Raw genomic sequence first — 57,671 nt, 5'->3', positions numbered from 1 at the left:
TGAGGCAGACCGGTGATCCTGGTCGTTGGTTTGGGAAATCCGGGGTCCGCCTATGCCCTGACACGGCATAACCTGGGCGCTGTCGTACTGGAGGGACTGGCGGAATCACTGTCATTACCCCTTTCGCGGCGAGGGCATGAGGCCCGGTACGCCTCGGGGTACGTGGCCACACGGCCGGTCATGCTTGCCCGCCCCGATACCTACATGAATCTCAGCGGGCGCGCCGTGGAGAAGCTGGTTCGTTATTTCAAGATTGACACGCCGGATATCATCGTCATTCACGATGATCTGGATCTTCCTTTCGGAGACATCAGGATCAAGGAGGGAGGAGGTGACGGAGGGCACAAGGGACTGATATCCATAATCGATTATCTCGGCAGTTCCGGATTTGTCCGGGTTCGATGCGGTATCGGCAGGCCGGTCATGAAAGAGATGACCGAATCCTATGTGCTCGGAAAACTGAATGACGAAGAGATGAAAGAACTGCCGCGCATAAAGGATAGGGGTTCCCAGGCGGTACAGGCTGTCATCGGTTCAGGAACACAGAGGGCAATGAACGAGTTCAATGTGAGAGGTCAAAAAACTTCAGATCAGGGGATATGATCGAGGATTATGGAATTTTTAGATCGAAGCAGAAACCCCCGCCCTATGGGTGGGGTAAGAGGGATCGGCTAAGCCGGTCCCGTATGGGTATGGTCTCTAAGGTCGCCCACTGCTATCCTCATGCCGAGTTGTTACCGCAACATCTTGGCGATGAGGAGGAAGCAGTGAGCGGATTTCACAAGGTATCACATACGATATGTCATTGTCAGTATCATATTGTTTGAGTTCCGAAGTACCGTTTTCGGATTTTGACTGGATAGTTCTACTCCCTGCCACTCCCCAGATCAATGACGTACTCATCGGGTCTCATACTTATCCTGGAGAGTATTACTTTTTTGGGGAGCACGATAATCTTGGGGGATTTATCGAGCCCGGCTCTGCTTTTAATGACGATTCGTTCATAAGAAAAGAGCCCTGGCATGCCTGCCGACCGATTATGCGAAGGTCCCTCCATACGGCATCACTCCTTGATCCGGCCTACTCGAACAATATCGACTGCACAATAAAGCAAAAGGCTTTTATCTGCCCTCGTATAGGGGAATATTCAACATATGGTTTCCCTGTTATTCACGATGATCCTGGCCTGCCTTTTGATTCCATCAGGATGAAGGCGGGCGGGGGAACTGCCGGTCATAAAGGGCCGGCATCTATCGAGTCTAACTTGGGAACTTCCGGTTTTATGCAGGTGAGACCGGGTATTGGCAAACCAGTTGACAAATCCCGAATAGAGGGTTATGTGTTGGAGCCTTCCGAAAGTCATTGAGCGGGCGGCCGATGCGAGCGCTGAAATCGTTTTGAACGGTCTGCAGAAAGCCACAGGCAAGTACCAGACAAAAAATATCAATCTTCGAAAAGAGGAGGACTAGTTTAATGTTTGAAAGCAAGAAAAGCGTTTGGACATTTTTACTGAGCGGTTTAATCGTGCTGCTGTCTGCCGGCGCCGCTTGGGCTGCTGAAGTCAATATCCAGTTGCCTAATCTTGCCGAGGTTTCCTTCATGGGCGGCGCTCTCGGAGGGATGACGATTCTGAACGTCGGCATCATCATTTCTCTGATCGGTATGGGCTTCGGTGTCCTGCAGTATGCTCAGACCAAGAACCTGCCGGCGCACAATGCGATGCTCGACGTTTCCCAGACGATTTGGGAAACCTGCAAGACCTATCTTTTCCAGCAAGGCAAGTTCCTTACTGCTTTGTGGGTTCTCATCGCGATCTGCATGATTTATTACTTCGGCTGGCTGGCCGATCAGTCCATGGGTCGGGTCCTCATCATCCTGCTCGCTTCGGTTGTCGGTATTCTCGGTTCCTACGGCGTGGCCTGGTTTGGAATCCGGATCAACACGGTGGCCAATTCCCGCGCCGCTTTTTCGTCTCTGTCCGGCAATCCCCTCAGCATCGTCAACATCTGTCTGCGTTCCGGTATGAGCGTCGGCCTTCTTCTGGTCAGCGTTGAGCTTTTCGTGATGCTCCTTATCCTGGCATATATTCCGCCGGATCTCGCCGGAGCCTGTTTCATCGGTTTCGCGATCGGTGAATCACTGGGCGCTTCCGTGCTCCGTATCTGCGGCGGTATCTTTACGAAAATTGCCGACATTGGTTCCGACCTGATGAAAATCGTTTTCCATCTTCCGGAAGACGATCCCAAAAACCCCGGTGTTATCGCTGACTGTGTGGGTGACAACGCGGGTGACAGCGTCGGCCCCTCGGCGGACGGTTTTGAAACTTACGGAGTAACCGGCGTTGCCTTGATCGTTTTTCTCTCGTTGGCGTTAGCCTCCACGCCTGAAATGGGCGGAAAACTGATCATCTGGATTTTTGCCATGAGAATATTGATGATCCTCACATCCCTGGCCTCCTACTTCATCAACCACGGCATCAGTTCGGCCGCATTCGGCGACAAGAAAGAATTCGACTTCGAGCAGCCGTTGACCAATCTGGTCTGGATCACCTCGATCGTTTCCATCACGGTTACCTTTATCGCCAGCTATTGCCTGCTGGGCGACCTGCCTGTTGAGTACAGCGGGCTGTGGTGGGCGCTGGCTATCATCATCAGCTGCGGCACCATTGCAGGCGCGCTGATTCCTGAATTCACCAAAATCTTCACCAGCACTTCGTCGCGTCACTGCGAGGAAACAGTCAACGCCTCCCGTCAGGGTGGTCCTTCGCTCAACATCCTGTCGGGTCTGGTTGCCGGTAACTTCTCGGCTTTCTGGATCGGAATGGTGATCATGTCCCTGATGTTCATCTCTTACATGGTGTCCCAGCATGCAGCCATTCTGGCTATTATGCCTGAAATCTTTAAATTCGCCGCGCCGATCTTCGCCTTCGGTCTGGTGGCTTTCGGTTTCCTGGGCATGGGGCCTGTGACTATCGCAGTGGACAGCTTTGGTCCGGTGTCCGACAACGCACAGTCCATTTATGAATTGTCGCTGATCGAAAGCCGTCCGGACGTAAGAGATGTCGTCAAAAAAGAATACGGGATTGCGCCTGATTTTGAAACTGCGAAGCACTTCCTCGAGTCCGCCGACGGTGCGGGCAATACCTTCAAGGCGACAGCCAAACCGGTGCTCATCGGCACGGCGGTTGTCGGAGCCACCACGATGGTATTCGGCATCATCATTTTGCTCGAGAATCTGTTCGGTAACATTGTTGCAAGCCTGTCGCTGGTGCAGCCCGAGATCATTCTGGGCCTGATCACCGGTGGTGCGGTCATTTACTGGTTCACCGGTGCGTCCATTCAGGCGGTGACCACCGGCGCCTATCAGGCCGTCGTGTTCATTAAAAAGAATATCAACCTCGATAAAGAGGAAGCCTCCATTGAGGATTCCAAGAAAGTTGTTCAGATCTGCACGCAGTATGCGCAGAAGGGGATGATCAACATCTTCATCGTGATCTTTTTCATGACACTGGCCCTGTCGTTCTTCAACCCCTACTACTTTATCGGTTATCTGATCGGCATCGCCTTCTTCGGTCTGTTCCAGGCGATCTTCATGGCCAATGCCGGCGGTTGCTGGGACAACGCCAAGAAGATTGTTGAAGTCGATCTGAAGATGAAAAACACCCCGCTGCATGAAGCAGCCGTTGTGGGCGACACCGTCGGCGATCCCTACAAGGACACCTCGTCGGTTTCTCTGAACCCGATCATCAAGTTCGCGACGCTGTTTGGCCTTCTGGCCGTGGAAATTGCGGTCACCATGCCCAACGCCAACGTGAGAGTCGGCCTGGCAGTCTGCTTCTTTGTGGTTGCTCTGGTCTTCATCTACCGTTCTTTCTACAGCATGAGGATCGCCAGTGATAAACTGGGAGAATAATTTCACATAACCTTTTTAAACAAAAAGGGCGTTCCCCCAAAAGGAGCGCCCTTTTTTATGCTTCCCGTGCCGGGGAAAAGATGCAACTATTTTTAATGTGCATTCCGTTTTATCCGGAGGTCCGATCTTCCCGGCAAGCCGTCCCGGGGCTTCGCTCGCCGGTCGCTTCGCCTGCCGGCCGATCGTGTTGTGGAGCTCCGGTCCATCGACAGTGTTTCACACGAGACGATCCGACGTGTTTTAAAAAAACGAGATCAATCCCTGGAAGAAAGTCTGCCGGGTAATTCCGCCGGAGGGAAACGGCACTTTTGTCACGGCGATGGAGCGGGTTCTCGACGTCCTTACAACGCCGTTTTTCCTGTGGTATGCATGGACGAGACGCCGCGCCGGTTGATTCGGGAAACGTGCGCCGCTTCCGGCAGGACCACAGGAACCGGAGCGGTTCGACTACGGGGGGTGAAACACAAAAGAAAGAAGGAAGGTTTCGACGCCATGATGAAACCTTCCTTCCGTTATATGAGCTGCGGGCGTTCTGCCTTGCCGTCCGCCCGTCAGGTTCAGGGGGTGCCGGTGGGGGGAAAGGAGGGAACCGAAAACCGCCCACCGGCAGGTGTAAGTATCTGTTGGTAGTAATGCTGCTGTTGTAAGAGAACACCCCTATAACTTATGGTGGAATACTAACGGTACGGGCAGGATGAAACAATGGGAGTGTTTCTGATTTTGCGGGGGCTAAAATCCTTACATGGCATAAGGGATTGGAGCGGTTCTTCGACCTCCTGTGAGATCGTCATTGTTTGTCGTACCGGGAAAAGTGCGTTGAAAACACGGCCCGTCCCTGGGTCAGAGAGCGCAGGTCTGTGGAATAGCCGAACAGGTGCTTAAGGGGAACTTTCGCGCGAATTTCACTGACGGGAATTTTTTGCGTTATACTCACCACTTCACCGTTTCTCGAATTAATGTTTCCTATGATCTCACCCATGAACTCGGCGGGGCTCAGGATGTCGACGATCATGATCGGTTCCAGGAGTACGGGGTTCGCCCGGGCAAGACCGTTCCGAAAGGCCGTGGAGGTTGCTACCTGGTACCCCAGTTCCGAGGATTCTCCCTCGCGATAGCCGATACGCTGTATCCTGACGATAACATCGACAACGGGATAGCCGGCTATGGGACCGCTCAGGGAAGTGTCACGGATACTCTGCTCGATGATAGGGTGAAACGCTGAGGTGACGGCGGTCATCTCGGTTTCATCAATAATGGCAATGCCCGCGCCTCGGGTATTGGGTTCCAGCTTCAGGGTCACATGACCATAGTGTTTCTTTTCGCCCAGTTTCTTGTCGAACACTTCTTCCGATTCGACCTCGGTTTCTATGGTTTCACGGTAGACTACGCGAGGTTTCCCGACATTGACGCTGGTATTGAATTCTCTCACCAGACGGTCGATAATGATTTCCAGATGCAGTTCCCCCATACCGGATATAACGGTCTGGGCAGTTTCTTCATCAAACTTGACCGTAAGTGTCGGGTCTTCCGTGGTCAGCTTTTCCAGGGCCAGAGACAGGCGGGACTGGTCGTCGGGAGTTTTCGCCTCGATGGCCTGGGAAATAACGGGTTCATAAAACTCCATGCTTTCAAGGAGAACAGGGCTGGATTCATCGCAGAGCGTGTCCCCTGTGACCGTGTCTTTCAGGCCGATGGCAACAACAATATCCCCCGCCACGGCATGGTCCACCCGTTCACGCTTGTTCGCGTGCATCTTGATCAGCCTGGCGACCCGCTCCCTTTTCTGCCGGTTCGCGTTGTATACTTCGGAGCCGGATGTGATACGCCCCGAGTAAATGCGCAGATAGGTAATCTTTCTTCCTTCGTCGGTCATCACCTTGAAGGCAAGCGCCGTGAGCGGGGCCTTTATTTTGATGTCCCGCACTTCCCGTTCGCCCGTGTGGGGGTTGATGCCCGACACGGGGCGAACCTCTTCAGGCGACGGCAGATAATCAACGATTCCGTCAAGTAAGGGTTGGATTCCCTTGTTGCGAAGGGCGGATCCACAGAAAACGGGGACCGTTTTCAGGGCGAGGGTGGTCCGCCTCAGAGCGCTCAGAATATCCTTTTCCCCTATGTCCTCTCCTTCAATATATTTTTCGGCCATCTCATCGTCCGATTCAGCAAGGGCCTCGATCATTGTTTCCCGGTATGTTTCAGCCGCTTCTCTGTGTCGCCGTGGAATATCCGAAACGTCACAGGTGACGCCCATGGATTCATCATTCCAGGTCAGGTATCGCCGTCCGATGAGGTCGATGATGCCCTGAAAGGTTCCTTCGTCAAAGCAGGGGATCTGGACGGGTATGGCCGTCGACGCGAATCGATCGTTCATGGTATTGATGGTCTGAAAATAATCGGCTCCCGGCCGGTCAAGCTTGTTGATGAAGGCGATTTTCGGAACGCCGTACTTGTCGGCCTGGTGCCATACGGTTTCCGACTGGGATTCCACGCCGCCGACGGCGCAAAACACTACCACGGCGCCGTCGAGAACCCGCAGGGAGCGTTCCACCTCTATGGTAAAATCCACGTGTCCCGGCGTATCGATGAGATGAATTTCATGGTTCCGCCAGGGGCAGGCGGTCACCGTCGAGGTTATGGTGATGCCCCGTTCCTGTTCCTGGGGCATCCAGTCCATGACGGCCTCACCGTCATGGACTTCGCCCAATTTATGGGTTTTGCCCGTATAAAACAGAATTCTCTCCGTGACGGTTGTTTTGCCCGCGTCGATATGGGCCACAATGCCGATATTGCGTATTTTCGAGAGTTTCAGCGAACTCACCGCGATAATCCTTTCGCGTTCCGGATGTCCGGCGACAGGAGGGCCGCCGCAGCTCCTCCCGTCAGCTTCGTTCTTGAATGATCAGTTCGTCGTTCATTCCTAAGGGAGATGAAATATCCATGTGACCTTTCAGGGTTTCCCGGGTCGCTCCCTCAACCTGGATCATTACCCCGGTCAGGGAAGGGATATTCTTGACGATGGTGTTGCTTATGGAATAGATGGTCATCATCTCGCTGGCGCTGCCTCCAGGGTGGTGGTCAACAAGGGTTTTCCTGAAATTAACGACGGCGAGGTCACGTTCCCCTATGGTTACGTTGATCAGTTCCGCCTCCGTCGGGATGGTCCTCATGCCGCCCTGACGGGACCCTTCGATGAGTGCCGTTACAAGGAGGGCCGCCCGCTCTTCGCGCGAGTCCGATTTTGTCATATACCGGACTTCGGGTACGAGAAACCGTTCATTGGCATCGGCAAAGAACAGAGTCACCTGCTCTTTTTCCTGCCGTGCCGTGACGGTTCCCGTACGTGTAGCCGTACCTGTAGTGGGTGGGTACAGAGAATCAAAGAGAGTCACGAAGAAAAAAATGAGAAAACCTGCCAATACGGCCACGATGATGCCGAGCATTCCCATTCTTCGTTTCTGTCTGCTCTTTTTTGCCCGAAGCTGTTTCGCTTTTTTCTCTTTCTTGTTTGCCATTGCCGGTTCGGCTCCATGCTGTAATGATCACCGTCTGTTCAGTGTGAATGCCTGCCTTGTTCCCGAGCGGCGTCGGGGGGCGGCAGAATGGCAAGGATTGTCCGTGCTTTTGTCGCCGCCTCCGACTCGGGAGCCAGGTCGATTGCCCGGCGTAATTCCCTGACGGCATCGCCTGTCATACCCTTTGCCAGGAATGCTTCTCCCAGAGCGTACCGGAAATCAGCCACGTAAGGTGCCATTCTGACGGATTCCCGAAGATGCTTCAGGGCTTCATCGGGCCGGTCCATGGTCAGGAGCAGGGTTCCCATGTTCATGAGTACCAGGGGAAGAATCCTGTTGGGCCGGACCCTCGCCGCTTCTTCGAAGAATGACAGCGCCCGGTCGTCGGCTCTCTGCTCACGCCAGGCCCTGCCCATATTGAAAAGCGAAAATTCAGGCGTGTCATAGAGAATATTTTCCAGGGCTTTCTGAAAGTAGCTGATCGCTCCGGAGTAGTCTTTTTCTTCAAATCGAATAAGGCCGAGGTAGTTGAGCGCCTCCGAGTAGTCAGGTCTGAGTTCCACGGCACGGATGAAGGCCGACAGGGCGTCCCCTCTCATTCCCCGGGCGTAATACGAAACTCCCAGGTGATAATATACGCGGGGGTCGTCGGGATTCAGCCGCCGCGCTTCGAAAAGTTCCCGAAGAGCCTCGGTGAACTGACCCGATTCAATGCTCGCGATGCCCGTCCGCAGGTGCATCTCGGCCATTTCCCTGTTGCGATAGTCCGTCGCGCAGGCCGACGCCATGACGAGCGGCACCACCAGCACGGCCACGAGGCCGCAGTGCCGGAAGAGCTGAGCGGCACGGGTCATCGTGGCCTAGTCCTTTCCATTGATCCACCAGTCGCTCTTTTCCCCGAACCACCATTCAGAGGAGTCTGTTTCCATGATGGCTGTCGCCAATGCCTTTGCCCTGTCCGTCTGCAGCCGCCTGAAGGCGTAGGAGATCCATTCAGCGCTGTACTTGTTTCCGAGGTCACCGTATTCCTTGAGTTGAAGAATAAGGGCGAGCTGGTCCGCGTCACGGGCCATGATCGCCTCCCGCGTCTCCCCCTCCCTGAATTCCGCAAGAACTTCCTTCACCTCGGCACCGAAAGGGAGCGTGCCGGCGAGATCATTGACCGCCTTTTCTTCGTCCACGGTGACATACTTTTTGTTGACGTAATTCATGTCTCCCGTTCGCGCCTCGGGCAGGTCGTGCATGAGGCAGATGCGGAGAACCTTCAGCTCATCCACGCCCGGTTCCAGTTTCGAGAGCGCGTAACCGATGTACAGTGTCCTCAGGATGTGCTCGGACACGGACTCCCGCCCCGACCCAAAAAACTGGAATCCCGATCGGGGCGTCTTCTGCAACATGCCGACTTCGAACAAAAAATTGACGATATTCTTCATGATTTATCTTTTTTGAGAATCCCTATCCTCGCATCCATCATGGAAGAGATTTTCTTTATTTCCAGCTGGAGCGATGCGATGCCCTCCGGTTTCATGGCCGCCACCCGATCGATCCGTTCCTTCCAGTACTGAAGAACGGCGATTTCATTCTCGCGCATCTTCTTTTCCACTCGTGCCTGGATTTCCTTGACCAGGCCCGGACCGGGACGAGAGTCTTTCACGGCTGCATCCTTTCATGGGGGACAGGTTCATTCCTGTCACAGGGTACGCGCGGCACGCATGGAGGGGAATGTATATCAGTTGTTCCGTCTTTGCAACTCAAGAATAGGAGCGCCCTTCCCGTTTGACTTTGCCCGGTCGCTGGGCTAGCATACGCAAAAGCGGGGAATCAACCTATCTTTTTCTTCACCGGGGCAGGCCGTTCCGGTAACGGGAATTGCTGGTGGCTCCATGATACAGGGTCGTCTTCTTCCGGCGTTGCTGATCGCCCTTTTTCTTGCGGGGAGTATCGTTCCTTCATCATCCTTTTATTCCGAGGAGACGGTGACACTGTCCTTTTCCCGGCCTTCTCACCATCCCCGGAAGACCGGGGTCTATGAAGTCCAGAAGGGGGATTGGCTTGTTAAAATCGTCATGAAAGAGCTGTCTCTGTCATTGACGGAGTCAATGAAGCTGCTCGGTGAAATACAGGCGTTGAATCCCGGCATCGACAACCCGGACGTTCTATCTGTCGGCCAGCTCCTGGTGCTTCCCGTTCGTGACGGGGCTGATGCCTCCGGAAGCTCCGCCGGACACGAGCCGGATAGGCTATCGATACCGGGGAACGAACAGAAACGGGGGGCCGGCGAGTATATCGTCAAGTCCGGAGACACGATTTCGTCCATACTGAAAAGACAGCTGGGCATTTCCTTCGGTGACGCCATGAACTACCGTGCCGTTCTCGCGGCCGCCAACCCGCACATAAAGGACCTGAACAGGATTTACCCCGGTCAGACGGTAATCCTTCCCATGGCACGGCAGAGGGTTCCGACGGGAAAACTCGCTTCATTCACCCTGTCGAAGGAAGGGCTCTACGCCTTTTTGAGAGACCTTCTTGCCGTGTTCGGAGGCGAGGGTATCGATGACGGCCACTACTACATTCCCCTGCGACCGGGGTATATGACAGTGGATTGCTCCGTTGTCCCCGTGGTTGAATTTTCCGACGGGACGAGGATCATGCTGGACCGTGACGGCAGGATTCCCCCCGCAGTCGCTGAGACACTGGAGGCTCGGTGGAATACCTTCCACATCCTCTCGGGAATGGGTGGAGATATGCTCCAGGTCGCGCTTGACGAGGTGGTTCGGACCAGGGGCGCGGAAGACGGGTATGAGACACGAGGCCGTTTGGTGCGCATCGGTACGGGTTCCTCCGAGGCAACGGTTTTTTTCGATGTCCTGATTCCTGTCGGCCGGGTCGGTCTTCCGGCGCCAATCAACACCCTGGGCATCAGGCTTCTTCGTGACGACGGTGAATCACTTCCACCCCCTTTGAAGAGCTTTATCGCCAGGCAGGGCATAGAAGTCATCGAACTGCTCGAAGGTGAAGGCCCTCTGGCGGCTACGGTCTGCGGCGGGTCGTCGCCGCCGGCGCGCCTGGCCGGGGACGCGGTAGCGGCGGCGGAAGATTTCATCGGGATGCTGGGCTATGCCCCTCGGCGGGATGTTCCGGTCAGTGTCTACAGTGTGGATCGGGACGGCTTCAATCTCACCGTGGAGGCCGAACTGCTGCTGGAGGCGTCCGGCAGGCGGATTGTCGTCACGGCGCGGGAGACCCTTCTCCAATTTCAGGATATCCTTGAACAACAGGGCATCTCGATCGTAAGTCTTTCGGATGCAGCGGGAAAACAGGCCATGATCAGGTCGATCGCGTCCCTGCTGGATCTGCCCCTCAGGGAGGACAGGCCGGTCTTCCACCTGTCCGGAGAAGGGGAGGCGAGAGGAGAGCGGGTACAATGTCGAGCTCTGCGCCTTGGGGGTGGCGAAGGCTCCATTCTGTTCGTCGAAGATGATTTCGATGTCGATCTGTACCGTTTGCTGAAAGAGCGGTGGAACGTAGAGGTGGTTGTCTATTGAGCGTGAAGGCGATCGGTCTGTTTTCGGGAGGCCTGGACAGCGTACTTGCCGTGAAAGTCCTGCAAGACCAGGATATCGAGATCATCGGCATTGCCTTTGAAACTCCTTTTTTCGGTGCCAAAAAAGCTCGGAATGCGGCGGAAGCGATCAATCTTCCTCTTAAAGTCATCGATTGTACGGAAAAACATCTGGCGATGCTCAAGGCGCCCCGCTATGGCTATGGCAAAAACATGAACCCCTGCATTGACTGTCATGCCCTGATGCTTGAAATGGCCGGCGGGCTTATGGCGGGAGAGGAAGCGGACTTTCTGTTTACAGGGGAGGTCCTGGGGCAGCGTTCCAAGTCGCAGACCGGCCAATCGCTCAGGCTTGTTGCAAAATTGTCGGGGCTCGAAGGGTACATACTGCGGCCCCTGAGCGCGTTGCTTTTGCCTGAAACCATTCCTGAAATCAAGGGGAAAGTGGACCGGAAGCGCCTGCTCGATATCCGGGGCAGGGGCCGGAAACGCCAGATAGCCCTGGCGAAACACTATGACCTGTCATCCTATTCAAACCCGGCAGGCGGATGTCTCCTCACGGACCCCGTCTTTTCCCACAGGCTGAGAGATCTTTTCGACAGGGAAGAACACCCGTCCATCAGGAACATCGAACTTCTCAAGGTTGGGAGACACCTGAGAATCGGCGACGACGTGAAGATTGTCGTTGGGAGAAACAAGTCTGAAAACGAGATGATAGAACGGCTTGCCGAACCGGGCGACAGCATCGTGAATATCCCCGGTGTTCCTGGGCCCCTGGTAATCATTCCCGGTGGCGGCGACGGGAAGACCACCCGAGCGGCCGCCGCGATCTGTGCCTTCTACAGTGACGCGCCCGATGATATCCCTGTTGAGGCGGTGGTGAGCCGCCGGGGGATGACGCGAAGCATTATGACGCGGGCGGCACGGCGGGAACAGGTACGTTCCCTGATGATAGAACGGCCCGTTCCGGTAAGGTGAAGGGGCAGACCGTGGCGGTGGACTATCACCCGGTACCGACGGGCCGATGAGGCCTGGTTCACCCCTCAGGCACGATGTTCGGGCCTGAGAAGATCCTCGACGGTCTTGACGGGGGCGAAAGTGGACAGGGGAACCTCCACGAACACCGTGTTCCAGCAGGCCATGGCTCCGTTCCAGAGGCCGGGATGCTCACAGGCCTTCAAGGAACGTCCCTGGTGGGATTTCTCCGAAACCATGAAAGATTCGCCATCGCTGAAGCCGTACAGATCGAAGGGATTTCCCCGGTAATCCCTGAGACCGCAGACAAGATCGACGGGATTGAAGTGCGTCGCGGCATTCCAGATGGATACCTGCTCTTCGGAGCCGGTGTCGATCTGGTTTTTCTCCACCACCTGGAGAGACTGAGAGCCGTCGTTTCCGTTAACCCAGAAGGGTCCTCCACCGGGTTCCCCTTCATTTTTCACCATGCCGCAGATCCGGAAGGGACGGTCCAGTTTGCAGAACAAGTAGTCCGCTTTTTCTTCCGCGGTGAATCCGTCAAAGGCGGCCGGGGGTCTGAGGGACAGCTCGAGCCGGCAAAAATCCTCCATGCGTGCAAGGTCCGAAGGGCTCCACTCCCCACCATCGAGCATGTCCAGGTATGAAGCGGCCTGTTTCTGGAGGACAAGCAGATACCCGCCCAGGAGTTTCTTCCAGATCACCGTTTCGGTTTTGATGCGGTCGGGTGTTATGTTGTCGATGTTCTTGATGTATACGATATCACCGTCAAGTTCGTTCAGGTTTTTAAGCAGTGCCCCGTGTCCCCCGGGACGGAAGATCAGGGAACCCGAATCGTCCCTGAAAAGTTCGTTATCCATGGTCAGGGCGATGGTGTCCGTGGAGGGATGCTGAACGGAGAGGTCAACCTGGAAAGACAGCTGTAATCGCCTCTGAAGCCGGGCGAGTATCCGGTCCAGATGGTCCCCGACGGTCCGGAGGTGTTCCGGTGACAGGGTCAGGTGAAGTCGGCACAGGCCGTGATCGTCGGCCGTGTGAAGGGCCGCCTCCACCATCTGTTCCTCCAGGGCCGTGCGGAACTCATCACCGTAATCATGAAAAATGATGAGTGCTTTGGGCAACTCGCCGTAGGAGAGCCCCCGGCGGGTGAGGATGAAATCGAGTGCCCGGCTGCACCCGTCGCCGCCGGAGGGTTCCTCCCGGAGAGACTCTTTCATGGCCGCCTCGAGAGCCCTGTAAAAGGGGTACCGTGGAAGCTCTTCCATGAATCGTCGTTTCTCTTCCCCATCGTCGCCGGAGAGCAGGCGGAACCAGTTCTCGAACATCCTGCTGGCCGCTCCCGAGGCGGGAATAAACTTCATGACCCGTCCCCGTGAGCAGGCCTCGTTGTATGCGTCTGTCAGGGCCTTGAAAGAGGAGTCTCCGATCGTCAGTATTCCGTCCCCCGGAGAACAGGGTCTGTTAAGCGAAAGGGGCCGGGGCCCCCGTTTCAGACGTTTAATCTGCCGCAGTACCTCTTCTTCGGTCATGCCCTGGTTTTTGATGACTTCCCTGTCAGTGCCGCTGAAGAGGATGCCTTCCATGAGCGATCAGAACCTCCCCGTTTCGTCGCTTTAATTCCCGTCACGGCCTGCCGGCTTCGAAAAATGTGAGATTCATGGCGGCTTCGCAACGCCGCAGCCGGTTCTTTTTACGAAGCCGTCATGTCTTGGTTCTTGACAAATTCACTGCCGATTTTCTATAGTCAAGGCACATTCACCGCCACCCGCGTTTCCTCCGGCGGACGCAGTATAATGAATTAGGGGAAACAAGTCAAACCACCGTTTTTCCACAGTAATCAAGAGACAGGAGACCCACCATGGCACAGATTGACGCTTTTTTCAAGCTCATGAATGAACAGGGAGCTTCCGACCTTCATCTGGTATCGGGGCAGCAGCCGGTGATACGCATTCGAGGAGAGATGGAGCGCATCAAGTACAATGTGCTTGAAAACGATTCCCTGAAGGCACTGCTCTACGAAATCACGCCGGAACACAAGATAAAACAGTTCGAGGAAACGGGAGATATCGATTTTGCCTATGAAATACCGGAGCTTGCCCGTTACCGGGCCAACTTTTTTCAACAGAAATACGGCATCGGCGCCGTCTTTCGGGAAATTCCCAGCACAATCATGACCGCCGATCAACTGGGCCTTCCCCCGGTCATCAAGAAGCTCGCCTCCCTGCCCCGGGGGCTGGTTCTGGTAACGGGACCCACGGGCAGTGGAAAATCCACGACCCTGGCGGCCATTATAGATGAGGTGAACAGGACGAGGAAGGATCACATCATCACCATTGAGGATCCTATAGAATTCGTTCACCAGAGCAAGAACTGCATTGTGAATCATCGGGAAGTGGGCGTTCACACCAAGTCCTTCTCCGCTGCCCTCAGAGGCGCTCTTCGCGAGGATCCCGACATCATCCTGGTCGGTGAAATGAGAGACCTGGAGACTATCTCGCTGGCCGTTGAAGCTGCTTCCACAGGGCACCTGGTTTTCGGTACCCTGCACACGACGAGTGCCGCCAAAACTCTGGACCGTGTTATCGAAGTGTTCCCGGCGAATCAGCAGGCCCAGATACGGTCCACCCTGGCCGACGGCATACGGGCCGTCATCGCCCAGGTGCTTTTCAGACGCATCGACAAGAAAGGCCGGGTCGCCGCTATGGAAATTCTCATCGCCACTCCGGCAGTCCGAAACCTCATACGGGAGTCGAAGACCTTCCAGATTCCCTCCATGATTCAGACGGGCCGGAAATACGGTATGCTGATGCTGGACGACGCCATCTTCGAGCTTCTTCAAAAGGGCTGGATCAGCGCCGATGAAGCCTACACCAAGTCCAACGACAAGGCCAGGTTCAGGCCTTTTCTGAAAACGCCGCCCACTGACTTTACGGAGGTTTGAGCGTCACACGGCACGAGATGCCCACGGACCAGCGATGAGAGGTGCAGGTCATGAAAAAACAGGAAATAGACTACATACTCAACAAGATGCTTGATTCCCGGAAAAGCGTGTCCGACCTGAACATTACCGTGGGGAAACCTTTCCAGGTGGAAAGTCACGGTGAACTTATCGCCGTGGACATGGACCCCGAATTCAGGAAGCTCACTCCTTTTCAGACGGAAATCATGGCCCTCAACCTGATCAACCAGGATCGGCGGCTCACGGAGTTCCTGATCAAACAGGGTTCATGCGATTCCTCCTACGGACTACCGGGAAAGGCCCGGTTCAGGGTCAATATTTTTTCTCAGAGGGGTAACTACTCGATTGTATTGCGGAAACTTGAAACCCAAATTCCCACGCGTCAACAGTTGAACCTTCCCGATGCCTTTGAAAAGATGTCACAGGAAAGGAACGGTTTTATTCTGGTGACGGGGGCCACGGGAAGCGGAAAGTCGACATCGCTGGCGGCGCTTCTCAACGATTTCAACGAGGAGAAGTCCATACACATCATTACACTCGAGGATCCCGTGGAATTCCAGCATGAAAGCAAGCAAGCCACATTCAACCAGCGGGAGTTGGGCACCGATTTCGACAGTTTTGCCAACGGCCTGAGGGCGGCTCTCCGGCAGGCGCCCAAGGTTATCCTGGTGGGTGAAATGCGCGACCGGGAAACCGTTGAAATCGGTCTCGGCGCGGCGGAGACGGGGCACCTGGTTCTCAGCACCCTCCACACGGTTGACGCGGGACAGACCATTAACAGGATTCTGGGTATGTTTTCCACGGAAGAAGAGAACCAGATCCGCATCAGGCTTGCCGACACAGTGCGCTGGATCGTATGCCAGCGACTGCTTCCCAGGAAAGGCGGAGGTCGGGTCGCGGCCTTCGAAATCATGGGATCCAATCTCCGGGTGAAGGACACCATACTGCACGGGGAATCGGAAGGAAAGACCTTCCGCGAGATTATCGAGGCCGGCAGGGCCTTTGGAATGATTACCTTCGACGACTACATCATTCGCCTTTTCGAGGAGGACAACATCACAGAAGAAACAGCCCTGGCGTACGCCACGACAAGAGGCGTCGTCAGCAGGGGAATCGACGCGATCAAGGCGAAACGGGGCGAGGCGACAACGGGTATAGAAGGCCTGACAGTCGACAGGGATTACGGACGGGGCAACAGAAAGTGGTAAGATCCACGGGAGAAGGAGAAGGCCATGAGCGACCAGCAGACCCTACTTGATGAACTGACATCCCAGGACTATGACGCCGCCGACAAGCCCTTCGATTTTATCGAAGAGGGGCAACAGACGGCGTTGCTCTGTGAGCCCGACGAGCCCCTGAAATCAAAGGCTCAGGCGCAATTACAGGAATCGGGCTACCTCGTTCGGGCGGCCGCCACGGCACAGGAAGCGCTTAAACAGATGCGCTACCACACCTTTAATGTTGTCATTATCAACGAAACCTTTGACAGCCCGGATCCGGACGCGAACGCGGTGCTTGCCTACCTGGCGGAGCTCAACATGCAGGTGAGAAGAAAAATATTCGTTGCCCTGGTCGGTACCCGTTTTCGAACCCTCGATGACATGACCGCTTTTAACCGGAGCGTCAACATCACCATCAACAGCGAGAACATGGGAGATATCGGTACCATCATAAAGCGGGGCGTTGCCGACAACAGGGCTTTCTACCACGTTTTCAGAGAGACCATGGCCCAGATCGCGGGGCGTTCCTGAGGGTCCTCCGGCAATGATCCGGGCGGCTCGACCGGTAGTACGGATCCCTGAATCATGTCATTTCGAGGCGCCTTCAAGGAGCCCTCATTCCGGGGGGCACCACAAGCCTCGTCATTTCGAGGAGCGAAGCGACGAGAAAACTTTCCCTGCTATCGTCATCGTGAAAGATTTCTCCTCTTTACATATTCCCGGGCAAGCTCCGTGTTCACATGAATCACGCCCGGGTTCAGATTTTTCAAGGGATAGTCATCCGTGATGACCGGCAGGGCATCGGCCTCCTTCTGGTCCCGGAGGACCATCCCGGCGGGAACATAGCGGCCATCGGGAACGCTGACTCCCATGATGATGGCGCCGGGCTCGATCACGCAGCCTCTGCCGACACGGGCCCTGAAAACAAGGCTTTTCATCCCTATGAAACTGTTGTCTCCCACGGCGGCAGGCCCGTGAATCTGGACCTGGTGGGCCAACGATACTGAACGACCGACGTGGACGGCATAGTGTCTGCCCTCGATCTCGATGAGGTTCGCTTCGATGGGACGTTCATCCATTTCCGTTTCCAGGGCATGAATAACCACACCATCCTGGATGTTCGAGTCATCGCCCACGTAGAGCGGTTGACCCTCATCCCCCCGGACCGCAGCCCCGGGGGCCACCATGATGTTCTTGCCCAGTTCCACGTTTCCGATAACAGCCGCCAGGGGGTGTACATAGCTGGAAGGATCGATGCGGGGGCTGGAAACAGTTGAGCTGAAGCTTGTTTTTACATTGGATTCAATCATTGCGGGCCTCCTTCAGTGATACGATGACATTCCAGACACGTTCAAATTCTCGTTGTGTTCTGTCGAAATCCCCGTCATTGTCGATGACATGATCAACGAGGGGAATTTTGTCGTTGATGTTCATCTGGGCCGCCAGGCGGTCTTCCGCCTCCTTCCGGGTCAGAGCGTTTCGAGCCATGACCCGTTCGATCTGCCGCTCCGGCGAAGCCCACACAAGAACCGTTACATCGAAAAGGCTGTGCCACCCGCCCTCGATCAGAAGGGGTATTTCCGACACTACGATGGCATCGGGCTCCTCGTTTTCTATTGTCCGAAGCAGGTTGAGCCATTCATCGAACAGGACGGGGTGGATAATGCTGTTCAGACGCTCGAGCCGCGACGTGTCGGCAAAGACGACGGCACCCAGTTTCCTGCGGTCTATTCGGCCGCCTTCATCGAGAATCTCCGTGCCGAAGTGGGCAACGATGTCATGCCATACCGGTGTGCCCGACTCCTGGACCCGGTGCGCGAGCAGGTCGAAATCAATCATGCGGGCGCCGTATTTCTCGAACAACAGGGCTACCGTCGATTTTCCCGTCCCGATGCCGCCTGTGAGCCCTACATTAAACATGATGAACTCGTAAAAAGTGGAAAAACGTCTGATAGAGGACGGCTTTGTACAAAGCTCCTTGAGGCACGGCGTGCTCATCCCGAGGAATGAGGCGTGTTGTGAGGTACGCCGCAGTGACGAAGGCCGGAGCGCAATCAAGCATCCGGTTATTTACAACGCCGGAGGCATGCCTCCGGTACCATTGTACGAAGTCGTCAAACATGGATCGTCTCTACCACAACGGACCCGATCCATCAATTGGAAAACGTGCCGGGTTCCCGTCGCGGCGGACCAATAGTGCACTTTTTGTTTGACAGGCCTTTGCGACCCGTGGATGATGTAATGCCATACGCCGAAGAGCTGATCCCTCACGGCGGGGGAAGGACATGTTTTTTAAAAAATCCTCACGGGCAGCCTTCCGGAAGCTCCGCCGGGGTCTCGGAAGCGTGAAACGGCGGCGATCGAGGCGCCGCCAGGTGAGAGACGACAGCTGAAAGACGCGTGACGGTATGACGCAACAATTCACGACGCACGAAAAACTGGTTCAGCGCTATTCACAACCGGTCGATCCCGTTCCGACACCGCTCGAGCCGAAAGGTTCACCGAAGTTTCCGGTCAGGGCGCTGCTGTTTGATGTCTATGGAACACTCTTCGTCAGCAGGGCCGGCGATATAGGAGGCGCGCGGGAGGAGGCCGAGGCACGGACCGGCGAGCTTGACGGCCTTCGCCGGCGTCACGGCCTGTCACTGCCGGTTCGGGTCATGGTGAACCGGTTTTTTGATCACATCGAGCAGGAAAAAGATCGCCAGGTCCGTCAGGGGATCGAGGCGCCCGAGGTGGTCATAGAAGACATATGGGGGGATGTCCTGGAAACGGACGATTGCAACGTGATTCGACGGTTCGCCCTTGAGTTTGAACTCATCGTCAATCCCGTCTTCCCCATGCCCGGCCTGGCTGATCTTCTTTCCTTCCTGAAGAAGCGGGGACTGACCATGGGGATCATATCAAACGCGCAATTCTACACACCCATCCTTTTTTCGTCGTACCTGGGAGCCGGTCCCGAAGAACTCGGGTTCAGAAAGGACCTGATATTTTTCTCCTACGAGATGGGCTACGGGAAACCCTCTCCGAAGGCGTTCAGGGCCGCCGCCGGAATCCTGAAGGGCGAGGGAATTGTGCCCCGGGAGGTGCTGTTTATAGGCAATGACATGCTCAAAGACATCCTTCCCGCCGGCGAGGCGGGCTTTCAGACGGTACTCTTTGCAGGCGATGCCCGTTCACTGAACCTCAGGGAACATGAAGACCTGTGTCGAGGCGCCCGTCCCGACATGATAATCACGACGCTCATGCAACTGGCGGACGACAACTGGTACCGGGACGGTCGGCAGGGGAGTGAGGAACAATGAAGAAAAAGACAGCTATCGTGGTTCTGATCGTTGCTGCCGGTATTCTTGTGGCGGCAGGCCTGTTTTTCTACCTTGAGGAAGACAAAACTATCCCCGCGGGAGTTCAGACCCGCCAAGAGGAGCCCCTTGTCCGCGGAGAGTTACGAAAGGATCGGGATCAGGACCAGGCGATCCCTCAAGAAACGCCTGCCGTCCATGACGACGGTGAATCCGCCCGGAGCGAGTATCTCCATTACTCGAACCAGCTCAAGAGCTTCTGCGAGTACCTCGACGAACAGGACTATGTCGGAAAATACGCCGTCACCGAGGGCACCCGTGCCCGGTTCCTGTCGGCCATCGGCAGACTCTCGGAGGCGCCGCCTCTCGTTATGGGCGAGACACAGGACATGACCCGCCTCGCGGCGAACCTGTATCATTTCTTCCGGGTTCTTGGGAAAAACGATACCCTGCTGGCGGCGGAAATTCTTGCGCGGGAACGGGACAAAACGGAAGTTCTTGCCGCCCTTGTGTACCGGTGGCTGATCCTCGACATGGAACAGCCGGAGCCGGAGGCGAAGACGTCACTCGAGGCCCTGTACCACTATGGAGGGTTTTTCCTTGCCACTCTTGGCGGGCGGTCATACCTGGCGCGGCGGGATTCAAAAACGGCCTTCCTTGTCCGCTGCTATTCACTGTTCATGGTCGATCTCGCGGACCGGAAGATGAAAAATTCTCTGGGAATCGACATCGCGGTGCATCTGAAGGCGATTTCACGGGACATGGCTTTTACGGGGGACCTCGAACGCCTGGCGATCTACGAGGCGGACCTGAAGGAAATCGAGGACCGGCTGGTCACAAGATGATCCTGGAGAGGAATCCGCTTTCTCTCCGGTACCACAGGTTCGGGATGACGCGGTACAGTGCCCGGGAAAAGGGACCTATGTATTCCCTGGTACGGCGGTCGAACTGGCACGCCTCGATGATCTGTTCCCTGATGGCTTCCTTACTGTCCCCTTCGTTGAATATCGCGTAGGCAGAGCGGAAAATCGGGCTGTACATATTCTTTTTTTCCAGGTAGCGGTGAACGTTCCGGATGGTGTTGGGACCTTCGGGGGTGCCGTCGATTTTCTTGAGAGCGGCGAGACTCGTTTCGATAGGATTCCCCGTGTAGAATTCATAGAAATACTTCCCGTAGCGATAATTTTTGCTGGCAAGGGAAGAAACCGTTATGTACAGGTCTCCCACGCCTGCCTGGCTGTGGAAAGCCTGAAAACTTCCCCCCAGAAGCTTTGTCAACGACCTGATCTCAACTCCTGCCCGGGCGAAAATCGTTCCGCCGATGGAGCGTCCCATATCGAGTTGATCCGTGGCGCCCTTGAGATTGGCCACCACGTTTTTCAGCGCGCCGCATGCCTCGATGCCCACGGAGTCATAGTTGTAATAGGCGTTCAGTTCGCGCCGGTTCACCTTAAGTAGTCGCATGACGGTGATGGCCGCGTGTTTCCCGCCGGCCACCGACAGGCAGGTGGGGTTTCCGAGAGCGATATCCACATCGAAGAAAGGGCCGCCGACGGAGACCAGCACATATTTTTGTTTCAGATCGGCCAGACGGCTGTGGATAAGTTGTGAGGGTGTAATGAGTTCCCTCGTCTTTTCGTCCGAAGCCAGTCCCTTGATGGGCGATATGAGGCAGGTCCCGCCTTCTTTCCGGGCTATGAGGGGACGCAGGTAATTCATCAACTCCGGAAGGCGGTTCATCGTGACGGACAGGAGAATGTAGTCGTTGGTCTGCACGAACTCCTCAAGATCATTCGTGGCCGTCACGTCATCCGAGAGACGGGGAACGGCATCCAGTCCGCCCAGTATGTCGGCAAGACTTTCAGTGAAATGCCTCGGGTTGAGGTGGTCCCTGTTGATGGCGCGGCAGAGTTCTATGTCGTGATGGTATATCTGGATTTTTTTGCCGTCGCGACCGAACTTGTAGGCGAAGGCGGTGCCGAGCCTGCCCGGGCCGATGATTCCGATCCGTGAGGGGTCAAGATCTTTCATTGAATCCTTCTGCAGCTTTGTTCATGGATGGCCGCGATTCCTGCCGGACCGATAGCGATAACCGTGAATACTATCGGATATTCTCCCGCCGGTCAAGCCACCAGAAAAAACTCCGCAGGGTATAAACCGCCTCCTGAATGTTGGGGAACACGGGGAATCCCGCCTCTCGCAGGGTTGAGTAGGTCGATATCCGGATCCGCTCGATGTCGAGATTGTCGTCGGTAAAACGCATCAGTATGGGAATAACGGGCTTTTTTATATCCCCGGCCATTTCAAGGATCGTCTTTTCGCTGTTGGTGACATTGAGGATGGCTTCGGCTTGGGCGATGTAATCAACTGAAAAATAAGGGATGATAATATCGATTTCCTCATCGTCGTCGAGGGCTTTCATGGTATGGGACATGATGGCCAGGTCAAAACCGAAGGCGCCCAGATCGACAGGGTTCGTGGTGGACGTGTTGACGTCCCGAATTCTTTCGAGGATCCGCTCCTGTGTTTTTGCCTGCAATTCGGGCATGAGCAGGCCGGCGTTAATCGCCATGTCGGCAAAAAGTACCGCGACCCCACCACCGGCCCCCAGAAACCCGACCCGATTGCCCGCTGGGACCCGGTCCGTCGTTCCCAGCATGACCAGGCTCATCATGCGTTCGAGATTGTCTACCAGTATGGCGCCGTGCTGACGGGCAGCCGCGGCCCAGATAGTGTTATTGGAGGCCATGGCGCCCGTGTGGCTGGCAGCGGCCTTCGATCCATGATCGGTCGTTCCGCCCTTGAGAATAATGACCGGCTTTGTGGCCGTTGTCCGGCGAAGAACGGACAGGAACCGCGAGTGGTTTTTTATATCCTCGATATAGCAGGCGATAAGCTTGATGCCGGGGTCCTGGGCGAAGTATTCGATGTAATCCTCCACGGTCAGGTCGGCTTGGTTTCCGTAGGACACCACTTTGTTAATCCAGGTTTTTCTTGCCAGGGCCATGCTCATGAAGCTGGATGTTATCCCTCCCGATTGCGCCAGGAATGCAACCGATCCAGGAGAAGTTTCCTGGGGCATGTGGCCGAATGAAAGCCGTGATTCCGTGCAGTGGACTCCGATACAATTGGGGCCGATAATGCGGACGCCCCCACGCCGGGCTTCGGCAACCAACTCATCCTCGAGCTTCCGGTTTCCCGTCTCTCCGAAGCCGGATGTAAAGAAGTGAATGAACTTGAACTTTTTGCGGACCGCGGACCGCAGGATGTCAAGGGATTGGTGAATCGGCGTGGCGACGATAGTCAGATCGACACCGTCGGGAAGTTCGTCGATGGATGAATAGACGGGCAGGCAGCTTATCTCCTTGTACTTGGGATTGACGGGGTACAGGGATCCCTGGTATCCCGTGAGCTGAAGAACTTGAAGGTAGGGTATTCTGCCGCCGCCGGAACCAGCCGACGCTCCTATGACGGCCACGCTTCGGGGGTAAAAAAGTCTGTCCAGGTTCATTGCGCCTATTCTCGTACTGTTCTGTCGAAGGAGGTGCGCGGGGGTCGAAGCCCCCTGCGACGAGCTCCCACTTGTATCAGAAAGACGTCGTTAGTCAACAAAAAAGCTCGTCGGGGCTTTTCCCCCCGGTCGGGAGGTACTTCTGCGGCGAGGGATACAATTGTTTTGACTTGACGGAGCAAATGCACTACAAGGAGTCCTGCTCTTGGTACCGTGCAACAAGAGAATCCCCGGGGGCATGACCCGGGATCCTTGAAAGACTGTCCGGTGCGTCATTTCGACCGCTCCTTGCCGTCATTCCGACCGAAGGGAGAAATCTTCCGCAGGGACGTCGGAAAAGAAAGATTTCTCGTCGCTTCGCTCCTCGAAATGACGGAATATAAACGCTCCTCGGAATGAAGGGATATAAGCGTTCCTCGAAATGACGGGGTTTTGAACGTTCCTCGAAATGACGGCGCCCGGAGTGCTTCTCGAGATGACACACTTCAACGGTCCCACCCCATCGCAGGGGGTGCCGAGGGTCCGTTCTGTCCGGGGAAACAGCGGAGTGTGGCACGGTGCCGTTCCCGGCCGGCATCCGCCGGCTGGAGGGGTAGTATAGACAGGGGAGAGTACAGCCTATGTACGAGGCGAGCGACCTCAGAAAGAACCTCAAAATCCAGATCGACGGCGAGCCCTATATCGTTACGGATTTTCAGTTTGTCAAACCGGGGAAGGGCCAGGCGCTGTATCGGTGCAAACTGAAAAACATGGTTACGGGTTCCCAGTTTGAACGGACCTTCCGGTCAGTGGACACCTTCGAACCCGCCCATCTGGTGGAAAAAAAGATGCAGTTCCTGTACCGTGAAGAAAACAAATACTGTTTTATGGATACGGAAAACTATGAACAGGTGTTTCTCTCTCTTGAACAGGTGGGGGACGCGGCGCAGTTCATGGTGGAAAATATCGACGCGGATGTTCTGTTCTTCGGAGAAAAACCACTGGGAATCACCCTTCCCAACTTCGTGGATCTCCTGGTGACAAAGGCGGACCCCTGGGTAAGGGGCGACACGGCGGCGGGGAATTCAAAGCCCGCGACCGTGGAGACGGGGTACCAGCTCCAGGTGCCCCCCTTTGTTGAGGAGGGCGAAAAAATCAGGATCGATACAAGAACGGGAGAATACGTCACCCGCGTCAAGGAATGACCTGCCCGATGGATGAACGATGGCGCCTGGCGAAGAAGGAGCGGGCACTGCGAATCCGGGCCGCCATGATCCAGACCATCCGCCTCTTTTTTGTCACCAGTGAATTCCTGGAAGTTGAAACTCCCCTGCGCGTTCCCGAATTGGCCCCCGAATCCCACATCGACGCCGTTCGCTCGGGTAAGTACTTCCTTCAGACATCACCGGAACTCTGCATGAAGCGGCTTCTGGCGGCCGGTTATTCACGCCTGTTTCAGATATCGAAATGTTTTCGTCGGGGTGAACGGGGCGGGCTGCATCTCCCCGAATTTACCATGCTTGAATGGTACGAGGCCGGGGCCGACTACCGCGGCCTCATGGACCGGTGCGAAGATCTCATCATCTACACAGCCCGCCGGCTCGGCATGAACGAAGGAATACCGCTCCGGGACGGGCGGACCCTCTCTCTGGAAAAACCCTGGGAGCGCCTGGATCTGTCGGATGCCTTTCGCCGTTATGGCTCATTGTCCCTCCGGGAGTGCCTGGACCGCGACTGTTTCGAGGAGGTTCTCACCGGGGAGATTGAACCGAACCTTGGCCGGGACAGGCCGACCTTTCTCTATGACTACCCGGTGTCGCTGGGTTCGCTGGCACGAAGAAAAGACGGCGACGGAACCCTGACGGAGCGATGCGAGCTCTATCTCGACGGGATAGAACTCGCCAACGGCTTTTCGGAACTGAACGATGCCGGGGAACAGCGGCGACGCTTCGAGGAGGAGCAACATGCGAGAAAAGAACGGGGACAGGACGCTTACCCCGAACCCCGGCGGTTCCTCGCCTCGCTTTCCCATATGCCCGAGTCGGCGGGCATCGCCCTGGGCGTGGACCGGCTGGCGATGCTGTTCAGCGGCGTCGCCACCATCGATGAGGTGGTGACCTTTACACCGGAGGAGCTTCTCGGGCAACGTGAGAGGCCTTGAGTTCCGTCATTCCGAAGACTATTCAATGCCCTGTCATTTCGATGAGCGTTCAAGTCCCGTCATCGTGGGGAGAGCTTAAAACCCGTCATTTCGATGAGCGTTTATATCCTGTTATTTCGATGAGCGTTTATATTCCGTCATTTCGAGGAGCGAAGCGACGAGAAATCTTTCTTTTCCGACGTTACTGTGAAAGATTTCTCCCTTCGGTCGAAATGACGGTAATGGGCGGTCGGACTAACGCGGCAATGGACGGTCTGACCGACGGCAAGGGGCGTTTGGACTAACGGTACTGGGCGGTCTGACCGACGGCGAGGGACGGTCGAAATGACGGTGGGAAGCGGTTGAAATAACGGAGAGTGGCCGTCGAGGTGAGGCGGAGAGCGGTCGAAAGGGCACGATCGATGGTGTTGCAAGGGTTGTAGCGTTGTAGTGTGTGGCGAAGGAACGTCCGCATGCCCCGGTTCGCCCGTCCGGGGTGCCGTTATTCCATCACGTTCTTCAGGGCAAGCACCGCCGCTCCGATGGCGCCCGCCAGCTGGGCCCGGGGAGAAACCTCCACGGCCATGTCCAGTTTTCGCTCCAGGGCCGCCACGATTCCCGCATTCCGCGCGACCCCCCCGGTCATCATGAGAGGCGGGCGGACGCCCACACGATGGGCCAGGGCCGCCACCCGGGCCGCCGCGGATTCATGGATGCCGGCGATGATGTCCTCCCTTTTTTCGCCCCCGGAGATAAGCGATATAACTTCAGATTCGGCGAACACGGTGCAGATGCTGCTGATACGGGAAGGCTCCGCCGACTGGAGTGAAAGCAGTCCGAAATCGTCCAGATCGACCTCCAGTGCCCGGGCCATGACCTCCAGGAAACGGCCCGTACCGGCGGCGCACTTGTCATTCATGGCAAAGTCCGTGGTGCGTCCTTCTCCGTTGAGAATCAGCGCCTTACTGTCCTGTCCTCCCACATCGACGACGGAACGGATGGCCGGATTGAGATAATGTGCGCCGGTACCGTGGCAGATGATCTCCGTTATTGCCTTCCCGGTGAAGGAAACGCTGTTGCGGCCGTAGCCCGTGGAGACGACGGCCGCGATATCCGACGGGACGAGGGAACAATCCAGAAGCACCCTGTCGAAGACCCGTTGAGCGGCGTCGGCGGTGTTGTATCCCGTAAAAACAATCGCCGTTCCCAGGAGACCCTCCGTGCTGATGACGGCCGCCTTGGTGGTAATGGATCCAACGTCGATTCCCGCCGCGCAGATGGTCACAGTCGCCTCTCTCCTTCAACCATGACGGCTTCGTGAAATGGTACCGGAGGCATGCCTCCGGTACGAGAGCCGGATGCTCGATTGCGCTCCGGCCTCCGTCACTGAGGCGTACCTCACAGCACGCCTCATTCCTTAAGGATGCGTGCGCCGTGCCTCAAGGAGCTTTTTACAAAGCCGTCCTCTATCAGATGTTTTTCGGACGTTTTACGAGTTCATCAACCATACTGCTGTCTGACAACTTCCATAAACGCGTCTATCCTGGTTTCCGTCTGGGCTTCCGAAAAACTCCGTTCGTCCACCATGTGCGATTCGATAAGAAGGCAGGGAATGCCCAAGCGGTCCCGGACCGTCCTCTCGATGTCATACTGGCCGAAGGAATAGGGCTTGCAGCTTCTGTTCGAGTGCATGACCAGTCCGTGGACGGAGTATTTTTCCGCCATCTCGACGACGGCGTCCGCCATCCGGTCGACGCCGAGATTCAGATATATCCTGGTATATCCTTCGGCTATGGAGCCCAGGAAATCCTGTTCGTCTATGAACCGGACCGAGCGGCACCAGGCCGTGGTGTAGGTGTCGGCCACCAGCGCCGCGTCATGGGCGGCAAATTTCTTCGAAAGCCATTTCAGGCGGTACCAGATGGGAAGATTGTCCCACATGAGCCGGTACCGCTCATTGGGAACAGCCCCGATTCCTTCCGCTACGCGGTTCTTCATTTCGGCGAGCAGGTCACGGTAGTAGTCAACGGCCACCTGGGTTCCCCGCAGGGTCACGATAAGGGCCAGGTGGTAAAAACCGTCAAAGGCCGTCATGGGAGAGGGCCGTGCCGCGGCCGTGTCCAGTACGCTCTGCCAGAGGCGTTGCGCTTCCAGCGAACGTCCGCCCACCTCCGTCATGGTATCGCGATCGAGTTTCCGTCCGGAAGCCCGCTCCAGAAACTCGATATATTCCGACACCTGCCGCGTGACGTATCGTTTTGACTCCTCATGGTAGTCGGTGTGGCATATGGGTGTGTCGAATATGAACAGGGGGACGTCGAAATAGCGGGACAGGGTTTCGTACCACTTCACGACGGTTCCGCAGATGTTGTTGCAGGCGATGAGCATGTCCGGCCGGGGGAGTCCTCCAATGGGGCCTCCGTTAATGGTTGCGCAGGCGATGTCGGATCTGGCGTAGGAGCAGAGATCGCCGCTGTAGCCCATGGCTTCGGCCCGTTCGCAGAGGTCGGCGCCCATTTTTGAAGCGCCGATCATGGCACCGTGATTCTCGGGGTAAACGGGTATGATGTCCATGGCGATGAGGGGTTCCACCGGTCCTCCGCTGGTGATCCAGGCCACCGGCACTCCCCTCTCGCCGGCGGTCTTGGCGTCGATGTAATAGTGGGTCATGATCTCCTTCATCCTGCTGTTCATGGCGATGGGAGGAGCTTTTTTCTCCGGCGATTCGACAGGTGGTGTCATGCGTTCAGGATTCCCTTGTTCCGTTTCAGATCATCTGTACAAAAGTTTCCAGGCGGGTTCTCAACTGGCCTTCCGGCGGGAGCCGATCCTCCACCTCTATGAGGATGGCGGGGATCCCGCGCTCTTCGAGACAATTCTTGAGCCAGGGATAGTCAAAGCCGTGGGGGTCGCAGAACTTGAGCAGGAAAAAAACGACGCCCCGGGCGTTGTTGTCCCGGACCGTCTTCAGGAGACTCTCCGCCCGGTCATCCGTTGAGCGGTGCTTTGCAGGGCAGACGGTCCGTTCGGCATAGCGGCGGGCTATCGCGGCCAGGGGATCACCCGAGGTATCGACGGTTCCCCCGAAATATCGGGATCCCGTACAGAGATCGTCTCCTACGGCAACGCCGCCCGATTCCTCGAGTATGGAATAAAAACCGGAATGATCACAGAGACTTCCCGACAGGATCAGCCGCGTATTGTCCTCGATATCCGGCGCATGATGACGGCCGTCCGCGATTTCCCCTGCAAGCTCCGACAACAGGCGGGGCAGTTCATTTCTTTCCATGACCATGGAGCCTCTGACGATGGCCGACAACCGGTTTCCCGCAACGACAGCGGGATTCTCCGACCGAAGCCGATAGATATCTTCCAGGTGTTTCCTGATGGCGTTGAAGGTATCGATAGACCGGCGCAGGGAGTCCCCGGAAATCTCCCGCCCCGTCCAGGCTTCGAGGTCCGCCCTGAATCGCCTCAAAACGTCTTCGAGATAGTCCCGGGCGCTTGTTCCGTCAAACTTCAGGGGGAGTACCACGTCGGCAAAGAAGTGAAAGTCCGTGTTCATCCTCCAGATGTCCGAGAGGCGCTGCATGGTGTCGCAGGTGTGGGGGAACAGGGCCCCGTCAAGAAAGGCGAGATCACCCCCGAGTGCCTGCTCAAGGATACCCCTTGCAAAGGAGCAACAGTAGGCCTGGAGATGCCCGTCGGCCCGGAGAAAGGGGCTGTCGGCACCACCGAGACGGAAGGGATGGACGCCGGCGGCGTGAATAATCTCCTCCGGGGTGTAGGAGCAGGGATAGCCCAGAATCGGGATACCCCGGGCTTTCAGGGCGAGAGCAAGCTTTCCGGGATGTTCGGCGGCGTGAGCAAAGCGATCGAGGACGCTCATGGATGCTCCTGGTAGAGTGATGCTTCCGGTGCCGGGGGCTTCATCGCCGAGCCGGGACTAGCGGAATATCCTGTCAGATACCACAGCCGGCGCCGGCTGTCATTTTCTTTTTGAATGAAACAGACAAACACCGCCATATTCGGCAGCCAAGCGTGAGTGTCAGGGAGAAATATGCGGACCCGGACGTTTCCCAAAAGTTCTTGACAAGCCTTTTCTTTTGTGGTTGACTCCGTCTTTATATTGATGAGGATTTTCACTATGGAAATGTACGACCGGGCAGGCATATTTTTCAGCTCCTACGGGTATTTTTATTACGGTACACCGGTCTGCCCCGCCGTCGGGAGGAAGTGACACACTCCACTACATAAGAAACACGGCCATGGCAGGATCGGACTGATCGCGCCATGGCCGTTGTGTTTTCAGGGCTCTGGCGTCGAAGCGAAGGTCGCTGCCGGGGCCCTTTTTTATTTCATATCGGGAGGAGCAGGAAGTGATTGTCATCATGAAGAAAACCGCCACGGAGGAACAGATATCCAATACCATCGGATGGATCGAGTCAGCGGGTTACCGTGCCCATCCATCCCGGGGCGTCGAACGGACCATTATCGGCGCCGTGGGTGACCGCCGGATACCGGAGCATCTCACGATCATCGAACAGTTGTCGGGAGTTGAACGGGCCATCCCCATTCTCAAGCCCTACAAGCTGGCCGGCCGGGAGTTTAGTGAAGGCAATACAATGGTACGCGTGGGGGACATTGAAATTGGCGGGCCGTCCTTCATCGTCATGGCCGGTCCCTGTTCTATCGAAAGCGAAGAGCAGATCATGGAAAGCGCCTACATAGTGAAGAAAGCAGGTGCGAACATACTCCGGGGTGGTGCCTACAAGCCCCGTACCTCGCCCTACAGTTTCCAGGGGATGGAGGAAGAGGGGCTGAAGCTTCTGAGGAAGGCCGGTGATTCAGTGGGCATGCCTGTCATCACCGAACTGGTGAACCCCGTGGACGTGGATATCGTGGAAGAATATACCGATATCATCCAGATCGGGGCCCGTAATGTCCAGAACTTCGCCTTGCTCAAAAAAGTGGGCCGGAGCAGGAAGCCCGTGTTCCTCAAACGGGGAATGATGACAACCATTGAGGAGCTGCTCATGTCGGCGGAATATATACTTTCCGCTGGAAACAGGGGAGTCATTCTCTGTGAGCGGGGAATCAGGACCTTCGAAACGGCCACGCGGAACACGCTCGACATCAGCGCCGTTCCCGTCCTGAAAGAGCTGACCCATCTTCCCGTCATCGTCGATCCGAGCCACGCGGCAGGAACCTGGAAATACGTGCTGCCCCTGTCCAGGGGGGCCCTGGCCGTGGGGGCCGACGGTGTCATGGTGGAGCTGCATCCCCGGCCGGAACAGGCCGTTTCCGACGGTATGCAGTCACTCAAGCCGGAGCGGTTCTACGCGTTCATGGATGAGATACGGCGGCTCGAAGAACTTATCCGGTCCGCCTCCGGGGTGCCGAAATGAAACGAATCAAAGTATCCCTTGCCCGGAGTCATGACGACTCCTACGACCTACTCATCGGAAGGGATATACTCGAGCGGGCATGCCTGGAGATTGCGAGAATGGACAGTGTCGGAAGGATGATCGTGATCGCGGACTCACAGGTGGCGGCCCTCCACGGGGATCGCTTCGTGAACCTTCTGACGCGTTCGGGCATGCCGGCGGAACTGCTGTCCTTCCCCGCCGGGGAAGCGTCAAAGACCATGGAGACGGTTCTGTCCATAGCGACTCAACTACTCGAACGCCGGGCCGACAGGGCAACCGCGCTGGTGGCTCTGGGCGGCGGTGTTACCGGTGACCTTGCCGGCTTCACAGCCTCCATCTACATGCGATCGGTGCCCCTTATACAAGTTCCCACGACACTCATCGGACAGGTGGACAGCAGCATCGGCGGTAAGACCGGTGTCGATTTTGTCGGAGGCAAGAACCTGCTGGGATCCTTTTACCAGCCCAGGCAGGTGATCATAGATCTCGCCTTCCTGGACACGCTGCCCGGGGAGGAATACAGGAACGGGCTCGCGGAAGTGGTCAAGTACGGTATTATCGATGATCTCGAGCTCTTCGAATACCTGGAGACACATGCCTCCGCCATCCGGGCCCGGGAACCGGAGGTGCTGCAGACAATAGTTCCACAATGCTGTACAATAAAAAAAGGAATCGTTGAGATCGATGAACATGACCGGGGGATCCGGCGAATCCTCAACTTCGGCCACACCATCGGCCATGCCCTGGAAGGCCTTTCCGGTTTCGCCCTGTCTCACGGACAGGCTGTTTCCATCGGTATGGCCGTGGAAGCTCGAATCGCGGAACAAAAAGGACACCTTGCCCGGTCGGACCGGGAGAGGATAGACAGGCTCCTGGATTCCCTCGGTCTTGACCGGACCGTTCCCTCATCGATGGACACGAAGGACATCGTGAATAAGATCGGCGCCGACAAGAAGCGGGAGGGAGACAGGCTCCTCTTTGTCCTGATCACGAGGATCGGCGTTCCCTTCATCAACGGGTCCGTCGATGACCGGTTGATCGAAGACGCCCTGGGAGAACTGAAGGCATGAAAAAAAAAGACCTGGACAGCCTCCGGTCGCGGCTTCTTGAAACCGACCGTCAGCTCATCAGACTTCTGAACGAGCGGGCTCGCCTTGCCGCCGGTATAGGCGAATACAAGCGGTCGCGGGGCATGGACGTTTACGACCCCGCCCGCGAGAGCCTCATATACGCCCATGTGGAGCAGGCCGGCAAGGGACCTCTTCCCCCGGAGGCCCTGAAGGCTATCTTCGGAGAGATCGTGTCCGCCTCCAGGAATCTGCAAAAGGAGTTTTCCGTGGCCTGCCTGGGTCCCGAGGCATCCTTCACGCACCAGGCCGCCCGGCGGCATTTCGGGTCGAGCGCTGCCATGAAGCCGAAGGCAACGGTCTGTGATGTTTTCGAAGAGGTCGAACGGGGCAGGGCGGACTGCGGCGTGGTCCCCCTGGAAAATTCTCTGGAGGGCTCCGTGAAGATGACGCTGGACAGGCTCATTACGACGCCCCTGCACATTGTGGGAGACACATACCTCCCCGTGAGCCACTGTCTTCTCTCCAAGGCGTCGCGACCGGAGGAGGTGACGACCATTTACTCCCACCCCCAGGCCCTGGCCCAGTGCCGGAACTGGATCAGGCACCATATGCCGTCATGCTCTCTGCGAGAAGAGGAGAGCACCGCCCTGGCGGCACGAAAGGTTCTTCGTGATCCCTCAGGGGCCGCTATCGCCTCCCGTGAGGCCGCGGACCTCTATGGTTTGACCGTTCTCGCGTCGGCCATCGAGGATCACCGGGCGAACATAACCCGGTTCATCATCCTGGGAACCACGCCGGCACAACGTACGGGTCGCGACAAGACATCCCTCATTTTCACCGTCCGTCATGAGCCGGGTTCACTCCTTCGGTCGCTTGAGCCTTTTGCCTCAAAAGGAATCAATCTGACACGGATCGTGTCACATCCCGTCAGGGAGCGTACCTGGGAATACCTCTTTTTCGTGGATTTTCTCGGTCATGTCGCACAGCAGCAGGTCACCGTCTGCCTGGATGAACTCGGCAGGGAAAGTACGTTCCTGAAAGTACTCGGGTCATATCCGGCAGGGGAGGGAGGGATCGTCCCATGATCTGCCTGTCCCTGGAACCGTCGACCACCGGAGAGGCCCTGGGGATGATGAGACAGGCATTCAGCATGGCCGACATGGTGGAACTGCGGCTCGATGCCTTCAGGGAACTTGACCTGGACCGCCTCATGGCGAATGTCGCGGGGCCGGTCCTTGTAACAAACCGGAGCCGAACCGAAGGGGGACGCTTTGAAGGGACGGAACGGGAGCGATGTTACCTCATCGACCGGGCCATGGCCCTGGGCGCCGATTACGCGGACATTGAGCTGAGCACCGATGCCGGCCTTCTCGAGGACCTGGTCAACCGCGCCCGGGGAGGACGGACAGGGACACGGGTGATTCTGTCCTTTCACGATTTCGAGAAAACACCCTCCCTGGAGGAACTCCTGGCCATCGCCGGGAAGGCCTTTGACCGTGGCGCCCACATGGCAAAACTGGCTGTCATGGCCCGGACCATGGAAGATAACATCACCATCCTGAATCTTGTCAGCCTGTTGAGAAAACGGAAACTACCGGTGGCGGCCTTCTGCATGGGAGAACGGGGTCGAATCAGCCGGCTGGCGGCGCCGCTGTTCGGCTCCGCCATTACCTTCGCGAGCCTGGAACGGGGCGGTGAATCGGCTCCCGGCCAGTTTACGGTAGAGGAGGTCCGCCGTTTTCAGGAGATACTGACATGAAACGGTATGCCCTTTTCGGCGCTCCCGTGGCTCAGAGCCTTTCGCCGCTCATGCACAACACCGCCTTTCTTCATACCGGCATTGAGGCCCGCTATGATGCCCTGGAGGTCAGCGACGCGGGGGAAGCCATAAGGATCATGGAAAAGCGGGACATCCGCGGCGCCGGTGTGACCATACCCCTCAAGGTGTCCATGGCCGCCGCCATGGATGAAGTCAGCGACGGCGCGCGTCGCATCGGTGCCGTCAACACCATCGTCAGGAGGGGGAACCGCCTTCGGGGAGAGAACACGGACTGGGTGGGCATCGACCGGACAGTCCGTGAGCTCATGGGCGATCCGCGGGACGCGGTGTTTCTTGTTCTCGGCGCCGGGGGAACCGCCCGGGCCGCCCTGTACGCCGTTCTCCGGGGCGGCGGAGAGGCGATCGTGGTGAGCCGCCGCGACGAGGCGTCACGGGATCTGGCAGCAGAATTTTCCTGTATGTCCAGAACAATGGACAGCCTCAACGACATCAGGGCGGACTGCTTCATCAACACGACGCCCCTGGGGATGCGGTACGGTGAGGAGGATGCCACACCGCTTGCGAGGGAACTGCTCGGACGGTTCCGGTGGGGTCTGGATGCCGTCTACAGGCCCCTGGTGACGCGGCTTGTCGGAGAGGCCCGGGAAGAGGGCTGCCGTGCCGTCGGCGGTCTCGACATGTTTGTCCACCAGGGGGCGGAACAGTTCCTTCTCTGGACCGGGGAGGAACCGCCCCTGGATCTTATGAGGCGCGCGGTGAGAAACAGGCTGGAAGATGAAACAAATCAGTAAATTAGAAAACCTTGATGCCGTGCTTGTCCTGCCGGGTTCAAAAAGCTGGACCCAGCGCGTCCTTGCCGCGGCGACATTGGCGCGCGGAGTCTCCCGTCTCCGGCACTGTCTCCGGTCAGAGGATACGGACCTTCTCTCCGAAGGCCTTCGGGCGCTCGGGGCGGGCATTGAAACCGCCGGTGACGAGACAATCATCACCGGGACCGGCGGGAGACTGACGGGTGCCGGCCGACCGCTCTTCATGGGCAACAACGGCACGGGGGCGCGTTTTCTTCTTTCCCTGGCCTCCCTGGCAGAGGGTCCGACCGTCATAGACGGCGATGGGCGCCTGCGGGAGCGCCCGATGAAGCCCCTGCTTCGCGCCCTGGACATCCTGGGCGCCCGGTGTGACAGCATCGGGAGCGACGATTACCTTCCCGTTGTTGTCCACGGCGGCGGTATCGGCGGCGGCAAGGTTGTCTTCAGGGACAGCGAAAGCAGTCAGTATGTATCGTCCCTGTTTATGGCGGCCCCCCGGGCGTCAGGGATGGTGACCATAGAACTCGCGGGCCGGATTCTTTCCCGCCCGTATATCGACATGACTCTCCAGGTGATGAGTCACTTCGGGGTTTGCGCCGAAGAAGAAGAAGGTGACGAAGGACCGCGGTTCCGGATTGCCGGGAGGCAGGACTACCGGGCCCGGGATTGTCTGGTGGAAGGAGATGCCTCGGGAGCGTCATACTTCTTTATCGCCGCGGCGCTCTGCCGTGGCAGGGTCCGGGTCACGAACATCGGCGCCGGGAGCGGCCAGGGAGACCTGGGAATTCTTGATCTTCTCCGGGATCTCGGCTGTCGTGTGGCCCGCGGTGACGGGTACATAGAGGTTGAGGGCCGTCCCCTGGCCGGGGGAGCCCGGACCTGGGACCTGTCATCCATGCCCGACATGGTGCCCGGCCTGGCGGTCCTCGCCGCCTTCAGGCCCGGGCAGACAATCATTGCCAATGTGCCCCATCTCCGCTACAAAGAAAGTGACCGCCTGGCGGCAATGGCCGCCGGGTTGACGAAAACCGGAATCAGAGTCCGGGAGCTTCCCGACGGTCTGGTGATAGAGGGGGGATCGCCCCGGGGAGCGGCCGTTTCGACATATAACGACCATCGCCTGGCCATGAGCTTCGCCGTGGCGGGACTGGCAACGGGAGACATGATCATCGAAAACGGGGACTGCGTCGGAAAATCCTTCCCCACTTTCTGGACGGTCCTGGAGGGACTGTATCGGTGAACTCCATCATTCTTATCGGCTACCGCTGCAGTGGAAAAACCGCAGTGGGTCGTGAACTGGGAAGGCGGCTGAAAATTCTGTTTCGAGATACCGACAGCATGGTCCGGGAACGGACCGGCCGCACCGTAGCGGAGCTGGTAGCCGCCGGGGGCTGGTCTCTTTTCAGGAGCGAGGAGCGGAAGGCCCTGGCAGACCTCGAAGGAAGCGAGTCCGTGGTGGTCGCCACGGGCGGCGGCATTGTCGAATCCGCCGAAAACAGAGATCGCCTCAAACACATGGGCACGGTTATCTGGCTGTCGGCGTCACCGGAAGAAATCGAGAAACGCATGAGGCAAGACGCGAAGACCGGCGATCAGAGACCGGCTCTGTCAAGAGAGGGAAGGCTCGGCGAAATCAGGGCCATGCTCCGGCGCAGAAATCCCCTCTACTGCGAGACGGCGGCGTATATGATCGACACGTCGGGCATGGCCGTTGAAGCTGTGGTCGACACCATCCTGCGGTTGAGAGAAGAAGCCGGACGAAAGTGAGAACGTCATGGCCGGTAATACCTTCGGAAAAATCCTGAGGCTTACCACCTGGGGAGAATCCCACGGGGAGGCGGTGGGTGCCGTCGTGGACGGCTGTCCACCGGGCATCGCCCTCAACGAACGTGACATCCAGAGGGAACTCGACCGGCGGAAACCGGGGAGTGGCGGCGGGTCGTCGCCACGGCGGGAAGAGGACCGGCCGGAAATCCTTTCGGGCATTTTTGAGGGCAGGACGACGGGAACGCCTGTCGCGATTGTAATCAGAAACCGGGACCGGGACAGCTCCGCCTACGACAGGCTGAGGGATGTTTTCAGACCCGGTCACGGCGATTACAGCTGGTACCGGAGGTATGGAATCCGTGATCACCGCGGTGGCGGCCGCGCCTCGGGACGGGAAACCGCGGCCAGGGTGGCGGGCGGTGCCGTCGCGAAAAAAATTCTCATAAACGAGGGGATTTCCCTGTCGGCCTGCACAATCGAACTGGGCGGAATTGCCATCGGCTTCTTCGATGAAAGGGCGATCGGAGACACGCGCCTGTGCTGTCCCGACCGGGAGGCGGCACAACGGATGGAGAAGGTCCTCAAGGAGGCGCTGAACAGGGGTGACACCCTGGGAGGCCTGGTGGGTATAACGGTACGAGGCTGCCCCGCGGGCCTGGGAGACCCTGTTTTTGACAGAATGGACGCCGACCTGGCCAAGGCCCTCATGAGCATCGGAACGGTGAAGGCCGTGGAAATCGGCGCCGGCATCGAGGCCGCCCGCATGACCGGTTCCCGCTGCAACGACGCCATGGGGCCGGAGGGATTCCTCTCCAACAATGCCGGCGGAATTCTCGGAGGGATCACCACCGGCGCCGACATCGTCATCCGCGTGGCCTGCAAGCCTGTCCCCTCCATAGCGCTTCCCCAGGAAACCGTCGACAGGGAGGGGAATCCGGTGACCCTCACCGTGGAGGGGCGCCACGACACCTGCGTCATCCCCCGGATTCTCCCCGTGTGCGAGGCAATGACAGCCCTGGTCCTGGCCGATCACCTGCTTCGCCGGCGCGCCCTGGGGGTCCATAGCGGGTGACCCGACTGCTCCGGGGATACTAGATCCCCCAGCTCCCAAGCCCTCTGGGACTGCTTTCTTGTCATTTTTCAATTGACAAGCGTCCGGGGCCGTCCTAGGCTACGGCCGCAGTCAGCCGGGAAACGGAGTGGATATATGGCGGCGAGCAGGGACTTTGAAATAGGTATCATAGGCGGGACTGGAAAAATGGGGAGTTGGTGTGCCGAACTCTTCCGCAGACAGGGCTACGTGGTCCACCAGTCCGGCCGGTCGACGGGCATGACCATGGAGGAAATGGCACGCCGGTGTGCCGTTGTGGTGGTCTCGGTACCCATGGAATCTACGGCCGATGTGATCCAGCGTCTGGGGCCTCTCCTGGATGAAAGATCGCTTCTTATGGACCTGACCTCCCTGAAAGAAGAGCCCGTGCGGTTGATGCTCGCCTCGACACGGGCTGAAGTGGTGGGTGGCCATCCTCTGTTCGGTCCTCTTGCAACTCACCCTCTGGAACTTTCCATTGTTCTCTGCCCGGCCCGGGTTCACAGGTGGGCATCCTGGCCCGGTGAAGTGTTCTGGGCAGCCCGTGTTCAAGTCATTGAAACCACACCGGAACACCATGACCGTGTCATGGCCGTGGTCCAGGGAATGAACCATCTCAATACCCTTCTCATGTCAATGCTTATGGGGGAATGCGGAATCGGCAGGCAGGAGCTCGAGCATTTTGCCACGCCCCTGTTTCGGTCGAAGCTGTCCATGGTTGACAGAATACTGTCCGGAAATACAAGGATGTATGCTGGACTCATGACGGCTAATCCGCACGTCCCAGCCCTTCTCGATCGCTACAGCGCCCTGGTCAACGAACTGATCGGCCTGGTCGGTCGCGGCGACGGTACTGCTCTCGCGGAGCGTATGGACAGGCTTAACCAGGACAGGGATGCTCTGATTTAGCAAAAGTGATACCACCTGTTGACGATATAGTCCGGTTATGGACTTCCCGCGCAAATAAATTTTACATACCTCTAACTATCTGATTTATTGGTATAAATATAATGCCTAAAGAATGCTCAAAGAGGAAAAGTCCTTTATGTGTCAGCGGGATTCCTCTTTCCTCAACAGTGTTGTCCACAGGGTTGTCAACAATTCTGTTGATCGACGAAAGCCCCGTCATGTCTTTCCCAAGGTATTCCATGGCTTAAGGGAGGCCGTGAGAGGCTTAAAAAATATCGACTGTATCATTTCGGTCTCAAGGCGCTTTTTACGAGTGAGCTCGGCGAAAAAGAAGGAACCTCTTGTATTGTTGTCGTAATCCATCGATATGCCGCGGGATCGTAATGTATCATGGCCGGTCGTAAACTGCGTCGAATAGAGCGCAGGCTTTTGTGGCAACAAAAATCTTTTGAAGATGGGGAAACGGTGTCATTTGCCTTTGCGGAGGATATTGAGAAGGCTCATAGCAGAATTCCGCGAGGCCGGGAAGATGCCTTCCTTTGCGACCCGGACATCTTCTACGGAAAAGAAGGCCCTGGGGTTGAACTGTTGGACCATGCCGATAACCGTTTCCATTTCTTTCCGATCCACGACGGTGAAAATCAGTTTAACCGGTCCCGTGGATCCTGCAGCATCGACAACGGTTACGCCGTACCCCGCTTTTCTCAAGGAAGCGATAAGGTTCGTGGTCTCTATCTGGGTTATGATCCGGATAACCACTCTGCCCATGGCCAGTCGTTCTTCAAGGATAATGCCCACGAAATTACCGGTCGCGAAGCCGCCGGCATAGGCGAGATAGTACAAGGGACTGGCGAAGTTCCGAAAAATCTGGCTGATTGCCAGCAGCCAGATCATGAGCTCAAAGAAGCCGAGGATCGGAGAAAGGAACTTGAGACCTCGGGCTACGTAAATAATACGGATTGTTCCCAGAGAAACGTCGACAATGCGGGCTGAAAAAATCAACAGCGGGATGATGACCCAACTGAAGAAACTTGATTCTACTAAAGCTGTAAAGTCCATTGGTTTTCCTGGTACGGAGTTCAACCTCCCGGCCCGGCCGGGAGATGCTGCTCGTGACCGCGAGACACATGCCTTGCGTCATTTCGCGGAGCGAAGCGACGAGAAATCCTGCTTTAAAGACAGCTTCGTAAAATGGTACCCGCTGTATGGTCCCAGGCACTACGGCCGGATGCCTGATTGCGCTCTTTCCTCCATCACTGCGACGTACCTTCCGGTACGCCGCAGTCCCCAGGATGTGCGCGCCGTGCCTCGAGGAGCTTTGTACAGAGCCGTCCCCAGTCGGATGTTTATTCGACTTTTTTACGGGATCGTCAACACTGAAGCACCCGCCTCTGAGCAAGGGGGAGGCGGGTGCTTCAGGCTCTGCCTTGTCAGTGGTTATGCTGTTTTAACAGTGATTTTCTTCGGCTTCGCTCGTTCCGCCTTGGGAAGCACAAGCTTCAGTACGCCGTTTTTCACCACCGCCTCTATCCGGTTGTGGTCTATCTCGTCGGTTACCGTAAAGGACCGTCGATAGTCACCGGTTCCGTAATCGGCGTGCACCAGTCTGAAATCGGTGTGGCTTTCCGGCTCAACAGTTCCATTGATGGTGAGGACATCTTTTTCAATGATAATGTCCACGGATTGTTCGTCCACCCCGGGCATGTCGGCAAGCAAGGTGATGGACTCCATCGTTTCGAAGATGTCCACTCTGGGGACATAGACCGGCCTGTTCCTGATGTCTTCACGCTCCAGCCGGGCCTGCTCCTTCAATCCCTCCATTTCTTTTCCTGGCTCTATCATGGTAATCACCTCCTGCCTTACTCACTTTTGATACTGATTTTTCTCGGTTTTTCCTCTTCGATTCTGGGCAGTCGAACGGTCAGGACTCCCTTTTCATACCGGGCGTCGACTTTTTCGCTGTTGATACTGAAGGGGAGCCGGATTTTCCTCCTGAAGCTGCCGTAGGGTCTCTCCTGCCGGTGGTACTTCGCTTCCTCACCCACTGCTTCAAGAGACCTCGATCCGCTCAGGTCCAGTACATCGCCTTCGACGGAGATATCCATTTTTTCCAAGTCAATCCCAGGTATTTCGGCGGAAAGGATAACATCATTTTCGTTCATCCACAGGTTCACTGCGGGATAGTTCTGATAACGTGATGTCCCGCTTCTCGAAAAGAGTCGACCGCTTTCACGTTGCCTTCGATCGAGCTCACTCCAGAGATCAGGCATCCAGTCAAAACCCCTCAATCCTGTCAGCCACATAACACTGCCCTCCTTTATCTATTTTATTCGCGCAAGAATTTGATATTGTTAAACATGCTATTTCTATAAATAATCACTATATCCCCGCTGTCAAGACACGGCGCCGCGGCCCTTTTCCCTGTTTCCCTGACACATCTTATCAAAATTGCCCTACAGACAGGGAAGACGTTACAGAATACATATATATAAATATGTTACAATCATGACGGTTTCGTAAAAAGTCCGGATGCCTGATTGCGCGTTTTTCTTCGTCACCGAGGGGTACCTCCCGGTACGCCTCAGTTCCCGGGATGTGCGATCCGTGCCTCAAGGAGCTTTTTACAAAGCCGTCCTCTGTCGGAGGTTTTACGACTATTTACGGGACCATCGATCATGGAGGAGGACACGATGAAGGAATATCTCTATCTCGACGACTACAGCATAGGTGAGCGGATGACTTCACCGGCACGGACACTGACGGAAGCGGACATAGTCAATTTCGCCGGGCTTACGGGGGACTGGGCACCGCTCCACACGGATGTGGAGTACGCGGCGACGACACCCTTCAAGAGCAGAATCGCCCATGGAATGCTGACTCTGAGCATCGGCATGGCACTTCCCTTCAGGTTGGGACCCTACTCGAGCTATCTTCCGAAATCTTTCATTGCCTTTTATGGGATGGAGCATGTACGCTTTACAGCCCCTGCAAGGATCGGAGATACGATCCGCTGCGAGGTGGAAGTAATCGATATAACCGACAAGGGGCCGGACAAGGGAGTATTGACCGTTCGTATTCACATCATGAACCAGAGGGACGAGCTGCTTGTTTCCAGTGTCCTGAAACTCTTCTGTGGGAAAGCGCCCCGTTGAGTGCTCGTTCATTCGTCAAACATGTTCTGATTTTAAAAACAGAGACTTTTTGAAAGGAGATTGTTGATGGGTAGTACAGACGCCAAACCTATGTCCCGGGCCCGGAAGAAGGAACTGGAACTGGAGGAAAACCGGCAGCACTGGCTGGCGGAAGAGAACAAGATATATGAACTCTGGGAGCGGGCATACAATCCCGGAGGGCAGGCTCAGAACGACCGGCTTGCGAAGCAGGGCAAGAAGCCTGCCCGCCAGCTCATCCGACGGCTCATCGATCCGGATACGGAATTTTTCGAACTGAGCCGGGGTGCCGGATTCGGCATCGGTTACGAAGGCATGGAGGATGTTCCCTCCGCCGGTCTGGTTACGGGTATCGGCAAGATTCACGACAACTGGGTGATGATTCTTGCCAATGACAGTCGGGTGACCGCCGGGGCCTATTTCCCCGTAAGCTGCAAAAAACACCTTCGGGCCCAGGAGATTGCCGAGCGATGCGGCCTGAACTTTGTCTATATAGCCGATTCCGCCGGGGCCTATCTGCCTCTTCAGGACAGGATATTTCCAGGCCGGAACCAGTTCGGCCACTTCTTCTACAATATGACGCGCATGTCGGCCAAGGGGCTGAAGCAGTACACGCTGAGTACCGGGGGGAACACCGCCGGGGGAGCCTACATTGTCTATCTCGCCTGTGAAAGCATCATGATTGAAGGTATGTCCTATTCCTTTCTGGGCGGGCCTCCCATGGTGGAATCCGCCATCGGAGAAAAGGTGAGCATGGAGGATCTGGGCGGCGCGCGGGTACACACGCAGATTTCCGGCGGGGCCGACCACTTTGTAAAATCGCAGGATGAAGGGATCGAAAAGCTTCGGGAGCTGCTTTCTTTTGATCCGCGTCAGACGCTTCATATCGATCGGCGCAAACCCGCCGATCCCAGGGTTCCTCCGGAACACCTCTACCAGATTCTGCCGAAAGAGACATCGAAGGGAATCAACGTCCGTGAAATACTCGCCTGCATCGCCGACGACAGCTATTTCTCCGAGTACAAGCGAGCCTACAACCCCGGGCGTGGCGACAACATTGTCTGCGGAAAGATCTATCTGAAGGGTATCCCCGTGGGCGTCATCGCCAGCAACAACAACGGAGTTATCTTCGTGGACTCGGCACGGAAGGCCATAGAGTGGGTAATACGTTGCTGTACCATGAAGATTCCCATTCTCTACATACAGAATTCACCGGGCTATATGGTCGGCACAGAAGAAGAGTACGCCGGAATCGGGAAGTACGGGTCAGGCATGGTGCGGGCCTGCGCCTGCGCGGAGGTTCCCCGGATTCAGTGGGTCATCGGTCCGGATCACGGCGCCGCGAATTTTGGAATGTGCGGGCGGACCTTCGACCCTCTTTTCATCTTCGCCACCATGCGGTCCCGGACGTCCGTCATGTCGGGGAACACGGCCGGGTTCATTCTTACGAGCCTTGAGCGTGCAAACCGAAGGAAGCGCGGGGAGGAGATGGACGAGGAAGCGGCCCAGGCATTTCAACAGATGATGATCGATAAGTATGATCGGGAGGCCCACCCCTTTTACAATGAAGCCCGGCTTTTCAATGACGGGACGCTGCCGCTGAAGGACTGCCGCGACGCGCTGGCGCTGGCCTTCGAGGTTTCGCTTCTGCAACCGATCAAGGAGTCTCATTTCGGAAATTTCAAGTTCTGAAAAAGACGGCTTCGTAAAATGGTATCGGAGGTATACCTCCGATACCATAGCCGGACGCATAATTGCGCTCTTTCCTTCATCACTGCGGCGTATCTCACAGTACGCCTTATTTCTCAGGATGCGCGCGCCGTGCCTCAAGGAGCTTTTTGGACTTCTTTTTACGAACTCGTCAAAAATGCCGGGCCGTCGCGTGTACTGTGGGCAAGGCGGTTGAAGAACCATCACGTGTGTCACTTTTCGACTATTCTGTCGCCGATTTAACTGCTCTTTGCCATTGTTTTAACGTTTTTTGCCTTCGTTTCTACTGCTTTTTGCCATCTTTTCTGCTGCTTTTTCATCGTTTCTACTACCTTTGTCGTCGTTTTGACCGCTTTCCTCCGTCATTTCGACCGAAGGGAGAAATCTTTCACAATGACGATTGAAAAGCAAGATTTCTCGTCGCTTCGCTCCTCGAAATGACGGGATATGGGTACTCCCCGGAATGACGGTGCCTCGGCGTTCTTCGGAATGACGATATTCAAAGGGATCGTTTCGGCCGGGGAGAGACATGGTGAAGCGATGGACAATTCCTCGTCGCTGCGCCCCTCGAAATGATACAAGGTAAAGATTTTCAGGTGTTTCCACTTTTACGATTCATTTCCTTGATTACTTCATACGCCTGTGAGAGACTACGTACGACTATCGCTTTGGTCATGGGGGTACCTCCTTTGGGGTTTTGGGATATCATCGGTGGTACCCCTTTCTTGCCAACGACACAAGATATGATACAGTACCCTTTCACGATCGCTTCCGGCATAGCATGGTCATTGTGTGGTATCGTGTTCCTATGATCCGGGACAAGGTCAGCAAGGAGATGATGATCTATGAAGGTTATTGATTTCCACATTCACATCGGAACAAAAGACCAATTCACGCCCTGGGTGGTGGATTTTTTCGGGGAGACGAACCCGCGCTACCTGGAAGAATTCGCGGACGGAATTACGCCGGAACAGGCTATTGCCTTTCTGAAATCTCATAATGTGGACCGTTCCGTTATCCTGGCGGAATACGCTCCCCGGGCGTCAGCATGGGTGACCAATGAGTTCGTATCGGAGTTCAGCAAGGGCCACGATGAGCTTATTCCCTTCGGTTGTCTGAACTTCCTGGATGAACGGTCCTATGAAGAGCAGGCCAGATACGCCGTGGAGGAGCTGGGCGTGAAGGGTTTCAAGCTGCTTCCGTCCTACCAGCACTTCTGGCCCGATGACCAGAGCCTGTTTCCTTTCTATGAGTATGTTCAGTCGCTGGGCATGCCTATTATGTTTCACACGGGAACCTCGATTTTTCACGGTACCCGTATCAAGTATGCGGATCCCTTGCTACTCGATGAAGTGGCCGATCAGTTTCCTGACTTGAACATCATTATGGAACACGGAGGGAGAACCTTCTGGTACGACAGGGCGGCCTGGCTCATTCGCAAATACCGGAACATGCACATCGGGATCGCGGGTATCGCGACCAGGCGCCTGCCTGAATTTTTTCCCCGGCTTGAGATGTCGAGCGACCGTTTCATCTTCGGCAGTGACTGGCCCGGTGTGGCCGACATCAACGGGCTCATCGAGCGGGTCCTGGCGCTGCCGTACAGCAATGAAACAAAAGAACGGATACTCTACCGGAACGCGGAGCGGGTCTTGGGAATCGCCTGACAGCACAACACGAGGGCGGAAATCTTTGAAAAACTGCCTATGGGACCTGTAAAGGCGATCTCTTGTGTTGTCTCGACCGCTCCCATGGCCATTTAGGCCGCCCCCATCGGTCATTCCGACCGCTCCCATGGTCGTTTCGACCACCCCCCTCTGTCATTTCGACCCCCCCTCTGTCATTTCGACCGTAGGGAGAAATCTTTCACAGCGACGATTGACGGCCGCGTACCATGGTACCGGAGGCAAGACCTCCGGCACTAAAGTCGGATGCTTACAGGATGTGTGCGCCAATTCTATAGCAAACAGTCATGGCTTAAGGTCTCGGACGGTCGTTCTGATAACGTAGTCTTACCATGTGGCCCGCGATGGTTTACTGAAGCCGTCGCGGGCCGTCTTATTCGAGGGGCGTAATGCCATGCTGAATGGCGAACTTGATAAGTCCCGAAATGTCTTTTATTCCAAGCTTGTTCATGAGCCGGCTTCGGTATGTTTCGATTGTTTTTACCGAGAGAAACAGAGTTTCCGCTATTTTCGCGCTGGTTTTTCCCTCCACGACGAGCTGCAATACTTCACGTTCCCTCGTACTGAGAACCGACAGGGGGTCCTCCAGGCCGTCCTTTTTCTCAAGGAGGGCGGTAGTGACATGATCTGAGATTTTCGCGCTCAGGTAGCGGCGGCCCGTGTGAACCTCATTAATTGCCGCGAGAAGTTCGCGGCCGGCCGACTCTTTCAGCAGATAGGCGCTCGCTCCCGCCTTCAGTGACCGAAGGACCGATTCCGACGAAGACTGCATCGAGAGCATGATAACCCTGGTTGACGGGCATTCTTCGCAGATCTGTTCCGTGGCTTCAATGCCGTTCAAGTCGGCCATAAGAATATCCATGATGACGATGTCCGGATTGAGTTCTTTTACCTTTTTCACCGTTTCGCGGCCGTTAGAGGCTTCACCGATGACGGTGATGTCGTTCGCCTCGAGCAGGTATCGAAGTCCATCGCGAACGATGGTATGATCGTCGGCCAGAAAAACCGTAATACTCATAGCGGTACCTTTACAGAAATCTTCGTTCCTTTTCCTCTTTTCGATTCAATGGTGAAAGAGCCGCCGATCATTTCGGTCCTCTCGGTCATGGTCATGAGGCCCCATCCCGTATGGCCGTCCGACTTTTTTCGATCCGCGAGATTGAAGCCGATACCGTTATCGGTGATGCTCAGCGAAAGCATGCCCCGGGAGACGCCCATGGTAATAATTGCCAGAGTGGCCTCGGCGTGTTTGTGTGTGTTGGTCAGAACCTCCTGGACGATTCGAAAAATGTTATTCTCTATCGACGGGGCTGGACGGGGATCGATATCGTCCCCCTCGATGATCACGTCTATACCCGTTCGGGCTGAAAAGTTCTTGCCGTACCATCGGACGGAAGCGACGAGGCCATATTCATCCATGTCCGGAGGTCTGAGGTCCGCCATGAGACTGCGGGTGAGCTCCGTTGTCTGTTCAACCAGCTTCAGTGAATCTTCCAGGAGGTGCAAGGGCATCGATTGCAAACAGGTATCAGGAATCGCATCCTTGAGTATGGTCAGGTTTATGCCGACCACGGTGAGATTCTGCCCCACCTGGTCGTGGAGATCGCGGGCGATTCTTCTCCGTTCCGCCTCCTCCGCCTCGGAAAGCTGCATGGAAAGAACCCGGAGCTGCTCACGTTGATCCTCAAGAGTCTTCTCGATGTTTTTACGCTCAGTTATATCCTGCGCGGTGCCGAAGAGCCCCTGGATGCTTCCGTTCTTTCCATACTCAGCCTCTCCCGTGGTGAAAAGATAGCCTGTGGACCCGTTGGGACGAATGATTCTCACTTCCGTGCCATAGGGTTTCCCCTTGAGAGCCGCCCGCGTCAACCGTTTGAAGCGCCGCCAGTCATCGGGATGAATGCAGGTTTTTGGGTCAATGTGGAAGGGTCTGCCATGAGTCGACTCGAGGAGCAGGATTCGAAACATTTCTTCGGACCACAGGGACAGTTTCGTCTCCGCGTTGTACCGCCATGAACCGATATGAGCCAGTTCCTGGGCCTTCTCAAGATCTGCAGTGATCCGGCGCAACGCGTCATCGGCTTTTCTGCGTTCAGTGATATCCCTGCCGATGCCGAACCTTCCCAAGGCAACTCCTGTCGCGTCATGCCGGGTCGTGACGAGGAACTCGACCGGGATTCGCCTCCCGTCATGATGGATGATTTCCGCTTCGTAGGGTCCCGTCTCCTCGCCTCTGATGCCTTTTCTGAACCTGTCCAGGGTCGATTGCACAAACTCCGGTGCCACGAGGCAGGTGAAGGGTTCTCCCATCAGTTCATTCATTGAATAACCCGTGACTTTTTCGAACCGAGGGTTGACATAGGTGTAGGTTCCCCTTCGGTCGACGATAAAGATGAGATCCAGCGTGGATTCTACAAGATTGCGGTAGATTTCTTCGCCGGCCCGGAGCGCCTCTCCTGTTGTGCCGTACTTTCTGTCCCGCAGCTGTGGTCCATCTGTCTGCCGGCGACGCCCGGCAAGTTCATCGGGCCGTTGCCGTTTTGTTGTCGCGTTGCTTTTCATCTGTTCTGCTGAAGGCTTTCGTATTCAGTCCGTGAGAGGGTGTGGCCGCAGTTTTCACAGACGCAATACTTGAGTATGACGGCGCATCCCAACATCTCCGTCCTTATTACGGTGTCGCATGGAGTGTCTCCCAGGTTTGTCCTGGATTTTATCGCGAGCCGGGTACTTCCACAGCGGGGACAGACCGGCCGTGGTTTAGGGGCATCCTTGCCCATGCTGAGCCACGCTCCTTTCTCCCATGACGGTGGTCCTTCTTGTTAGCATGGATTTGATTATGAATCCAGTCGGCGTCCGGCAGGCGTCCGTCCTGTTACAGGCCGGCAGTGAAGGGCAGCATGTAGCAGGGAAGGGACAGGGTTTCCTCGAAACCCAGTTTCCGGGCAAGAGCGCAGGAGGACCGGTTTGAAAGAATGCACGCCCAGGCTGGCGTGAGCTTTCTTTCAAGGGCGTAGTCGATGAGGGCTGAACAGGTTGCCGCGGAGAAGCCCCGGCCACGATAGTTCTCGGCGGTCTCCATACCCAGTTCGAGATATGCGGTGCTGTAAAATGAACAAAAAGCAGCCGATACGGTTTTCTCGTCGACCTTCAGACAGAATCCCTTTGAATATTTTTTAAAGTCTTCGTAGTTGTTCCAGAAATACTTCGGTACCACGTGCCCGTCGAAGGATGAAAATTCATCTTCGCCCAAGGGGGAGATGTTCTGATGAAGCCGGGCCAGTTCATCATGGTTGAGTCTCTGAAAGTCCCTGTAGCGCTGACGGTCAAAGACGAAATTGATCCTCCTGTTCAGGACTACATCGTCTTCATGGCGTTCGATACAGGCCGCAACGTCCTCACTGCTGAAATCAATTTCCGCGAGGCGGGGACCGAGGCTTTCGGCGATTTCGGTACACCAGTCGTCGGGGTGGACGAGCAGGTATTCTCTTTTCGAACGGTGGCGGCCTGCGTTGAGCATGAACTCACGCAGGTCTTCGTTGAAGCGCGGCGCGCCGGGGGACCCGACAAGCAGTGACATGCCGTAGGGATGGCATATGTAAAAAGCCGAAGGTTCATCGAGCTTGTCGACGAAGACGCGACCCGCCACATAGCCCCCTGTGACCGCTTCCGCGAAAAGCCTGTTAAAGGGAACACCCGCAAGGGCTTGTTCAACCCTGTGATAGCAGTCAGGTTTCAAGTCGTACATTTCACGCGCCTTCCTTACGGGAAACCTTTAAGGTCTCAATTATTCTGAAGATTTTCACACAGCATCTGTCTTTCGGGCGGTTCTCCTCCATCGGAGAAATCCAGTTCACCAAAAATCTCCTCGTTGTGCTGCCCCAGCAGAGGTGAGGGCATACGGATCCGACCGGGGGTTCCGAACATTTTAATCGGAATGCCCGGAATTTCAAGTGTGCCGAGTGTAGGATGTTCGACCTTCACGATCATTTCCCGGGCCCTTGTGTTGGGATGGTTAACTACCTGGTCGATCTCGAGTACCGGAGCGCAGGGAATTCCCGCATCGGCGAGCATGCTTTCAAGTTCGCCGCAGGCATGTGATTCAGCCCACTCGCGCATAACCGGCTCGATGATCGAAAAGTAGTTATCGCAACGCAATCCGATGTTCGCGAGCCGTTCATCTTCGAGCATATCGGGCCGTCCCATCACATGGCAGAGTTTTTCCCAGAGAGCGTCGCTTGACGCGGCGATGACCAGATAATCGCCCTCCTTGCACCTGAACATGTCGAAAGGAGTGGTGAAGGGATCGATGTTTCCTACCCGCCCGTGCATGGTGCCGGTCATGGTGTAGGCGATGATCGCCGCTTCAAGGATCGAGACGACTGTGTCCGTCATGGCCACTTCAACCATTTGGCCGACTCCGGTCTCTTTACGTTTGTACAGAGCCATGACGATGCCCAGGGCAAGGTATGTGCCTGTGAAGTTGTCGCCGACGGCGGGACCAACCTTGACGGGAGGGCCGTCGGGGTAACCGCATATACTCATCAACCCGCCCAGGGCCTGGGCGATTATGTCATAAGCGGGTCGGTCACGAAAGGGGCCGTAGGAACCGAATCCGGACGTGGCCGCGTAAATGATCCGCGGGTTGACTTCCTTGAGGACTTCGTAGGAGAGTCCGAGTTTTTCCATGGTTCCGGCTTTGAAGTTGTTGACAACCACGTCCGCGGTTTTCACCAGTTCCTTGAATACCCGTTTCCCTTCCTCACTCTGCAGGTCCAGGGTGATGCCCTTTTTGTTGCGGTTGAGAAAAGCGTAATATCCACTGTCGTTGATACCTGTCCGGCCTTCCCTGAAGGGCGGCCACCAGCGGGTTCCATCACCGGTCACCGGCCTTTCGATCTTGATCACTTCCGCTCCGTGATCAGCCAGGTTCATGGTACAGAAGGGTCCATTGTAGGCGATGGTGAGGTCCAGAACTCTGACTCCTTCGAGAGCCATTCCCTGGCTTGCTGTACTTATCATTACTGTTTCCTCCTTCTCAATCTCTCTTCATGCCGTGTTCTTTCATCCGGCGCTCAACAAAACTCCTTTCGTACCCTGATCCGCCGAGGGACAGCAGGTGTGCCGTTTCCATTTCCATGACCTGTTCGAAACTGCTGTGCAGACCCTGATCGATGGCCGCCCGCGCGAATCTCAGGGACATAGGGGATCGTTTGCCGATTACCTCGCAGAAGGTGTTCACGCGCTCTTCAAGCTCTTCGGGCTTCACCACATAGTTGACCAGGCCGATGCGGCAAGCTTCACGGGCGTCGATAAACTCGCCGGTAAGGGCCAGTTCCTTGGCTTTCCCCAGGCCGACGACCTGGGAGAGCAGCTTTGTCCCCGCCTGGGTTATGGACAATCCGATGCCCGTTTCGGGAAAGCCGAACTTGGCGGTTTCATCGGCAATGCGGAAATCGCAGCTCAAGGCGAACTCGCATCCCCCTCCCACGGCATAGCCCCTGCACATGGCGATAAGCGGCTTGTTCAGTTGTAATGTCTGGCGCTGGATATCCTGCAGCCTGTCCACCTCGGCGATCCACTGTTCGAAACTCTTACCCCCGGCGGTTTCCTTGAGATCTTCTCCGACGCAAAAAGACGATCCCCTGCCGGTCATCACCACCGTTACGACTTCGGTATCCTTTTTCGCCGTCAGCAGGTGCCTGATGAAATCATCCAGGAACCGACCGTTTATGGCATTGAGCCGGTGAGGGCGGTTAAAAATAATAAAACCGACATTACCTTTTCTTTCGTAAAGAACAGCATCTTCTTTCACATTCACAGCGGGGTTCTCCTTTTTCTCAGATCATATCCCGGCGCAGCAACCGGCCGCGTCGGGGGGTAGTCTCATCACAGCAATATGTTCACCAGCACGAGGGCGAAGCCGGGAACGTACGTTACCAGAAGGATCACAGGGATTGCGCCAAAGATCATAAAGACCGATGCCGGCTTTATATATTCGTTGAGCGGCAGATTGCCGCCTATCATCCCCGCGAGGTACAGCATGGGCGCGCAGGGAGGCGTTATATTGCCCAGGGAGAGATTGACAACCGATATGGCAGCGAAATGAACCGGTTCGATTCCAACCGATACCGCGATCGGCAACAGGAGCGCCGCCGACAGAATGTTGCCGGAAACATCATCGACCAGCATTCCCATGAGCAACAGAATCACGTTGAGCATCACCAGGACCATCACCTTGTTCGCGGTTACGGTAAAGATCAGGTCCGTCAGGACCTGCGGTACCTGATAGGTAACCATGATCCGGCTGACCATGAGAGTAAAAAACAGGAGAACCATCACCACGCCGGAGGTTATCATGGAGTCCCGTAGGTTTTGGCTCATCCCCCTGAAGGTCATGGTTCGGTGGGCCAGGAAGCCTACGAGCACCGCATAGACGGCTGAAATGGCCGCTGCCTCGGTAGGAGTGAAGATGCCTCCGTAAATGCCTCCCAGCACCAGGACCGGCATGAACAGGGCCCATCCGGCATGTATGGCTGATCTTCCAATTTCCCTGACCTGTGCCGCCAAGTTGATTTTGGGGGCCAGTTGAAGATTCTTAAATTTCCGGCACATGATCATGTTAATCACGCAATATATGGTCATCATCATCAGGCCGGGAATCAGCGTACTTAAAAATGCCGCCAGGATTGATATCTGGGCTGTCATGGCAAAAACGATCATGGGTATGCTCGGCGGGATCAGCAGTGCAAGCATGGAAGAACAGGCTACCAGTCCCGTGGCGTAGCCCCGCGGATAGCCCTGTTTGACCATTTCGGGAATCATCACCGAGCCGATGGCGGCGATGGCCGCTGCGGCGGAACCCGAGATCGCGCCGAAAACGGTACAGGCGACAACGCAGACCATCCCCAGCCCGCCCCGTACCCTGCCGAGAAACGACTGGGTGAAGGCGATCAGGCGGCTTGAAATATCGGAATCTTTCATCAATGAGCCGGCCATTATGAACAGGGGCAGGGCCATCAGTGTGTAGGACTCCATGTTGCGAAATGCCGCCGGTATGGCAAATCGAGGGTCCAGGCCCGTTACGAAAAGTATGGCGAAGCCCCCGAGCCCGAAGGCAAATCCAACGGGTACCCCCAGAAGCATCATGATAACCACCAGGACCATTGCTATTACTATGACTGTCATGATTTACCTCCCGAGGAGACACCGGAGTAGTTGATAAAGGACTCCAGATTTCTGATCATGTTGGCCACGGAATACAGGGTTATCAGCACCGCTCCGATTAACATGGAGCCGACGCTGTACACGCGCGGCCACCAGAGTCCCGTAGTCCTCTCTCCGGTGCCATGGAGCCACAGCGAGTAGCGCGCCGCGTGACACAGGAGCAGCACGCAGGCCACCAGGCTCAAGGTCCAGGTGATTGTTTTGAGGAGCGCCCGGGAGCGTTCATTCGGAACCAGGCGTGCCGCGATGTCCCCCTGAACATGACCGTCATTTCGGGTACCCAGAACGGCGCCGAAAAAATACAACCATACCGCGACCAGACGGGAAAACTCTTCCAGTCCGAAGAGGGGAACCTTGAATACATAGCGCAGCAGTACCTGCAGAACGATCGTCAGAGTCATGATTATGGCGCCAGTTATGATGATAGCCGAGATTCCCCTGTCGAGGCCGCTATCGATATATGTCAGGGCTGTCGTAACCTTCTGCCTCATGGGACATTTCCTTTTCCCGGGATAAGGAGGGGCGCGTCGGCGCCCCCCTCCCGTACCCGATTAGGCGCTTTTTGGAAGCCGTGCCGTTGAGCCGTTTCTAGTCGAGCTTAGTGGCGAACTTCTTGACTTGTTCCATGAGTTCTGAACCGAGCAGTTCGTTTTCGATCTTGGGCCAGGCTTGCTGTCTCACGATCTTTGCGGCTTCCATCCACTCTTCTTTGGTGGAGATGTGTACCTGGATGCCCGCATCCTCTAGTTTCTTGAGAAAATCCAGCTCATCCTGTTCAGCGGCATGAGCCTGGTCTGCCATGACCTTATCGGCCGCCTTGAGCAGGATCGCCTGATCTTCCTTGGAGAGCGTGTTCCACAAATCAAGGTTCATTGTGAGAAACCAGTATTCAAAAGCATCCCGCGCGAGGACATAGCTTCTGAGCGCGTCACGCATGACATAGGCTTCCACCGCGGGACAGGCGGACCGGGCGTCAACGATGCCTGTCTGCAGGGCCGTGAAGGTTTCCGAATAGGCGATTGGGGTGGAGATAAAGCCGAGGGAGGGAATGTAAACCTCAAAAATACGAATAGGAGCAACCCGCATCTTGATGCCCTTGAATTCAGCCGGTGTTTTCGGCACGGTGGTCACGCGCTTGGCAAAGGCAAAGCCGTCCCAGGCGTTCAGATAAATCCCCAAGACCTTGAGTCCTATTTGGGAATAGAGGTCGTCGAAAATAGGGGTAAGCCATCCCGTGGAACCGATGCCTGCCCGGGCCTCGTCCCAGGATTCAAAAAGATAGGGCATGAAAATAAGGTTTGTCTTGGGGTCGTAGGAGGTGGAGCCTGCATTGAGGCCGATTTCAAGGGTGCCCATGCGATTCGACTCGATCTGCTCCATCCAGTCACCCAGGGCACCGGCCGGGAAATACTGCATCTTGATGCGGCCATTTGTTTCCTTTTTCACCAACTCGGCAAATTGTTTGCATCTGTCGGTGGCGGGATGATCTTCCGCGATGCCCTGGGTTATCTTCCAGTTGTAGTTCTGGGCGTTAAGGCTCGCCGGCATCACTATCAGTGCCAGGGCCGCCATGACCAGCATCGTCCCGGTAATCAGGGCCGCTGATCGTTTTTTTTCTGAACGTTGTGTAAGCATTCCAATCCTCTCCTTTTCTGCAGAATGTTGGTTTCCGAAGCTCGTGCCTAATAAGCTGTGACGCTGACATCTCTTACCAAACTACTGCCGATTGGCTTCCGGACCATGACAGGTTTACCCGCAAGTGTGCCTGCCGCCGGTACCCTCCCTAATTTGAATGCCGAGCAACCCTCCTTTCGTCGTATGCGCGTCCGTGAGCGCTGTTTATTTTCGAGGCAGAAGCCCCTGTCCCGATCACCTCCGACCGAAAAACGCTACAAATATAACGAACGGTCGGTAGGTTATGCTGTAAAAAAAGTCATCCGTCTCGTTTCAATCCGTTGAAGACCATCGTTGTGATACTCTCTATAATTTCGTCTTTTGAAAGGGATCCAAGAGGGTTGAACCACTGGGAGATCTGGGTGCACATGGTGACGATGGCATTTGCCATGACTCTCGGGTTGACGTTTTTAAATACTCCCTCCTGGATTCCCCGCTCAATTATGTCCTTCATCTGTGTGTCATATTCATCCCGCATTCTAATGACTGAGCGCAGGTTGTCCGCCGTGAGTCCTCTCAATTCCGAGTCGGATACGATAACCTCTTTCTGTCGAACCATGTGAAAACTCAAATGGTTCCGAATCATCGCCACAAGCCGCTCTTCAGCGCCTTCAAGGTCCTTGAGACAGTTCTGGAGACTTTCATTCAGGCTCTCCATCGTTTCCTTGAGAATGTCGAAGAGGATCTCTTCCTTACTCATGTAGTGATAATAAATACTGGATTTTTGAATGCCCGCCCGTTTCGCGATGTCACTGATACTGCAGGCATGATATCCTTTCTGGTACATGAGCTGAATGGCGATGGTCTTTATTTTTTGCTTCATGTCAATCGGCAATTCCTCCATTCAGAAATTCCTTAAGTGATCGAACGGTCGGTCAGTTGAATATGATTCAACCGTACATCCAGCGGAAGAACCAAGTCAACCTTTTTTTGTAGACCTTGAAAAGTCCAGCTAAGTAGTGAATAATTAATCATTATACGGCACGATTTGATCGTTTTCGGCCTGTGGGGGAATCATGAAAATTTTTGTGGGGGAACTATGACGACCTCGCAAAAGGTCGAGAAACGTCCCATTGAGGACGCCCTCAAGACCTTCTAAAGAATCCCCGGCGGCTCCTTACAACTGCCACCTCCGTCCTTTTGACTGTTTCCTCAATTCTCTCAAATGACGGAACGTAACCATGTCTTGAAATGACGGTTTCCCGGGCGTTTCTTGAAATGGCCGTGCCGTTGGGTTCTCCTTGAAATAACGCAGTGCCCCGGGTATTCCTCGAAATGACGGAATGCAACGGTCTCGCTTCGCAAAAGGTCTGCGGGTACGACGCGGGCGGCAGGGATCAGGTGTGTTCCGCGGGACGGAACCGGGGAAGGATCAGCGTTTCTGTCACGTCATCCCAGACGATTTCGACGGGCATGTCGCAGACAACCGAAGCGGGGCTGCAGTCGACGATATTTGTCAGGAAGCGCGGTCCTTCCTCCAGCGTCACCAGTGCCACGATATAGGGCAGGTCATGGGCGAACGCAGGGTCGTAGGCAACATGATAGACCACGTAAGAATAGACGGTTCCCCGGCCGGAAGCCCTGATCCAGCCCGCGTTGCGTGAGAGGCATTCGGGGCAGAGGAACGACCAGGGCATGCGCAGACATCCACAGTCTTTGCAGGACTGGATCCTGAATTCCCGGTTCCGGCATCCTTCCCAGAAGGCCTGTGTATCGGCGCTCATTCGTGGTACGGGTTTCGCGCGGGTCGTCATGGTTGTTACCCCTTCTTCAGAATGTAGCAGGCGTGGCTCTGCAAAATCCCGCCGTTGTCGCTGCAGAGGATAATCTCCGGCGGTTTGTTTCCCGTCGCGGGTCCGAGTTGCCGATCTCCGCAGCGGCCCATGAGCTGCATAACCCCTTCCGTCAGGGGGGTCATGCCCATCTGATAGGCTTCTGAAAGCTGTCCCCCCGATGTATTTACCGGCATGCGCCCGCCCGGTTCGATGGTGCCTCCCTGAAACCAGTCCCTTCCTTCGCCGGGTTTGAAGAATCCGTAATCCTGGAGTGTGATTTCTACTGTGTAGGTGAAGCAATCGTAGATCTGGCAGGCGTCGACGTCCTCAAGGCTGATGTCCGCCATGCGCAGGGCATCTTCACAAGCCCGAACCGCGCCGGTCGGACCTGCCAGGTGGCGTGCCGGAGCAAGGTCGGAGGAAGGGTTGGCCATTCCCATTCCCATGATGGTTACCGGTCTGTGGGGCAGATCCCGGGCCCGTTCGGCCGTGGTCAGAATGCAGGCCCGACCGCCGTCCGTCACGAGGCAGGCGTCGGCCTGCCGGAAGGGTTCCACCACCAGGGGCGAGAGGTCATAGTCTCTTTCATCCATGGGCTTATCCCGCATCAGGGCCCGGGGATTCAAGGCGGCCCATTTTCGCTGCCCCAGGGCAATCGCTTTCCATGTTTCCGGTCCCGTGTGAAATTCATGCATCGCTCTCCGCGCCGCGAGGGCGTATCCCGCCACAGCTCCGAAATGGCCGAAGACGACGTCATCACCGACGAGGTTCGATAGCATCCATTCCATTTCGCCGCCGGAACGGGCGCTGTGGCCGTAGGAAATCAGCACATACTTGCACAAACCCGCTTCAAGCACGCCAACTGCGTGCATAAGGTGGTTGCGGGATCAGTTGGCGTCCTGGGCGAGGTAGGTCGGCTCCATTCCCAGGTGTTGGGCGACCATGTAGGGGGTGACGTCTTTTTCTTCTCTGGTTGTCGGAAAATGACGGTAACAGATCAAGCCGTCGATGTCGTCCCGTTTCAGTCCCGCGTCGGCGATGGCATTGGCGCAGGCCTCCAGATGGAAGCTCAGAGTCGTCCGTTCCGGAATGATACCCTGGGGTGTGTAGCCGACGCCGACGACGGCATACCTGTCTTTCAGGCTCATGGATGAATCCTCCCTGTATCGTCTCAGGCTGCGTTGTTTCCTCAGACAGCGTGACCCGCCGCTCCACGTGGCCTGCGGTACCATTGTACGAAACCGTCAGGGTTCGCTCCGGAGAACGGCTTGTCTGTCACACAGCCCTTGCCGATCGATGAAGAGAATTGTATCATCAGTCACCTGAAAAAGGACAGGAGAATTACCCACGAAGGGGTCATTGGCAGACATTTTTTCGACGTTCCAGCCTCGTCGCCGGGAGGACGGCACCTGTGAAAAAGATACCCATCGGAATAAGCACCTGCCTTCTTGGAGAGAACGTTCGTTATGACGGAGGCCACAAGCTGGACCGGTTTCTCCGGGATACCTTGGGACGATACGTGCGCTATATCCCCGTTTGCCCCGAGGCGGACTGCGGCATGGGCATTCCCCGGGAATTCATCCGACTGGAGGGCAGCCCGGAATCACCCCGGCTGGTTACCGGCCGGACGAAGGTGGATAAAACGGACATGATGGTCTCCTGGGCGAAAAAAAGGCTGATTCAGCTTGAAGGCGAGGACCTCCACGGGTTCATCTTCAAAAGCGGTTCTCCTTCCTGCGGTACGGAGCGGATCAAGGTGTACGACGACAAGGGCCTGCCGGTAAAACGAGGCACGGGTGTTTTCGCCCGGATGTTCATGGATCATTTCCCTTCGGTTCCCGTCAAAGATGAGAAGCGCCTTCATGACGCGGACCTCAGGGAACATTTCATCGAGAGAATATTCGTCCTGAAGCGGTGGCGTGACACACAAAAAGCCCCGCCAGGTCGCGACGCCCTGGTGGGCTTTCACGGGCGCCACGGACTGCTTGTTCTCTCACACAGCTCTACGCACTACAGGGCCATGGAAAAACTCGTGGCGGACCGGAAGCGCCTGTCACGGCAGGAACTGTACGAAGGCTACGAGACCCTGCTCATGAAAGCCATGGAAATGAAAACCACGGTGAAAAAAAATGTCACCGTGCTGCGGCACATACTGGGATATTTGAGACGGAACCTGTCGTCTGATGAAAAAACAGAACTTCTGGAAGTCATCGAAACGTATCAAAATGGTTTTTTGCCGCTCATTGTCCCGATCACCCTCATCGGGCACTACGCCCGGAAATACGGTCAGCACTGCCTGAATGAGCAGGTCTATCTGAATCCCCGTCCGCGGGGACTTCAGATGTGCGACCACCCGTGCCAGGATCCGGCGCGGCGGACTTCCGGTTGACCGGGACCGTCGAAAAGCCTGTCGAGCGTGTCCTCACGGCTGTTTCTCCCTGATATTTCCGGCGTCCTTCCCGTCCTCACGGCCGTTTCTCCCTGATATTTCCGCACCCTCCCCCCCG

At 56.2% G+C, this 57,671-nt stretch carries 56 protein-coding genes and 1 pseudogene (1 of these 57 running past the window's edge); 27 read left to right on the top strand and 30 right to left on the bottom strand.

Annotation, left to right across the window (positions count from 1 at the left end):
• From M0Q23_01970 to M0Q23_01950, 5 genes and pseudogenes are all read left to right on the top strand, one after another.
• Positions 1-3: the final stretch of a 50S ribosomal protein L25 gene (locus M0Q23_01970; GenBank protein MCK9527416.1), read on the top strand. The gene continues 657 nt to the left of window position 1, outside the view; 3 of the gene's 660 nt are visible here — the last part of the coding sequence; its start codon lies beyond the left edge, outside the window; the stop codon is at positions 1-3.
• A gap of 9 nt (positions 4-12) precedes the next feature.
• Positions 13-603, top strand: coding sequence for an aminoacyl-tRNA hydrolase (pth, locus tag M0Q23_01965; protein MCK9527415.1), 591 nt, complete (start codon positions 13-15; stop codon positions 601-603).
• A gap of 196 nt (positions 604-799) precedes the next feature.
• On the top strand, positions 800-1,366 hold the full coding sequence (locus tag M0Q23_01960; GenBank protein MCK9527414.1) for an aminoacyl-tRNA hydrolase: 567 nt from the start codon (positions 800-802) through the stop codon (positions 1,364-1,366).
• A 107-nt stretch (positions 1,367-1,473) separates the two neighbouring features.
• Entirely contained in the window at positions 1,474-3,912 is a 2,439-nt protein-coding gene (locus M0Q23_01955; protein ID MCK9527413.1) for a sodium-translocating pyrophosphatase, read from the top strand.
• A gap of 147 nt (positions 3,913-4,059) precedes the next feature.
• Positions 4,060-4,363: pseudogene (locus M0Q23_01950) on the top strand (IS630 family transposase).
• Positions 4,364-4,699: 336 nt separating this feature from the next.
• On the opposite strand, the gene fusA reads toward M0Q23_01950, so the two are convergent.
• From fusA to M0Q23_01925, 5 genes are all read right to left on the bottom strand, one after another.
• Positions 4,700-6,730 carry an elongation factor G gene (gene fusA / locus M0Q23_01945; GenBank protein ID MCK9527412.1) on the bottom strand — a complete coding sequence of 677 codons (2,031 nt, stop codon included), beginning with the start codon at positions 6,728-6,730 and terminating at the stop codon, positions 4,700-4,702.
• Positions 6,731-6,791: 61 nt separating this feature from the next.
• Positions 6,792-7,424 (bottom strand): GerMN domain-containing protein, encoded by a 633-nt coding sequence (locus tag M0Q23_01940; GenBank protein ID MCK9527411.1) that lies wholly within the window; start codon positions 7,422-7,424, stop codon positions 6,792-6,794.
• 38 nt (positions 7,425-7,462) lie between these two features.
• Positions 7,463-8,278, bottom strand: a complete 816-nt coding sequence (locus M0Q23_01935) for a tetratricopeptide repeat protein (GenBank protein ID MCK9527410.1) — start codon at positions 8,276-8,278, stop codon at positions 7,463-7,465.
• Between the two features lie 6 nt (positions 8,279-8,284).
• A complete protein-coding gene (locus M0Q23_01930) occupies positions 8,285-8,857 on the bottom strand; it encodes an HD domain-containing protein (GenBank protein ID MCK9527409.1) in 573 nt (190 codons plus the stop codon).
• Positions 8,854-9,078, bottom strand: coding sequence for a hypothetical protein (locus M0Q23_01925; GenBank protein MCK9527408.1), 225 nt, complete (start codon positions 9,076-9,078; stop codon positions 8,854-8,856). Before M0Q23_01925 ends, M0Q23_01930 begins: the two co-directional genes overlap by 4 nt.
• 229 nt (positions 9,079-9,307) lie before the next feature.
• Here M0Q23_01925 and M0Q23_01920 point away from each other — a divergent pair, with 229 nt between their 5' ends.
• Together M0Q23_01920 and M0Q23_01915 are read left to right on the top strand one after the other, a co-directional pair.
• Complete coding sequence (locus M0Q23_01920; protein ID MCK9527407.1) at positions 9,308-10,969, top strand: LysM peptidoglycan-binding domain-containing protein; 1,662 nt, start codon at positions 9,308-9,310, stop codon at positions 10,967-10,969.
• A 2-nt stretch (positions 10,970-10,971) separates the two neighbouring features.
• Positions 10,972-11,964, top strand: coding sequence for a tRNA 4-thiouridine(8) synthase ThiI (locus tag M0Q23_01915; protein ID MCK9527406.1), 993 nt, complete (start codon positions 10,972-10,974; stop codon positions 11,962-11,964).
• Positions 11,965-12,029: 65 nt separating this feature from the next.
• Here the strand turns inward: M0Q23_01915 and M0Q23_01910 are convergent, their stop codons facing one another.
• Positions 12,030-13,544, bottom strand: a complete 1,515-nt coding sequence (locus M0Q23_01910) for a DUF4301 family protein (protein MCK9527405.1) — start codon at positions 13,542-13,544, stop codon at positions 12,030-12,032.
• Between the two features lie 275 nt (positions 13,545-13,819).
• Here M0Q23_01910 and M0Q23_01905 point away from each other — a divergent pair, with 275 nt between their 5' ends.
• The 3 genes from M0Q23_01905 to M0Q23_01895 are packed head-to-tail and all read left to right on the top strand — an operon-like array spanning position 13,820 to position 16,671.
• The gene (locus tag M0Q23_01905; GenBank protein MCK9527404.1) at positions 13,820-14,902 is read left to right on the top strand and encodes a type IV pilus twitching motility protein PilT; all 1,083 of its coding nucleotides are present in this window, start codon (positions 13,820-13,822) and stop codon (positions 14,900-14,902) included.
• 50 nt (positions 14,903-14,952) lie between these two features.
• Positions 14,953-16,128 (top strand): PilT/PilU family type 4a pilus ATPase, encoded by a 1,176-nt coding sequence (locus tag M0Q23_01900; protein MCK9527403.1) that lies wholly within the window; start codon positions 14,953-14,955, stop codon positions 16,126-16,128.
• 24 nt (positions 16,129-16,152) lie between these two features.
• Positions 16,153-16,671 (top strand): hypothetical protein, encoded by a 519-nt coding sequence (locus tag M0Q23_01895; GenBank protein ID MCK9527402.1) that lies wholly within the window; start codon positions 16,153-16,155, stop codon positions 16,669-16,671.
• A 155-nt stretch (positions 16,672-16,826) separates the two neighbouring features.
• On the opposite strand, the gene M0Q23_01890 is transcribed toward M0Q23_01895, so the two are convergent.
• A complete protein-coding gene (locus M0Q23_01890; GenBank protein ID MCK9527401.1) occupies positions 16,827-17,450 on the bottom strand; it encodes a carbonic anhydrase in 624 nt (207 codons plus the stop codon).
• Positions 17,443-18,060, bottom strand: coding sequence for a dephospho-CoA kinase (gene coaE, locus M0Q23_01885; GenBank protein MCK9527400.1), 618 nt, complete (start codon positions 18,058-18,060; stop codon positions 17,443-17,445). The genes M0Q23_01890 and coaE overlap by 8 nt, the downstream gene beginning before the upstream one ends.
• A 488-nt stretch (positions 18,061-18,548) precedes the next feature.
• Here coaE and M0Q23_01880 point away from each other — a divergent pair, with 488 nt between their 5' ends.
• Positions 18,549-19,445, top strand: a complete 897-nt coding sequence (locus tag M0Q23_01880) for an HAD family hydrolase (protein MCK9527399.1) — start codon at positions 18,549-18,551, stop codon at positions 19,443-19,445.
• A complete protein-coding gene (locus M0Q23_01875) occupies positions 19,442-20,287 on the top strand; it encodes a hypothetical protein (protein MCK9527398.1) in 846 nt (281 codons plus the stop codon). The genes M0Q23_01880 and M0Q23_01875 overlap by 4 nt, the downstream gene beginning before the upstream one ends.
• On the opposite strand, the gene M0Q23_01870 is transcribed toward M0Q23_01875, so the two are convergent.
• Together M0Q23_01870 and M0Q23_01865 are read right to left on the bottom strand one after the other, a co-directional pair.
• A complete protein-coding gene (locus M0Q23_01870; protein MCK9527397.1) occupies positions 20,277-21,473 on the bottom strand; it encodes an NAD(P)-binding domain-containing protein in 1,197 nt (398 codons plus the stop codon). The genes M0Q23_01875 and M0Q23_01870 overlap by 11 nt on opposite strands.
• Before the next feature lie 70 nt (positions 21,474-21,543).
• The gene (locus M0Q23_01865) at positions 21,544-22,953 is read right to left on the bottom strand and encodes a CoA-binding protein (protein ID MCK9527396.1); all 1,410 of its coding nucleotides are present in this window, start codon (positions 22,951-22,953) and stop codon (positions 21,544-21,546) included.
• A 620-nt stretch (positions 22,954-23,573) separates the two neighbouring features.
• Between M0Q23_01865 and efp the strand changes: the two genes are divergently transcribed.
• Both efp and epmA read left to right on the top strand, forming a co-directional pair.
• On the top strand, positions 23,574-24,137 hold the full coding sequence (gene efp, locus M0Q23_01860) for an elongation factor P (GenBank protein MCK9527395.1): 564 nt from the start codon (positions 23,574-23,576) through the stop codon (positions 24,135-24,137).
• 8 nt (positions 24,138-24,145) lie between these two features.
• A complete protein-coding gene (gene epmA, locus M0Q23_01855) occupies positions 24,146-25,093 on the top strand; it encodes an EF-P lysine aminoacylase EpmA (protein ID MCK9527394.1) in 948 nt (315 codons plus the stop codon).
• Positions 25,094-25,574: 481 nt separating this feature from the next.
• Here epmA and M0Q23_01850 read toward each other — a convergent pair whose 3' ends face one another.
• The 3 genes from M0Q23_01850 to M0Q23_01840 all read right to left on the bottom strand — a co-directional run bounded on the left by M0Q23_01850 (position 25,575) and on the right by M0Q23_01840 (position 28,961).
• A complete protein-coding gene (locus tag M0Q23_01850) occupies positions 25,575-26,357 on the bottom strand; it encodes an acyl-CoA dehydratase activase (GenBank protein ID MCK9527393.1) in 783 nt (260 codons plus the stop codon).
• A 215-nt stretch (positions 26,358-26,572) separates the two neighbouring features.
• Positions 26,573-27,814, bottom strand: coding sequence for a 2-hydroxyacyl-CoA dehydratase (locus tag M0Q23_01845; GenBank protein ID MCK9527392.1), 1,242 nt, complete (start codon positions 27,812-27,814; stop codon positions 26,573-26,575).
• 25 nt (positions 27,815-27,839) lie between these two features.
• Positions 27,840-28,961 carry a 2-hydroxyacyl-CoA dehydratase family protein gene (locus M0Q23_01840; protein MCK9527391.1) on the bottom strand — a complete coding sequence of 374 codons (1,122 nt, stop codon included), beginning with the start codon at positions 28,959-28,961 and terminating at the stop codon, positions 27,840-27,842.
• A gap of 490 nt (positions 28,962-29,451) precedes the next feature.
• On the opposite strand from M0Q23_01840, the gene aroF reads away from it, so the two are divergent.
• The 9 genes from aroF to M0Q23_01795 all read left to right on the top strand — a co-directional run bounded on the left by aroF (position 29,452) and on the right by M0Q23_01795 (position 37,926).
• Positions 29,452-30,480: a 3-deoxy-7-phosphoheptulonate synthase gene (aroF, locus tag M0Q23_01835; GenBank protein ID MCK9527390.1), complete on the top strand. Its 1,029-nt coding sequence runs from the start codon at positions 29,452-29,454 to the stop codon at positions 30,478-30,480.
• Positions 30,477-31,571, top strand: coding sequence for a 3-dehydroquinate synthase (gene aroB / locus M0Q23_01830; GenBank protein MCK9527389.1), 1,095 nt, complete (start codon positions 30,477-30,479; stop codon positions 31,569-31,571). The genes aroF and aroB overlap by 4 nt, the downstream gene beginning before the upstream one ends.
• Positions 31,568-32,656, top strand: a complete 1,089-nt coding sequence (pheA, locus tag M0Q23_01825; GenBank protein MCK9527388.1) for a prephenate dehydratase — start codon at positions 31,568-31,570, stop codon at positions 32,654-32,656. Before aroB ends, pheA begins: the two co-directional genes overlap by 4 nt.
• Entirely contained in the window at positions 32,653-33,330 is a 678-nt protein-coding gene (gene aroD / locus M0Q23_01820) for a type I 3-dehydroquinate dehydratase (GenBank protein ID MCK9527387.1), read from the top strand. Before pheA ends, aroD begins: the two co-directional genes overlap by 4 nt.
• On the top strand, positions 33,327-34,142 hold the full coding sequence (locus M0Q23_01815; GenBank protein ID MCK9527386.1) for a shikimate dehydrogenase: 816 nt from the start codon (positions 33,327-33,329) through the stop codon (positions 34,140-34,142). Before aroD ends, M0Q23_01815 begins: the two co-directional genes overlap by 4 nt.
• On the top strand, positions 34,126-35,400 hold the full coding sequence (gene aroA, locus M0Q23_01810) for a 3-phosphoshikimate 1-carboxyvinyltransferase (GenBank protein MCK9527385.1): 1,275 nt from the start codon (positions 34,126-34,128) through the stop codon (positions 35,398-35,400). The genes M0Q23_01815 and aroA overlap by 17 nt, the downstream gene beginning before the upstream one ends.
• Positions 35,397-35,927: a shikimate kinase gene (locus tag M0Q23_01805; protein MCK9527384.1), complete on the top strand. Its 531-nt coding sequence runs from the start codon at positions 35,397-35,399 to the stop codon at positions 35,925-35,927. Before aroA ends, M0Q23_01805 begins: the two co-directional genes overlap by 4 nt.
• A gap of 7 nt (positions 35,928-35,934) precedes the next feature.
• A complete protein-coding gene (gene aroC, locus M0Q23_01800; GenBank protein ID MCK9527383.1) occupies positions 35,935-36,999 on the top strand; it encodes a chorismate synthase in 1,065 nt (354 codons plus the stop codon).
• Between the two features lie 135 nt (positions 37,000-37,134).
• Positions 37,135-37,926 carry a prephenate dehydrogenase/arogenate dehydrogenase family protein gene (locus M0Q23_01795; GenBank protein MCK9527382.1) on the top strand — a complete coding sequence of 264 codons (792 nt, stop codon included), beginning with the start codon at positions 37,135-37,137 and terminating at the stop codon, positions 37,924-37,926.
• Between the two features lie 468 nt (positions 37,927-38,394).
• Here M0Q23_01795 and M0Q23_01790 read toward each other — a convergent pair whose 3' ends face one another.
• The 3 genes from M0Q23_01790 to M0Q23_01780 form a co-directional block, all read right to left on the bottom strand.
• Positions 38,395-38,985, bottom strand: a complete 591-nt coding sequence (locus M0Q23_01790; protein MCK9527381.1) for a DUF2179 domain-containing protein — start codon at positions 38,983-38,985, stop codon at positions 38,395-38,397.
• A gap of 378 nt (positions 38,986-39,363) precedes the next feature.
• Complete coding sequence (locus M0Q23_01785) at positions 39,364-39,768, bottom strand: Hsp20/alpha crystallin family protein (protein ID MCK9527380.1); 405 nt, start codon at positions 39,766-39,768, stop codon at positions 39,364-39,366.
• Positions 39,769-39,785: 17 nt separating this feature from the next.
• Positions 39,786-40,229 carry an Hsp20/alpha crystallin family protein gene (locus M0Q23_01780; protein MCK9527379.1) on the bottom strand — a complete coding sequence of 148 codons (444 nt, stop codon included), beginning with the start codon at positions 40,227-40,229 and terminating at the stop codon, positions 39,786-39,788.
• Between the two features lie 387 nt (positions 40,230-40,616).
• Between M0Q23_01780 and M0Q23_01775 the strand changes: the two genes are divergently transcribed.
• Both M0Q23_01775 and M0Q23_01770 read left to right on the top strand, forming a co-directional pair.
• Complete coding sequence (locus M0Q23_01775) at positions 40,617-41,078, top strand: MaoC family dehydratase N-terminal domain-containing protein (protein MCK9527378.1); 462 nt, start codon at positions 40,617-40,619, stop codon at positions 41,076-41,078.
• A 66-nt stretch (positions 41,079-41,144) separates the two neighbouring features.
• A complete protein-coding gene (locus tag M0Q23_01770) occupies positions 41,145-42,788 on the top strand; it encodes a hypothetical protein (GenBank protein MCK9527377.1) in 1,644 nt (547 codons plus the stop codon).
• A 279-nt stretch (positions 42,789-43,067) separates the two neighbouring features.
• Here the strand turns inward: M0Q23_01770 and M0Q23_01765 are convergent, their stop codons facing one another.
• Positions 43,068-43,412, bottom strand: a complete 345-nt coding sequence (locus tag M0Q23_01765; GenBank protein MCK9527376.1) for a hypothetical protein — start codon at positions 43,410-43,412, stop codon at positions 43,068-43,070.
• Between the two features lie 239 nt (positions 43,413-43,651).
• Here M0Q23_01765 and M0Q23_01760 point away from each other — a divergent pair, with 239 nt between their 5' ends.
• Positions 43,652-44,473: an amidohydrolase family protein gene (locus M0Q23_01760; GenBank protein MCK9527375.1), complete on the top strand. Its 822-nt coding sequence runs from the start codon at positions 43,652-43,654 to the stop codon at positions 44,471-44,473.
• 391 nt (positions 44,474-44,864) lie between these two features.
• Here M0Q23_01760 and M0Q23_01755 read toward each other — a convergent pair whose 3' ends face one another.
• From M0Q23_01755 to M0Q23_01695, 13 genes are all read right to left on the bottom strand, one after another.
• On the bottom strand, positions 44,865-45,509 hold the full coding sequence (locus M0Q23_01755) for a response regulator transcription factor (protein MCK9527374.1): 645 nt from the start codon (positions 45,507-45,509) through the stop codon (positions 44,865-44,867).
• The gene (locus M0Q23_01750) at positions 45,506-47,053 is read right to left on the bottom strand and encodes a PAS domain S-box protein (GenBank protein MCK9527373.1); all 1,548 of its coding nucleotides are present in this window, start codon (positions 47,051-47,053) and stop codon (positions 45,506-45,508) included. Before M0Q23_01750 ends, M0Q23_01755 begins: the two co-directional genes overlap by 4 nt.
• On the bottom strand, positions 47,050-47,268 hold the full coding sequence (locus M0Q23_01745) for a hypothetical protein (protein ID MCK9527372.1): 219 nt from the start codon (positions 47,266-47,268) through the stop codon (positions 47,050-47,052). The genes M0Q23_01750 and M0Q23_01745 overlap by 4 nt, the downstream gene beginning before the upstream one ends.
• 95 nt (positions 47,269-47,363) lie before the next feature.
• Positions 47,364-48,236: a GNAT family N-acetyltransferase gene (locus M0Q23_01740; protein ID MCK9527371.1), complete on the bottom strand. Its 873-nt coding sequence runs from the start codon at positions 48,234-48,236 to the stop codon at positions 47,364-47,366.
• 35 nt (positions 48,237-48,271) lie between these two features.
• Positions 48,272-49,510 (bottom strand): CoA transferase, encoded by a 1,239-nt coding sequence (locus tag M0Q23_01735; protein MCK9527370.1) that lies wholly within the window; start codon positions 49,508-49,510, stop codon positions 48,272-48,274.
• A gap of 16 nt (positions 49,511-49,526) precedes the next feature.
• Positions 49,527-50,309 (bottom strand): enoyl-CoA hydratase/isomerase family protein, encoded by a 783-nt coding sequence (locus M0Q23_01730; GenBank protein ID MCK9527369.1) that lies wholly within the window; start codon positions 50,307-50,309, stop codon positions 49,527-49,529.
• Positions 50,310-50,377: 68 nt separating this feature from the next.
• A complete protein-coding gene (locus M0Q23_01725) occupies positions 50,378-51,676 on the bottom strand; it encodes a TRAP transporter large permease (protein MCK9527368.1) in 1,299 nt (432 codons plus the stop codon).
• Positions 51,673-52,206, bottom strand: a complete 534-nt coding sequence (locus tag M0Q23_01720) for a TRAP transporter small permease (GenBank protein ID MCK9527367.1) — start codon at positions 52,204-52,206, stop codon at positions 51,673-51,675. Before M0Q23_01720 ends, M0Q23_01725 begins: the two co-directional genes overlap by 4 nt.
• A 97-nt stretch (positions 52,207-52,303) precedes the next feature.
• Positions 52,304-53,350, bottom strand: a complete 1,047-nt coding sequence (gene dctP, locus M0Q23_01715) for a TRAP transporter substrate-binding protein DctP (GenBank protein MCK9527366.1) — start codon at positions 53,348-53,350, stop codon at positions 52,304-52,306.
• A 298-nt stretch (positions 53,351-53,648) separates the two neighbouring features.
• Complete coding sequence (locus M0Q23_01710; protein MCK9527365.1) at positions 53,649-54,212, bottom strand: TetR/AcrR family transcriptional regulator; 564 nt, start codon at positions 54,210-54,212, stop codon at positions 53,649-53,651.
• A 514-nt stretch (positions 54,213-54,726) separates the two neighbouring features.
• Positions 54,727-55,143, bottom strand: a complete 417-nt coding sequence (locus tag M0Q23_01705; GenBank protein ID MCK9527364.1) for an OB-fold domain-containing protein — start codon at positions 55,141-55,143, stop codon at positions 54,727-54,729.
• A gap of 5 nt (positions 55,144-55,148) precedes the next feature.
• Positions 55,149-56,036: a thiolase family protein gene (locus M0Q23_01700; GenBank protein ID MCK9527363.1), complete on the bottom strand. Its 888-nt coding sequence runs from the start codon at positions 56,034-56,036 to the stop codon at positions 55,149-55,151.
• A gap of 15 nt (positions 56,037-56,051) precedes the next feature.
• The gene (locus tag M0Q23_01695; protein MCK9527362.1) at positions 56,052-56,312 is read right to left on the bottom strand and encodes a hypothetical protein; all 261 of its coding nucleotides are present in this window, start codon (positions 56,310-56,312) and stop codon (positions 56,052-56,054) included.
• Positions 56,313-56,575: 263 nt separating this feature from the next.
• Here M0Q23_01695 and M0Q23_01690 point away from each other — a divergent pair, with 263 nt between their 5' ends.
• Positions 56,576-57,553, top strand: a complete 978-nt coding sequence (locus M0Q23_01690) for a DUF523 and DUF1722 domain-containing protein (GenBank protein MCK9527361.1) — start codon at positions 56,576-56,578, stop codon at positions 57,551-57,553.
• The last annotated feature ends 118 nt before the right edge of the window (positions 57,554-57,671 follow it).

The organism is Syntrophales bacterium (assembly GCA_023228425.1).
GTDB lineage: Bacteria > Desulfobacterota > Syntrophia > Syntrophales > UBA2210 > MLS-D.
The sequence above is the reverse complement of the archived record's forward strand: the minus strand, read 5'-3'. Positions and strand labels throughout refer to the sequence as shown.

Coding starts and splice junctions, on each gene's coding strand:
- M0Q23_01960 (MCK9527414.1), top strand. CDS start 800: ATGTCATTGTCAGTATCATATTGTTTGAGTTCCGAAGTACCGTTTTCG.
- M0Q23_01955 (MCK9527413.1), top strand. CDS start 1,474: ATGTTTGAAAGCAAGAAAAGCGTTTGGACATTTTTACTGAGCGGTTTA.
- M0Q23_01940 (MCK9527411.1), bottom strand. CDS start 7,424: ATGGCAAACAAGAAAGAGAAAAAAGCGAAACAGCTTCGGGCAAAAAAG.
- M0Q23_01935 (MCK9527410.1), bottom strand. CDS start 8,278: ATGACCCGTGCCGCTCAGCTCTTCCGGCACTGCGGCCTCGTGGCCGTG.
- M0Q23_01930 (MCK9527409.1), bottom strand. CDS start 8,857: ATGAAGAATATCGTCAATTTTTTGTTCGAAGTCGGCATGTTGCAGAAG.
- M0Q23_01920 (MCK9527407.1), top strand. CDS start 9,308: ATGATACAGGGTCGTCTTCTTCCGGCGTTGCTGATCGCCCTTTTTCTT.
- M0Q23_01910 (MCK9527405.1), bottom strand. CDS start 13,544: ATGGAAGGCATCCTCTTCAGCGGCACTGACAGGGAAGTCATCAAAAAC.
- M0Q23_01905 (MCK9527404.1), top strand. CDS start 13,820: ATGGCACAGATTGACGCTTTTTTCAAGCTCATGAATGAACAGGGAGCT.
- M0Q23_01900 (MCK9527403.1), top strand. CDS start 14,953: ATGAAAAAACAGGAAATAGACTACATACTCAACAAGATGCTTGATTCC.
- M0Q23_01895 (MCK9527402.1), top strand. CDS start 16,153: ATGAGCGACCAGCAGACCCTACTTGATGAACTGACATCCCAGGACTAT.
- M0Q23_01890 (MCK9527401.1), bottom strand. CDS start 17,450: ATGATTGAATCCAATGTAAAAACAAGCTTCAGCTCAACTGTTTCCAGC.
- coaE (MCK9527400.1), bottom strand. CDS start 18,060: ATGTTTAATGTAGGGCTCACAGGCGGCATCGGGACGGGAAAATCGACG.
- M0Q23_01880 (MCK9527399.1), top strand. CDS start 18,549: ATGACGCAACAATTCACGACGCACGAAAAACTGGTTCAGCGCTATTCA.
- M0Q23_01875 (MCK9527398.1), top strand. CDS start 19,442: ATGAAGAAAAAGACAGCTATCGTGGTTCTGATCGTTGCTGCCGGTATT.
- M0Q23_01870 (MCK9527397.1), bottom strand. CDS start 21,473: ATGAAAGATCTTGACCCCTCACGGATCGGAATCATCGGCCCGGGCAGG.
- M0Q23_01865 (MCK9527396.1), bottom strand. CDS start 22,953: ATGAACCTGGACAGACTTTTTTACCCCCGAAGCGTGGCCGTCATAGGA.
- efp (MCK9527395.1), top strand. CDS start 23,574: ATGTACGAGGCGAGCGACCTCAGAAAGAACCTCAAAATCCAGATCGAC.
- epmA (MCK9527394.1), top strand. CDS start 24,146: ATGGATGAACGATGGCGCCTGGCGAAGAAGGAGCGGGCACTGCGAATC.
- M0Q23_01845 (MCK9527392.1), bottom strand. CDS start 27,814: ATGACACCACCTGTCGAATCGCCGGAGAAAAAAGCTCCTCCCATCGCC.
- M0Q23_01840 (MCK9527391.1), bottom strand. CDS start 28,961: ATGAGCGTCCTCGATCGCTTTGCTCACGCCGCCGAACATCCCGGAAAG.
- aroB (MCK9527389.1), top strand. CDS start 30,477: ATGAAACGAATCAAAGTATCCCTTGCCCGGAGTCATGACGACTCCTAC.
- pheA (MCK9527388.1), top strand. CDS start 31,568: ATGAAAAAAAAAGACCTGGACAGCCTCCGGTCGCGGCTTCTTGAAACC.
- aroD (MCK9527387.1), top strand. CDS start 32,653: ATGATCTGCCTGTCCCTGGAACCGTCGACCACCGGAGAGGCCCTGGGG.
- M0Q23_01815 (MCK9527386.1), top strand. CDS start 33,327: ATGAAACGGTATGCCCTTTTCGGCGCTCCCGTGGCTCAGAGCCTTTCG.
- aroA (MCK9527385.1), top strand. CDS start 34,126: ATGAAACAAATCAGTAAATTAGAAAACCTTGATGCCGTGCTTGTCCTG.
- aroC (MCK9527383.1), top strand. CDS start 35,935: ATGGCCGGTAATACCTTCGGAAAAATCCTGAGGCTTACCACCTGGGGA.
- M0Q23_01795 (MCK9527382.1), top strand. CDS start 37,135: ATGGCGGCGAGCAGGGACTTTGAAATAGGTATCATAGGCGGGACTGGA.
- M0Q23_01790 (MCK9527381.1), bottom strand. CDS start 38,985: ATGGACTTTACAGCTTTAGTAGAATCAAGTTTCTTCAGTTGGGTCATC.
- M0Q23_01785 (MCK9527380.1), bottom strand. CDS start 39,768: ATGATAGAGCCAGGAAAAGAAATGGAGGGATTGAAGGAGCAGGCCCGG.
- M0Q23_01780 (MCK9527379.1), bottom strand. CDS start 40,229: ATGTGGCTGACAGGATTGAGGGGTTTTGACTGGATGCCTGATCTCTGG.
- M0Q23_01775 (MCK9527378.1), top strand. CDS start 40,617: ATGAAGGAATATCTCTATCTCGACGACTACAGCATAGGTGAGCGGATG.
- M0Q23_01770 (MCK9527377.1), top strand. CDS start 41,145: ATGGGTAGTACAGACGCCAAACCTATGTCCCGGGCCCGGAAGAAGGAA.
- M0Q23_01760 (MCK9527375.1), top strand. CDS start 43,652: ATGAAGGTTATTGATTTCCACATTCACATCGGAACAAAAGACCAATTC.
- M0Q23_01755 (MCK9527374.1), bottom strand. CDS start 45,509: ATGAGTATTACGGTTTTTCTGGCCGACGATCATACCATCGTTCGCGAT.
- M0Q23_01750 (MCK9527373.1), bottom strand. CDS start 47,053: ATGAAAAGCAACGCGACAACAAAACGGCAACGGCCCGATGAACTTGCC.
- M0Q23_01745 (MCK9527372.1), bottom strand. CDS start 47,268: ATGGGCAAGGATGCCCCTAAACCACGGCCGGTCTGTCCCCGCTGTGGA.
- M0Q23_01740 (MCK9527371.1), bottom strand. CDS start 48,236: ATGTACGACTTGAAACCTGACTGCTATCACAGGGTTGAACAAGCCCTT.
- M0Q23_01735 (MCK9527370.1), bottom strand. CDS start 49,510: ATGATAAGTACAGCAAGCCAGGGAATGGCTCTCGAAGGAGTCAGAGTT.
- M0Q23_01725 (MCK9527368.1), bottom strand. CDS start 51,676: ATGACAGTCATAGTAATAGCAATGGTCCTGGTGGTTATCATGATGCTT.
- M0Q23_01720 (MCK9527367.1), bottom strand. CDS start 52,206: ATGAGGCAGAAGGTTACGACAGCCCTGACATATATCGATAGCGGCCTC.
- dctP (MCK9527366.1), bottom strand. CDS start 53,350: ATGCTTACACAACGTTCAGAAAAAAAACGATCAGCGGCCCTGATTACC.
- M0Q23_01710 (MCK9527365.1), bottom strand. CDS start 54,212: ATGAAGCAAAAAATAAAGACCATCGCCATTCAGCTCATGTACCAGAAA.
- M0Q23_01705 (MCK9527364.1), bottom strand. CDS start 55,143: ATGACGACCCGCGCGAAACCCGTACCACGAATGAGCGCCGATACACAG.
- M0Q23_01700 (MCK9527363.1), bottom strand. CDS start 56,036: ATGCACGCAGTTGGCGTGCTTGAAGCGGGTTTGTGCAAGTATGTGCTG.
- M0Q23_01695 (MCK9527362.1), bottom strand. CDS start 56,312: ATGAGCCTGAAAGACAGGTATGCCGTCGTCGGCGTCGGCTACACACCC.